Here is a 57,671-nt window from a genome sequence, read left to right on the forward strand (position 1 = left end):
AGTTTGGTTTGCGTTCATTCATTACCGAGGCAATGAACTTCAGCGGCTCAATGAATTGCTGAAATAAACTGTTCGGCTTGTTATTGCTAACAAGTCGTTTTGGTCACTTCACCAGACATTGAAAATCAACAAAATTGTTTGATGTTCGATGCTGTGAGTGCCCACACAGATTGCTTGATTCAAATTGTTAAAGAGCGTCACGCTTGTCGCGTTGAGGAGGCGCATATTACGCTCCTCACTTCGAAAGTCAAGCGATTGTTTTCGCTTTTCTTTCGGCGCCCACTTCATTAAGAAGCTGGCTCATCAGCTCGGCGTGTTCCGCCGTGCTGGTAGGGGCGCATTATAGGGAGCCGCGCCGGGATGACAAGGGCTTTTTCAGCAAAAAAGTTCGTTCGCTCAGATATCAAGCAATCACCTCTTTTTTTGTTCGAAATGGCATCAATCTAGACTATTGCCGGATTTAAATTGAACATTTGAAAAGCCAATTTATAATTGCCATCTCAAATGTTCAATTGGAATGCCCTCATGCATCAAATCCTCGATAGCCATAAGGAAGAGCAAATCGTCCCGCTGTTCCGCTTGGGGTTCCGACCCTTCTTCTTGTTCGGAGCTCTGTTTGCTGCCGTCGCCATGCTGCTCTGGCTGGGGCAGCTCAACAGTTGGCTTACCTTGCCCGGGATTGCCAACCCGATCTGGTGGCATGGTCATGAGATGCTGTTTGGTTTCGGGGCTGCCATCGTCGCGGGTTTCTTGCTCACCGCGGTGCAGAACTGGACGGCCCATCCAGGTGTTCGGAGCTGGCCATTGGCGCTGGTGGTGGGGTTGTGGATGTTGCCAAGGACATTGTTACCCTGGCTGGGTGAGGAGAATACGCTCCTGATGGTGGCAGACCTGCTCTGGCTACCGCTTTGCACCTGGTTCCTTGCCAAGCCTATTTTGATCACCCGGCAATGGCGAAACCTGTTCTTCGTGCCCCTGTTGCTGATACTGACCTTGCTCAATGGCGCCAGCTGGTTATGGCATGCAGAGTGGAATACCGTTGAGCATCTGCTGATCACGACTGTGCTGTTGTTTACCACCCTGATCGCCGTGATGGGTGGAAGGGTGATTCCGTTCTTCACCGCCCGAGCAACCGGTCAGGAGAAAGCCACACCTCGGCTCTGGCTGGAACGGGCGGCGCTCGCGACATTGTGGCTTATCTTGCTGTGCTGGCTGCTGCTCCCCACCCAATGGGTCACCTGCATATATATAGTGCCTCTCTATATAGTGGCAGCGAGTTTGCATCTGTGGCGACAACTGCGTTGGCATCTGCCATCGACCATTGCGCATCCCCTGCTGTGGTCACTCCATCTCGCCTATCTGTTTATCCCTCTTGGCCTGCTCGCTCTTGCGGCACATAGCGCGGGTCTGCCCATCACGCTGTCAATGGCCAGCCACCTGCTCAGCGCAGGCTGTATGGGCACCATGATCCTGGGCATGATTGCGCGAGTCTCCCTCGGTCATAGCGGTCGGGCGTTGCAGGTGGGGCGCAGGATCACTGGCGCATTTGCCCTGGTTATCGCTGCCGCCACAATCCGGGTGGTGATTCCGCTACTCTGGCCTGCCTATACCCTGCACGGCTGGAACCTCAGCGCGCTTGCCTGGATCGCTGCCTATGGTCTGTTTGTCTGGGTCTATACCCCGATACTGGCCAGCCCCAGAGCTGATGGCCGACCGGGTTGATCTCTGCAGGGCATGTTCAGGGTGTGGCAACCGGATAGTGGATCAGGTTGTGGAAAATAGCCGGAGCAATGCCCAGATTGCGATAACCGTGGGGGCGGTCGGCAGCAAAGCGCACAGCCTCCCCTTGCGCCAGTGAGCGCCACTCCCCTTCCACCAGCACCTCCATCATGCCGCTGATGACGATGACATGCTCGGTCACTCCCGGCTCATGGGGCTCGGATTCACGCTGGTAACCCGGCAACAGGGTCAGCTCAAGCAATTCGAAGCCAAACCGGTTTTCATAAGGGAAGAGCGGCGCTACTTGCATGCCCTCTCCCGCTGGCTGCTGGCGAATGGCATCGGCGGTGCGATAGAGCACCTCTGCCTGCGCGGCTGGTGTGGGCTCGATGAAACTGGAAAATGAGACTCGAAAACCGGTGGCGATCTTCCATAGCGTTGCCACCGTCGGGCTGGACTCCCCCCGCTCAATCTGCCCCAGCATCGCCTTGCTGACACCCGTTTCGCGCGCGGCGGCATCCAGACTCCAGCCTCGCTCGCTGCGCAGCTCCTTCAGTCGAGCAGCCAGATGCTGACTCATCTCTTGCATAACTGCCTCTTTATTACTCTATTACTCTTGCACAATGCGCCTTGTGCGCTATAGCGCACGACGATATAGTCAAAACCAGATTGTACGTAATAACGCACAGCACGTCACAACGCCAAGAGGAAATCCCCATGCCCTTCGCCCTCCCCCATCTGGTCGCAGGCTTTATCGCCGTGATGGTCGGTTACACCAGCTCCGTCATCCTGATCATCCAGGCCGCCACGGCGGCGGGTGCTGATACTGCCCAAGTTGCTTCCTGGCTCTGGACGCTGGGGATCGGTATGGGGGTGAGCTGCATCGGCCTCTCTCTCTATTACCGCATGCCCGTACTGACCGCCTGGTCCACCCCGGGCGCGGCACTGCTGATCACTACTCTGGGCAACTTCACTCTAGCGGAAGCCATCGGCGCCTTTGTGATCTCGTCCCTGCTGATTACTCTGTGCGGCATCAGCGGCTGGTTCGACCGTTTGATGAGGCATATCCCGGCTCCGCTGGCCGCCGCCATGCTCGCTGGGGTGCTGCTCAGATTCGGGCTGGATCTGTTCAAGGTCGCCCCGCAAGATCCCTTGCTGCTTGGCACCCTGCTGCTGACCTTCCTGCTGGGGCGTCATCTCTGGCCCCGCTATACCATGGTACTGGTGCTGGGAGTGGGGATGCTGATCTGCAGCGTGCGGGGGGAATTGCAGCTGGCAGCCCTGCACTGGCAGCTCGCCAGCCCGGTCTGGACCTGGCCAACCTTCTCCCTTGATGCCTTTTTTGGCATCGCGCTGCCGCTGTTCATTGTCACCATGACATCGCAAAACATGCCGGGGATCGCCATCTTGCGAGCACATGGCTATCAGCCTGCCACCTCCTCGCTGATCAGCTGGACTGGCCTGACCGGCCTGCTGCTCGCCCCTTTTGGCGGCTATGCCTTCAATCTGGCCGCCATCACCGCCGCCATCTGCATGGGCAAAGAGGTCGACCCGGATCTCAAGCGCCGCTGGCCTGCTGCCGTCTGGGCGGGTTGCTTTTATCTTGTGACCGGCTGTTTTGGCGCGACCGTCGCGGCCCTGTTTAGCGCCTTTCCGGCAGCACTTGTCACCTGCGTCGCCGGATTGGCCCTGCTAGGCACCATCGGCAGCAGCCTGCACTCGGCCTTGCAACAGGATGAAGCGCGAGAAGCTGCGCTGCTCACCTTTATCATTACCGCGTCAGGGATCAGCCTGCTCGGCATCGCGGCAGCCTGCTGGGGGCTGCTCATCGGACTTGCCTTGCACTGGCTTCATTTATATCGACAAGAAAATCAATGAGACCTCAAACCGTGATGACCTGCGCAAGATCCGGGAAAATTAGTTCACAGATGAAACTAATTACCCTCTATTGGTGTCAGGGCACCACTCTTCCCGGACATGGTGCTCTGTCAGGTTCATGCAACGGAGAATAATAATGAAACATCAGGCTTTCATCATGTTGCTGGCGCTTCTGGGCGTCAGCACGGCACACGCAGCCGACACGGACAGAGAGCTGGCTCGCCAGCTCGCACTTCAGCAGAAAAACCTGCTGCCCCTGCTGAGCAATCAGCAATACCAGAGCCCGCTTCCCAACCTGCTGCAAAAAGCCAGCCCGCGCCTTAAACGGCAGGCGACCGATGCCAACCAGGCGGCCATCAGTCGGCAAGGACTGGATGGCGAGGTCAAGCAACTGATGCAGTTGCGGCTGGCCAACACCGAGCAGGCCGCCGCACTGCAACAGGGCGTCGAACCGCTGGTCGCTTATGTTCCGAGCGGGGATGAGAAGAGCTGGAGCGCGATCGAGGCGTTCGACAGCGCTGGCAATCCCGTCTATCTGGATGTGGACAAGGCACCGGCTCGGCCGGTTCTGGTGGTCGAGGCGGATCCCGTCAAAGCCAAGAACGCAGGCTTGAAGGTGATACGCAAGGCGCTGGCCGATGCGGATCTGCAAAGCGCACCGCGAGCGGCGGCCAGCACGGCGCCGCTCAAGACCAGTGTCCTGAAAAAGATCAGACTGAAGGATGATCAGGAGCCCTGGCTGCTCGGCGCGGCCGAAGTGTATGCGGTGGTCGCAGGGGTCAATCCCAGCCGGGATGAGCCAGTGGTCGATATTGTCGACATGCCCTACCTCGACTATGACAACACCGATTACACCCCCAACCAGATCCTGGTCTACTGGGATCGCTATCGCTGGGGAGCCGTCGACGTGGTGATGATGGAGCAGGATGACAACGTCAACTACAAGGAGCTGAGCGCTCTGCTGATTGAAGCCCTCAAGCTCGGCTTTACTGCGGGTGGGGTGCCGGAAGCGCTGCCCTTCCTCGATCTTGGTGGTCGCATCGTCAAGGCGCTGCCCGACTCCTGGATGACCAACAACGATGACTATCTGGATACCTTCTACACCCTGGAGCAGGATCAGGTCTATCACCAGTATCCGGGGGCTGCCGGTAATGCGGTTATCGATCTCGAGCCGAAAGAGATCCCGGTAACCCGGCCTTAAACCACGACCATAGCGAAAAAGCCAATGAGCAACTCATTGGCTTTTTGCTTTTATCGCGCTGACCACAGGTCAGCCCTTGGGACGAACCCCCAGGGTATGACAGATGGCATAGGTCAGCTCGGAGCGGTTCAAGGTGTAGAAGTGGAAATCTTTCACCCCCTCCTGACTCAGCACGCGCACCTGATCGATGGCGATGCTCGCCCCCACCAGATTGCGGGTCATCTGATCGTTATCCAGCCCCTCGAAACGCTGATGCATCCAGCGCGGGATCTTCACGTTGGTGAAACCAGCAAACTTGGCCAGCGTCTGGTAGTTGGAAACCGGCAGGATCCCCGGCACGATTTCGGCATCGATACCGATGGCGGCGCAGCGATCCCGAAAGCGTAAGTAAGTTTCCACATCGAAGAAGAACTGGGTGATGGCACGGTTGGCACCGGCATCGATCTTGCGTTTGAGGTTGAGCAGGTCGGACTGCGCACTCTTGGCCTCCGGGTGGCCTTCCGGATAGGCGGCAACCGAGATATCGAAGTCAGCCTCAGACTTGAGCAGGGCAACCAGATCGGTGGCATACATATCCGGCTTGTCCAACCCCTGCGGCAAGTCACCGCGCAGAGCCACGATATGACGAATACCGCTGTTCCAGTAGTCGCGGGCGATGGTGCGCAGCTCGTCGCGGCTGGCATCGATACAGGTCAGGTGCGGCGCCGCAATCAGGCCAGTCCGCTCCTTGATGTCCTTGATCACCTTATGGGTGCGATCACGGGTGCCGGAGTTGGCGCCATAAGTGACGGAGACGAACTTGGGTTCCAGCACTTTCAGCCGCTCGATGGACTGCCAGAGAGTATTCTCCATCCCTTCACTGTTGGGCGGAAAAAACTCGAAACTGACCGATATATCGCCATTCAAATCTGCCAAGCTCTGGTTGAGCGCCTCAACCTGACGTGCACTGTGAAATCCCATCTGCTCTTCTCCCTGTCCTGCAATCCATCTTCTTACGTCAAAACGGATGTTTGGACGTCTAAACGTCTTTATATTTATGAGTAAAACGATACAAAGTCAACAGGGATTTACCTCACATCCGATCTGACGAACGTCATATTTACAAAATTAACGGTACGTAACCGAAAAGTGCCCATCCCAAAATCGCCCCAGTCGAGTTATGATGGGGCCAGATCGTCCTGGACGTTCTGAATCTGCGTGTGATTGTTTGGCCGGAGGATTCTCCGGCCCCTTTTCATCTATTTCCCCCTCCTGCCGATAACAGAATGAGTCTTTGCAGGAGCACCATCATGGATACCCACCCCGGCTTTGCCACCGACTTGCTGTTTGATCGCTATCAGGGCGAGGTCACTCAGCATGAGCAGTTCTGGGCGGTTCGCACACCGGATGCTCCCGACTACTACTTCGGCAACTACCTGTTGCTCACCACCCCGCCCAGCGACCGTGACAAAGGCTGGCTGGAAGCCGCCTTTGATCAACTGATCGGTCACGACCACAGAGTCCGCCACCGCACTTTTCAATGGCCACTGGCGGCCGGGCAAAACAGCCGGATCGCCGGTTTTGTCGCAACGGGATACCAGTATATGGAGTGCGTGGTGCTGGCGCTGGATAAGCAGAGCTGGCAGCCTCATGGTGATATCAATGGTCCCCAGGTTCGCGCCTTCACCACTGCGGATTGGCAAGAGTGGCTCGACTTCGAACTGCATGAGCGGGATGAGGGGCACACGGCAGAGAGTTATCTCCCCTATCTGCAATCCCGCCGGGCACTCTATCAGGCCATGATTGCCGATGGGCTCGGGGAGTGGTGGGGGATCTGGCAAGAGGGGCAGCTGGTAGCCAGTTGTGGTCTCTTCTTCTGCGGCCCGCTGGGCCGCTTCCAGTTGGTACGCACTCACCAGGCGTGGCGCAATAAGGGTTTATGCCGCCAGCTGCTGAGTCAAGTAGCTCGCGCAGGATTGTCCCGCGCCAAGCAGCTGATCATCGTGGCCGACGAGCACTACCATGCCCAGCGCATTTACCGCTCTCTGGGGTTCGCCCCGGTAGCCCGCATCGGCAGCCTCTGCCGTTGGCCCCACGACACACCATAAAGAAGCGATTCGCTCTGGCCGCGAGCCATCAATAAAAACGGGAGGCTGATGCCTCCCGCTTGTTATTTATGCTGATGAGTTATTGCTGCGGTGCTTCCAGCTCGTTGGAGAGCGCCTGCTCCACATCAGCCGCAGGAGCGGGGACTGGCGCCGTCGCAGCTGATGCAGGTTCTGCGGGAGTCACAGCGGGTGTCACCACGGCCGGCGTGTCACTGGTCGCGGGTGCAGCGGACACAGCAGCCGGTGCTGAAACCGGAGCAGGCGTGACGGCATCGCACTGACAATCCGCGCTCTTGGCCTTGCTGCCCTGATGAGGGGCATACCAGCCCTTCAAGCCCCCCTCCAGTCGATCCGCGGCCGCCTTGGGCTCCATCTTGCCAAGCAGCACCGCCTGACTCACCTCGGCCAGTTCATCCCCCAACTTGGGCGTACCACGAGAGAGGATCTGGGTCGCCACCCGAATGGTCGAGTCACACTGATCGCGCCACTCCATCATCTCTTTGGCCGCCGGATTGGTGACATCAAAGAAGTGGTTGGAGAGGGAGAAGAATCCCGGCAGCGAGTTGGTATAGAGCTCGGCAAATTGCGGCGTCGTCAGCCACTGCAAGAAGGCCATCGCCCCCTCTTTGTTCTTGCTGGCCGGATTCATCCCCATACCGATATCGGTGTGGTCGGTAAAGAAGCAGCCATCCCCCTGTTTGGCCACTGGCGGACGCATAACGCCAAAATCGACCTTGCCGGTGAAGGGCGCAATCTCCCAGGAGCCCGCCACATAGAAGGCGGCCTTGCCCGAAGTGAACAACTCGTTGCTGGTCGCATAATCGCGGCTCTCGCCCCCCTCACCAAGGTAGGATCGCCAGCGGGCCAGTTCGTCGAACACCTTCACATATTGCGGGTTATCCAACCGCTCCTGCCCGCCGATCAGCGCCAGACGGCCGTCCTCCCCCTTCCAGTAGTTGGGGCCAATATTCTGGAACCCCAGCTCGGAGGCAACCCAGCTCTCGGAACCGCTCATGGCCAGCGGCACATAGCGCCCGTCTGCCTTGATCTTGTCCAGCACCGCAAAGAACTGATCGCGGGTTTGCGGCAATGTCAGCCCCAACTCACTGAAGATCTTCTTGTTATAGAAGAAGCCATGGATTACCGAGGCCATCGGCACGCAGAAGGTCTGGGCACCGGAATCGGTCTGCCAGGGTGACTGGGCAAAACTCGGGAAGTTCTCCATCCCCGCCATCTCGGTCAGCTCGGCCAGATGGCCCGCCTTGAACAGGGCGAGCGAGTCATCAAACGGACGGCAGGTGATCAGATCCCCCGCCTTGCCCCCTTTCAGACTCTCCCACAGAGTGGGCATGTAGTTGACGTTCTGCACCGGATGAAAACTCACCTTGATGCCGGGATGCGCCGCCTCAAACGCCGGGATAATCTTCTGCTCCCACAGCGCCTTGTCATCGGTTCGCCAGCTTTCAATCACCAGCTCACTGGCCATCAGCTGGCCACACAACAGGAGACTCAGGGCTCCAATCCACTTTTTAGACATAAGCCCTCCTAGACCTTGAAATGAGCGATCAATTGCTGCTGTTTGGCGACCAGGTCGGCCAGCACTTCGCTGCTGCTGGCGGATTCGCGCGCCTCCCGCTCTGTCTCGTATGCCACATCGGCAATACCGGCAATATGACGAGCAACCCCCTGACTGACGGAGATCTGCTCCTGAGCGGCATGGGCCACCTGATCGGCCATTGACTTGATGGCCCCCATCCGATCGGCAATGGATTGCAGCGCCACATCCATCTCGCGAGTCTGCTCGACACAGCTCTGGGTCTGCTCCTGGCTGCGCCCCATCACTTCGACCACATGCTTGCTGGAGCTCTGCAGGTTCTCAATCATCCCCTGGATCTCTTCGGTCGAGGTCTGGGTGCGATTGGCCAGTGCCCGCACCTCATCGGCCACCACCGCAAAACCGCGACCGGCATCACCAGCACGGGCCGCTTCGATGGCGGCGTTCAGAGCCAACAGGTTGGTCTGCTCGGCAATACTGCGGATCACATCGAGAATGCTGCCGATGTTGTTACTGAATTCCCCCAGCTTGTAGGTGATCCCGACCGCCTCCTCCATGGCGCCAGCCAACTGCTCGGTAAGCCTGCGAGTGGTAGCCACTTTCTGGCGACCACTGCGCGCCTCTTCATCGGCCAGATCCACCTCCCGCTTGGTGCCATCGGTAGAGCGAGCCACCTCGGTGGCGCTCACTTCCAGCTCGGTAATGGCGGCGGCCACCTGATCGGTCTGGCTCTTCTGCTCCTGCACCCGGGACATGGCCCGTTCGCTGATCTCGGCGGCACGGCTCGCCTCATCCACCAGATGACGAGAGCCCGCATTGATTTGGGAGAGCAGCTCACCAGTCTTGCCTGCCAGGGTGTCAATGGAGCGGGAGAGCGTGCCAAACTCGCAGCTGCTACGGTAGTTGATGCGGCGGGTCATGTCACCGGCCGCCATGTAATCGAGCTCCTTGTTGATCATCTGCAACGGACGCTGAATACTGCGCGCCGTGGTATAGCCGATCACCAGCGCCGCAGCAGCCGACATCGCGGCAACCACCAGGATCCAGAAGCTGGCGCTACTGACCGCCGCATCGGCATTGATCCGGCTATCGCTGGCGATGGCACCGGCAGACTTGCCCATCTCATCGAGCAAATTGAGGCTGTTGACCAGACTGGCATCCAGCTGCTGATTCTGAGTGGCCAGCGACAGCTCCAGTTGCTGAGCCTGACGCATAGTTGCCAGCAAGCCCTGAGCGCCAAGCGCCAACTCCTGCATCCGGTCGAGATTGGAGACAAAGCGCGCTTTCACATCATCGGGCACCGTCACTCGATCCAGACGCTTGCGCGCCATCTCGATATCCTTGCTCAACACCTTTTCCAGCTCGTTCAAATCGGTTTTGGCATCGGCACGGCGGATATTCTTCAGATCGCGGGCGATACCTGAGGTAATGAGTTCCGCCTTGTTGCGCATGGAGCGCTTGCTGGCAGTCTGTTGCAGCAGCAGATCCGCCGCCCACTGGTAGGTATCCTCAAGCCGGATAAATTCCATCTCCAGCTTGTGGCGCTGATCCAATGCACTGACCCACTGCCGATGCTGGGCCAGCATCTGATCCGCCAAGCCATAAAATTGGGTGGTGGCACTCTCGACCTGCTGGAAGCGGGCGCGGGCATCCGCCACGCCGGTGAATTTACCCATCTCCTGACTCAGCTGGGCGAAGCGATTCTGCTGCTCCTTGAACTGATTGGCCAACTGCGGCAACTGGGCGGCATCTTCACTGGTGCGGTAGACCAGCACCCAGCGGTTGCTATCCTGCAGCGCCCCCTTGAGACCTGCGACAGCTACCACCAGCGGGGTTGCCCGGTCAGATACGGCGGAGAGGCCGTCATTTATACCCTTGATTTTAAAGGTACTGATCACGCCAAGCAGGATCAGCAACAGCAGCATCAACACAAATCCGGCGATGATCCGCTGCACGATAGATAAACCCATGGAGACATCCTCACTCATTGGGGGAAGGTAAAGTGAACATAGTCACTATCGGCAGGGGTAGCGAATAACTGAAATAAAGCGGTAGGTATTTAATTGATTTGTATCGGGTTGGATCACAGTCCTGAACTTGAGCAAGACATAGCGAGACTGGAGGCGATTCAGTGGCAAGCCCTCAGATACCATATCGGCTCTTGAAGCAGGCTGAGGGTCATGGGTAATCAGGTAGCCTTTTCTTTGACCACGCAAAGAAAAGTTACTCGCCCAAGCCCGAAGGGCGGGCGAAACCCCTTCGAGGCCAGCGGCCTCGCGTCCTGCACGGCAAAGCCGTGCCAACACACAACGGCCCCTGCCGCCAACGCCATACCTCGGAACGGACGATTACGCCTACCGGCTAATCAACCCTACGATTGCATGGCGCAGCCGTGCCTGCTTGCCACAGGCACAGCGTCTGGCTGGACGCCCGGATGCCACCGGTAAAGGGGGCGTGGCCGCCCCTATCGGCCCAAAAACGCCTCCCAGTCCTTGAACACCGGCTGCAACCCCGCCTGCTGCACGGCGGCGGCCACTTCCCCCACCGGACGGTCGTCGTGGATGGCGAACTGCTCCAGCTCCTCTGCATCCCCCTCGGCGTAGCCCCCCGGCTGGGTGCGCGACTCGGCCGACATCTGGGTGATGCCAAGGCGCACCGCGCCGTTGCGAAAGGTGGCGGACTCACGGGTGGAGAGGGACAAGTCCAGCGTGGGCGAGAAGAGGCGCCAGGCGCAGATAAGCTGGGCCAGCTGGCGATCCGACATGACCACGGCAGGCTCCAGCCCGCCGGTGCAGGGGCGCAGGCGCGGGAAGGAGAGCGAGTAGCGGCTCTGCCAGTGGTGTCGCTCAAGCCAACTCAGATGCTCGGCGACAAAGTAACTGTCGGCGCACCAGTCCGAGGAGAGACCGATGAGCGCCCCCAACCCGATTTTGTCGATCCCGGCGCGGCCGAGCCGATCCGGCGTGGCGAGGCGCCACGCGATGTCACGCTTGTTGCCACGCAGGTGGTGGCGGGCGTAGGTGGGGGCGTGGTAGGTCTCCTGATAGACCATGACGGCATCGAGGCCGAGGGTTTTCAGTTCGGCATATTCGGCCTGCGAGAGGGGCTGCACCTCCATCCCCACCGTGCTGAAGTGGCGGCGGATGATGGGCATCACCTCGCGAAAATAGGCGAGCCCCACCTTGTGCTCGTGCTCGCCGGTCACCAGCAGCACGCTGTCGAAACCGCGCGCCTTGATGGCGAGGCACTCGCGCTCTATCTCCTCTGCATTCAGGGTCTTGCGCTTGAGGCGGTTGCTCATGGAGAAACCGCAGTAGGTGCAGTCGTTGGCGCACAGGTTCGACAGATAGAGCGGCACATAGAAGCCGATGGTGTTGCCAAAGCGCTGGCGGGTCAGCCGCTCGGCCTCGGCCGCCATCTGCGGCAGATACTCCTCGGCAGCTGGCGAGATCAGCGCCATAAAATCGGCCAGGGTGCGCCGGGGTGAACTCAAGGCTCGTGCCACATCGGCGGCGGTCTTGGCACGGATCTGCATGCCGATATCGTCCCACTCCAGCTCGCGCCAGCGGTCGAGAAAGGAGGGAGTAGCGTCCTGCGACTCAGGATTCCGTCCCCCCGGAGCCCTCACCCCCAGCCCCTCTCCCAAAGGGAGAGGGGGGCGAACAGCTAGCTGATCTTGTGGTAGCGAGCCCATAGCCGAGGCATCCATCCCCTCTAAACCCTGATTCATAACACCCCCAGAAAATCGGTGAGCGGGCTGGAGGCTTGGGCCTGCAGGGCGCGGGCGCCGAGGCCCGCTTCATAGGCGCTGCGACCGGCGGTGCAAGCCAGCGCAAAGGCGCGGCCCATGGCGACCGGATCGCCGCTGACGGCGATGGCGGTGTTGACCAGCACGGCGTCGGCGCCCAATTCAAAGGCGGCCGCCGCATGGCTCGGCGCACCGATCCCCGCATCCACCACCACAGGCACATTGGCCTGCTCGATGATGATGGCGAGAAACTCCCGGGTCACCAGCCCCTGATTGGAACCGATGGGCGCGCCCAGCGGCATCACGGCGGCACAACCCACCTCTTCCAGCCGCTTGCAGAGCACAGGGTCGGCGCCACAGTAGGGCAGCACCACAAAGCCCTCTTTCACCAGCTGCTCGGCGGCTTTCAGCGTCTCGATGGGATCGGGCAGCAGATAACGCGGGTCGGGGTGGATCTCGAGCTTCAGCCAGTTTGTTCCCAGCGCCTCGCGGGCGAGGTGGGCGGCAAATACCGCCTCGGCGGCGGTCTTGGCGCCGGAGGTGTTGGGCAGCAGCTTGACCCCGAGTTGCCGAAGGGGCGTGAGAATATCGTCATGGGTCTTGCCCGGTTCGAGCCGCTTGATGGCCATGGTAACCAGCTGGGAGCCGCTCGCCTCGATGGCGGCGGCCATCAGATCCGGGCGGGCAAACTTGCCGGTGCCGGTAAAGAGGCGTGAGGAGAAGGTGTGATCGGCAATTGTCAGCATGTCAGCCTCCGGCCACTGCGATAAGAAGAGGTGAGGCTCCGCCGCAAGGCAGAGCACTCGAAGATGGGACTGCGAGCATCATGGGTTAGCCTCCCGCAATGGCGGTGAAGAGGTGAAGTTCGTCCCCGTCATTGAGACGGGTCTCGGCCCAGCGGCCACGGGGCAGCACGGCGCCGTTAAGGGCTACCGCCACTCCCTGTGGATTAACTTCTTGCGCCGCCAGCAGGTCGGCCACGCTCTGCCCTGCCGCCAGCGGCTGATCTTTATCGTTGAGTCGAATGGTGAGGGTCATGGGGTGATCTCCTTATCGTGTGTCGGGCATCGGCGCTGCCCGCAGACTGGGCAATCGGGATCGGGGGCCAGAGTGAGGGTCTGCCACTGATGGGTCAAAGCATCGAAGCGGCGCAGGGTGCCAGCCACCGGGCTCGGCATCCCGAGCAGCAGTTTCAGCGCCTCCAGTGCCTGCAAAGATCCCATCACTCCGACCAATGGGCCGGTGACGCCGCTGGTTTCGCAGCTCTGGCTCACCTTGGTATCCAGCGGATAGAGGCAGGCGTAACAGGCGTGATCCGTACCTGTGCGCGCCATCAGCTGCCCCTGCCAACCCACCGCGGCGGCACAGATCCAGGGCTTGCCCTGCTCCACGCAGGCGGCGTTGATGGCCTGGCGGGTGGCGAGGTTGTCGCAGCAGTCGATCACCAAATCTACCTCGGCCACAAACTCCGGCAGGCTGGCAGCATCGAGCCGCTGATTGATGGCGATCAGCTCCACCAGCGGGTTGTGGGTGGCCAAGCGCTCACGAGCCAGCTCCGCCTTGGAGTGGTTGACTGCCTCGCTATCGAACAGGATCTGGCGCGGCAGATTGCTGGAATCCACCGTATCGCCATCGGCCAGCCACAAGGTGCCCACCCCGGCCCCGGCGAGATAGAGTGCAAGCGGCGAGCCAAGCCCGCCCAAGCCCACGATCAGCACGGATTTATCCTTGAGCCGTGCCTGACCCGCCTCCCCCACTTCCGCCAGCATCAGCTGACGGCCGTAGCGCAAATACTCAGCATCAGAGAGCATGAACATCCTCCGGCATGTCGGTCATGAGCTGCGCCGAGCGTGGCTCATCCCCCGCCCCCACGGTAGCGAGCAGCCGCTCGGTCGCCCCTTGCCAGTCGTCGCTGGCGGTGATGGCCGAAACCAGCGCGATACTGCCGACCCCGCTTGTCTTGACCGCCGCCACCCGCTCCTCGCTGATGCCGCCGATGGCCACCGTCGGCCACTCCGCCATCAGGGCGCGGTAGCGATGCAGCCGCACCAGCCCCTGCGGGCGCGAAGGCATCGCCTTGGTGTTGGTCGGGAAGATATGCCCCAGCGCGATATAGGAGGGGGCCAGCTCGCGGGCCCGCATCAGCTCGAAGTAGCCGTGGGTGGAGATGCCAAGGCGCAGCCCGGCCGCCTGAATGGCAGCGAGATCGGCGGTTTCCATATCCTCCTGCCCCAGATGCACGCCCCAGGCGCCCGCCTCGATGGCCTGCTGCCAGTAGTCGTTGATAAAGAGTCGCGCCCCATGACGGCGACCGAGCGCTACCGCATCGCGAATGGCCGGTGCCACCTGAGCGGCGGGTAGATTCTTGATCCGCAGCTGGATGGTCTTGACCCCAGCCCCCAGCAGGCGGCGCAGCCACTTGACCGAATCCACCACCGGATAGAGGCCGAGATTGTGCTCGGTTGCGGCAAAGGGGCCATCCGGCAGACGGGCGCTGCTTGTCTCATACAATCCGAAGCGGCGATCGAGCATTGAGCCCGCCAAGACGGCGCGGGGGAAGTGGGCAAGATCGGCGGGCCAGCCAAGGTGGGCGATGGGTCCCGGGCCTGCGCCCACTCCCTGCGCCGCCGCCAGCCCCTGTTGCAAGTAGGCGCGAGCGAGGGTGATGGCGTCCTCCACCGGATAATCCTGCGCCACCACGGCGGCGATGGCGCTGGCGTAACAGCAACCGGTGCCGTGGCCATGGCGGGTATTCAGGCGCGGCGCCGCCAGCCAGAATTCGCGGGTCTCATCCTGGTAGTAGTCGAGGCAGAGATCGCCACTCAACTCCAGATGGCCCCCCTTGACCAGCACGGCGCGGGCGCCGAGTTCGCGCAGGCGGCGGGCGGCGAGGCGCACCAGCACAGGGCTGGTCGCCGGGATGCCGGTCAGGGCCTCCAGCTCGGGACCGTTGGGGGTGATCAAGGAGAGGCGCGGCAACAGCTGCTCGCGCACCGCTTCCAGCATATTGGGCTCCGCCATCGGGGTGCCGGTGCTGGCGATGGCCACCGGGTCGTAGACCACGAAGGGAGCCTCAATGGCCGCCAGTCGGCGGGCCAGTACCTCCACATGGAGCCGGGTTGGCAGCAGGCCGATCTTGATGGCGGCGGGCGGCAGATCGACGCCGAGGGCGTCGATCTGGGCGGTGAAGGTCTGCATTAGCACAGGGTCGACCATCTTCACCGCCACCGAGTTCTGGGCCGTGATGGCGGTGATAACCGAACAGCCGTGCACGCCAAGGTCGTGCATGGTGTGCAAGTCGGCCTGAATGCCAGCGCCGCCGCCGGAGTCGGAACCGGCTATGGTCCAGACTCTCATTTTGAGATCACTACCCAAGGGTCGCGCCTCCGTCACCGTTGGCAGGTCGGCGGGACTGACAGCCCCGCTTGCTCTGCTCACGCCTCCTCCCCTGCGGCCTGTTTCAGTGCCGCCGCCTGATGGTAGATCTCGCCGCCAGTCTCCTTGAAGGTCTCCGCCATGCGGGCCATGCCGCTCTCCACCTGAGCCACCACCTGCTCCTGCTGGCCACCCATGCCGACCAGCTTGATCTCCACCGCTTCCAGCTTGGCTGCATTCAGTTCGGCGGTGTAGGCGCGCACATCCTGAGTGATCTTCATGGAGCAGAACTTGGGCCCGCACATGGAGCAGAAGTGAGCCACCTTGCCGGACTCCTGCGGCAGGGTCTCGTCGTGATAGGCGCGGGCAGTGTCGGGATCCAGCGCTAGGTTGAACTGATCCTCCCAGCGGAACTCGAAACGCGCCTTGGACATGGCGTTGTCGCGGATCTGGGCCCCAGGGTGACCCTTGGCAAGGTCGGCGGCGTGAGCGGCGATCTTGTAGGTAATCAGCCCCTGCTTCACGTCCTCCTTGTTGGGCAGGCCCAGATGCTCCTTGGGAGTGACGTAGCAGAGCATGGCGCAGCCGTACCAGCCGATGAGCGCGGCACCGATGCCGGAGGTGAAGTGATCGTAACCCGGCGCGATATCGGTGGTGAGCGGGCCCAGCGTATAGAAAGGCGCCTCGTGGCAGTGCTCCAGCTGCTCGGTCATGTTGCGCTCGATCATGTGCATCGGCACATGGCCCGGCCCCTCGATCATCACCTGCACGTCGTACTCCCACGCGATTTTGGTCAGCTCGCCCAGAGTGCGCAGCTCGGCGAACTGGGCCTCGTCGTTGGCGTCATAGACGGAGCCGGGACGCAGACCGTCGCCCAGCGACAGCGCCACGTCATAGGCCGCGCAGATCTCGCAGATTTCGCGGAAGTGCTGGTAGAGGAAGTTCTCCTTGTGGTGGGACAGGCACCACTTGGCCATGATGCTACCGCCGCGCGACACGATGCCGGTGAGGCGCTTGGCGGTCATCGGCACGAAGCGCAGCAAGACACCGGCATGGATGGTGAAGTAGTCCACCCCCTGCTCGGCCTGCTCCAGCAGGGTATCGCGGAACAGCTCCCAGGTGAGCTCTTCAGCGATGCCGTTGGTCTTTTCCAGCGCCTGATAGATGGGCACGGTACCGATGGGCACCGGGCTGTTGCGCAGGATCCACTCGCGGGTCTCGTGGATGTAGCGACCGGTGGAGAGATCCATCACGGTGTCGGCGCCCCAGCGGGTGGACCAGACCAGCTTCTCCACCTCCTCTTCGATGCTGGAGGTGACCGCCGAGTTGCCGATGTTGGCGTTGATCTTCACCAGAAAATTGCGGCCGATGATCATCGGCTCCGCTTCCGGGTGGTTGATGTTGCTGGGGATGATGGCGCGACCGGCGGCCACCTCATCACGCACAAATTCAGGGGTGATGTTCTGGGGCAGGCGGGCACCGAAATCGCGGCCCGGATGCTGGGTGCGCAGGAGCTCGGAGCGCACCCGCTCGCGGCCCATGTTCTCGCGAATGGCGATAAATTCCATCTCGGGGGTAACGATACCGGCACGGGCATAGTGGAGCTGGGTGACCCGGCGGCCCGGCTTGGCGCGGCGCGGCTTATGTTGCAAAGAGTGCAAGTGCTCGAAGCGCAGATGATCCAGCCCCTCATCGGCCAGACGCTCCTGAGTGAAGGTGGAGCTGAGACCCGGCAGTTCGTCGGTGTCATCGCGCTCCAGCACCCAGTTTTCCCGCAGGCGCGGCAGACCACGGCGCACGTCGATGGTGACCCCCTCCTCCCCGTAACGGCCAGAGGTGTCGTAGACCGGGATCGGCTCGTTGGGCTCGAATTGGGGATTTTCCTTATCGCCACTGACAGGGCCGCCGACGAAGGTATCGGCCAGCTGGATCTCCCGCAGCGGAACACGGATATCGGCGCGGGAGCCTTCGATAAAGATGCGGCGGGAGTTGGGGTGAGCCATCCCCTTGAGGCTGTCGATAAAAGCCTGGGCGCTGGAGCGCTGCTCGCGGCGGCTGGATTTGGCGGTATCAGATACAGAAGTAGACATAGCAAAACTCACATTAACTGGTTGAAGTTATGGGTGTTTGCTTGTCTGGAGTTCGAGGAGAAGATGAACTTGCGGCGGGGTGTTTATCTCAGGAGGGAGTGCGCGCGGGATGGATCTCCGCGCTGCTGTGCTGCCACTTCCCGCTCTCTGCATGCTGTGGGCAAGGCGCCCCACGCGCTGGACAACCGGACGGGACAGACTCCCTCCTGTGCGCCCTGACCCATCAAGGGTGATCCCTTCGATGAGCGGAAGAGGCTTGTCCCTCCTCCGGCGCGGTAACCCGCAAGTTACCCTTGTTCCCTTCGCAGGTTTTAACCTGATCAGGTTCCACGGATCCCGAATTAACGGTCTCAGCTTCGCGTCGTTCGACGGTCAGCACTCCGACAAGATGGCGCCAGTATAAGGGGGAAAATCTAAAGCACAAGCCGTTAACAATCCGGGTCAACGGCCGGTGCTGTGGTCAGACGGGGTTACTCACCGCGCGACCAGGTGCGGATCGCGGCGATCTCCGCGGCGGGGATCTGCAGGGATTCGAGGAATTCCTGATGGGCCTGTGGCTCCATCTTCTCGAACTGGATATGCCAGTTGCGCATCATCTCTTCGGTCATGCCTGCGGCCTGCATGATGGCAACCCAGCGTGCCTTGTCTACCATGGGGATCTCCTCGTGTGTCTGTTGGCGATAGAGGATGATGGCCCGCTGTTGACGCCTCAGCTCGGCGATCTCCTGCTCCAGTCGCAGCAGGTGACCATCGAGGCAGGAGTGGCTCTCTTGCCTTGCCGCCAGCAGGGTACCGATCTCTTCGAGCGGCAGCCCCATGGCACGAAAGCTGGCGATCTGCCGCCCCCGTTCCAGCTCGGCCTCGCCATAGCGGCGATAGCCGTTCTCCCCGCGCAGGGCGGGCAGCAGCAGACCGAGACGTTCGTAATAGAGCAGGGTGGTGCGGCTCAGGCCCAGTTCTCTGGCCAGCCGGGTAATCGTCAACATAGGGGTTCCTTCATCCAACGGGCAGAGGATAAACCCGCCTATCATAGACGGGTCAACTACTCCTCCGGATTGACGACAAGGATTTCGCTTAAGCGGCCCTGTTCGTCGCGGATCAGCACCAGCTCGCTCCCTTCGTGCAGATCGGCGGCCGAGCCGTTGACCCAGCGCACCTGTGGATTGAGTGGCACTGTGCCCAGGGTGGCCAGCGTGAGTTGCTGTTTATCGAAGGATTGCAGGCGATCTTGCGCCCGTTGCCAGGGCTGATTGGCCAACGGGGCTCTGGCGGCCAGCAGCTCAATCCGGGTGGCAACGCCATCAGCCACCAGCAGAGCGAGCTGGTCGCCGGGTTTGAGTGGCTGTGGCCAAATCTCCCCCTGCCGCCAGACGGCGGCACTGCCCTGCTCCACCTCGGCCCCCTGAAATTGCAGGCGGATGCCGTCGCTGTGCTCCAGCTCCACCAGCCACAATTCATCGGCTCCCGCCTGTGCCGCCCAGAGCGGCACTCCCAGCATCCATGCACACCACTTTCTCGATTGTTCCATCTTCGTTCGTCCCTGAACAAAAAGCCCATGCTGGACAAGCATGGGCTTCATTCGGGAGCATTTCTAATCGGAACGCAGAGATCGGATCAGTCATCCTCGCGGCAACGGCTCAGGCGCATGCCGTCAAACTTGCACTCCAGCTCGAGCCAGCGCCCTTCGAACGGCGCCAGACTGTTGTCCGAGGTGGTGTAGCCCCAGATCCGCCCCCCTTCGACCGGCCCTTCCAGATCCATCTCGCCCTTGTCATCTTCGTCGAGGGCTTCGACCTTGCGCACATAGCGCACGCCGTTCTCCACCACCCCTTTCATCTCGACCCAGGTACCGCCTAGATCATCTTCGTTGAGCCAATCCTTGAAGCGGGTCTGGTCGTCGATCACGAACGGCATGCCGTTGACCATCAACTGGCCAAGCTGCCAGGTTGTGCGGCCGGTCAGTTTGAATTCGGTCGCCTGTGCGGTGCCAAGTGGCAACAAGATCAGCAGCAGGAGGGCGCAGAGAGACTTCTTCATCAGGGATCCTCGGGGTTACACTGGCAAACAGGATGCCGTATCCGGTGTGAAAAGAGCGTGAAACGCTCGCCAACCAGGAGAGCAAAGCATGAAGATTTTGGTAGTGGAAGACAATCCTCAGGTGGCGGAAACCATCATGGATTATCTGGAGCTGGCCGGTCACCGCCTCGATTGTGCCTATCACGGCCAGGCGGCGCTGCAACTGCTGGAAGAGCAGCGTTTCGACGTCATCATCATGGATGTGATGATGCCGCGCCTCGATGGGCTAAGCACGGTGGCGCGCCTGCGCGAGCAGGGGATTGCCACCCCCGTGCTGTTTCTCACCGCCCGCGACAGCCTGGAGGACAAGCTGGCGGGCTTCAAGGCGGGGGGCGATGACTATCTGGTCAAGCCGTTCGCGATGGAGGAGCTGGAGGTGCGACTGCAAGCCCTCAGTCTGCGCGGCCCGCGTGGCGATGTGGGGGCCATCAGCTTTGGCGATCTGACGGTCGATGTCGCCAGCGGCCGCGCCACCCGCGCCGGTGAGCCACTCAAGCTCGGCAAGATCCCGTTCCAGATCCTCGCGCTACTGGCCCGCCGTGCCCCCGCCATCGTCAGCCGTCAGGAGGTGCTCGACACCGTCTGGGGGGATGAGGAGCCCGACTCCGATGCCCTGCGCAGCCACATCTACGCCCTGCGCAACGCGCTGGACAAACCCTTCCCCACTCCCATGCTGGAGACCCTGCACGGTCAGGGCTACCGACTGGTGAGCGCATGAGCCTGCCCAGCCTGCGTCGCCGCCTGATCATGGCGCTCGGCGGCGCCGGTGTGGTGCTGCTGATCCTGCTCTCCGGCCTGATGCTGGTGGCCGAAGACAAGATGGAGGAGCTGAGCCTGCGCCACTGGCTGGAAGCCGAAGTGACCCGCTACAGCGATGACTGGCTGCGGCTCGGCCCGGCGGCAGCGGCTCCGAGCCCCAGACAGTTCTCCAGCTACTGGACCGAGGCGGGCCGCCTGCCGAAATGGTTGAAGCCCTACCGGACCCCCGGTTTTTTCGAGCACCAGCTGGGCAAGGAGGACAAACACTTTCTGGTGGCCCGTCACCCCTCCGGCGAGGGACTGCTCTATCTGGTGTTCAACGATGATGCCGATGACTACCTCGACCCCTACGAAGACAAGCTGCATCTGGCGACCCGGCTGATCGGACTGGCGCTGCTGCTCAGCTCGCTGGGCTTCGGTATCTGGCTGGTACGCCACATCACAGGGCCGCTGCAACGGCTGCAACACAGGGTCGCCCACCTCACCCCGGATCAGGCGGATTTCGAGCCCGACGCCCCCTGGCAGGAGCTACGGGATATCGAGCTGGCGCTGCTGGCTGGCAAGCAGGAGGTGAGCGCAGTGTTCGCCCGCGAGCAGGAGTTCAGCCGCTTCGCCAGCCACGAGCTGCGCACCCCCAACATGGTGATCCAGGGCTCGGCCGCCCTGCTCGGCAAGGTGACGGACTTGCCCGCACCGGCCGCACGCGCCACCACCCGCATCCGCGCCGCCGCCGACGAGATGGCGCTGCTCACCGAGACCTTCCTGCTGCTGGGCCGCAAGGAGGCGGTGGAGCGGCCACTGCAACAGGTCACCCCGCTGATCCGCCAGGAGCTGGCCCGCCTCGCCCCGCTGTTGCAGCGGGAAGCGCTCGATATCCGGCTCAACCTGGACGAGAGCAGCGAAGTAAACGCCCCCCTCTCCCTGCTCGCCATCGCCCTCGGCAACCTGCTGAAAAATGCCCTGAGCTACGCCGAGGGCCATATCGAGATCGAGCTGTGCGGTCCGGTGCTCACCATCAGCAACCCGACAGCGGCGGCGCCGGATCAGATCCTCGGCTACGGCTGTGGCCTCACCATCATTCAGCGCATCTGCGAGAAGCTGGGCTGGCAGATCGATACCCGGCTGGAGGATGGCGTATTCAGCGCAAGGCTGGCGATGATCACCAGCGAACCCACAAAGGCATAGCCCCTCATCCCCAGCCCTTCTCCCGCAAGGGAGAAGGGAGACAACAGGCACTCCCCGGCAAGCCCGCTGCCCACCAGCCAGATAGCAACAAGGCGCCCGAGGGCGCCCTGTTTCTATCTGACGGATGCGAGCCCGAGGCTCACTCCACCGGTTTGTTCTTGCGGCTCGCCTTGAGTTCGAGGAACTCAATGATCTTGCCGGCCACATCCTTGCCGGAGGCGGCTTCCACCCCTTGCAGGCCGGGGGAGGAGTTCACCTCCAGCACCAGTGGGCCGCGGGCGCTGCGCAGGATATCCACCCCCGCCACATCCAGCCCCATGATCTTGGCGGCCTGCACGGCGGTAGCGCGCTCTTCCGGGGTGATCTTGATCGCCTCGGCGGTGCCACCACGGTGCAGGTTGGAGCGAAACTCCCCCGGCTGGGCCTGACGGCGCATGGCGGCAACCACCTTGCCATTGACCACCAGACAGCGAATGTCGGCGCCATTGGCCTCGCGGATATACTCCTGCACCAGAATGTTGTTGTTGGTCTGGATAAAGGCCTCGATCACGCTCTCGGCGGCCTTCTGGGTTTCGCAGAGCACCACGCCAATCCCCTGGGTTCCCTCCAGCAGTTTCACCACCAGCGGCGCCCCGCCCACCATGGTGATGAGGTCGGGCACATCGTGGGTGCTGTGGGCATAGCCGGTGATGGGCAGGCCGATGCCGTGACGGGAGAGCAGCTGCATCGCCCGCAGCTTGTCGCGGGAGCGGCTGATGGCCACCGAGCTGTTGAGGGCCATGGTGTTCATCATCTCGAACTGACGCAGCACGGCGGTGCCGTAGGCGGTAATGCTGGCCCCGATCCGGGGGATCACGGCGTCATAACTTCCCAACTCCCCACCCTCGTAGTGAATGGAGGGGTTGTGGGAAGCGATATTCATATAGCAGCGCAGGGTGTCGAGCACCTCGACCTGATGACCGCGCGCCTGCGCCACCTCGACCAGACGGCGGGTGGAGTAGTTTTTCGGCTCACGGGATAAAATGGCGATCTTCATGACAATTCCGCTAGAAGGCTATGCCTGGGCAGGATGGGGCGGGAGAGTATAAGGTGCCACAGCGCCAAGACAACGCCAATTGTTTCTCCTGACAACAAGACAAACCACGCCAGACCGCACGCTACCCTGTCACTGTGACCAACAGGTTAAACGGCGGCTCTGCGCAGGTTGTTCAACCCGTGCAAGGATGCCGCCGTTTCTCGTTAAAGATCAACCGCAGTCACGCGGGAGTCAGTTCAGGTTTGGCCCCAACCAGCGCTCGGCTTCGGCCAGTGTCATCCCCTTGCGGGCGGCGTAATCTTCCACCTGATCGTGCTGGATCTGCGCCACCGCGAAGTATTTGCTCTCGGGATGAGAGAAGTACCAGCCCGATACAGCCGCCCCCGGCCACATTGCGTAGGATTCGGTGAGCTGCATGCCGATAGCCTGCTCGACATCCAGCAGCTCCCAGATGCTCCCCTTCTCGGTGTGCTCCGGGCAGGCCGGATAACCGGGGGCCGGGCGGATACCCTGATAGTTCTCGCGGATCAGCTCCTCGTTGGAGAGCGCCTCGTCCGGGGCATAACCCCAGTGCACTTTGCGCACCTGCTCGTGCAGGTACTCGGCAAACGCCTCTGCCAGACGGTCGCACACCGCCTGAATAAGGATGGCATTGTAGTCATCGTGCTGTGCCTTGTAGGCCTTGGCGATGGCCTCTTCACCGATACCGCCGGTCACCGCGAAGGCGCCGATCCAGTCCGCCTTGCCGCTCTCTTTCGGTGCCACATAGTCCGCCAGACAGTAGTTGGGGAAGCCCTGCTTCTCGCTCTGCTGACGCAGGTGGTGCAGCACTTTTTTCACTTCACTGCGCGACTCGTCGCTGTAGACCTCGATGCTGTCCCCCACCGCATTGGCCGGGAACAGACCGATGATGCCGGCGCAGCGCACGCTCTGATCCTGTTCCAGCTGATCCAGCATGGCGTTGGCGTCGGCAAACAGCTTGGTTGCCTCCTCGCCAATGATCTCGTCCTCGAGGATGCGCGGATACTTGCCCGCCAGCTCCCAGCTGAGGAAAAACGGCGTCCAGTCGATGTAGGGGCGCAGCACCGAAACGGGCACGTCTTCGAACTTCTGCACCCCAGGCTCGCGGGGCTTGGGTGGCTGGTAGCCAACCCAGTCCAGCTGATGCCGGTTGGCGCGGGCATGGGCCAGACTGACCGGACGGGAGCGCGGCTGCTTGCGGGCATGCTGATCCCGGGCAATCTCGTACTCCTTGTCGATGCGGGCGACAAACGCCTCCTTGAGATCCGCACTCAATAGGCTCTGGGCCACCCCCACCGCACGGGAGGCGTTGGAGACATAGACCACCGGCTCCGAGTAGTTCTGCTCGATCTTCACCGCAGTGTGCGCCTTGGAGGTGGTGGCACCGCCGATCAGCAGCGGCAGCTTGAAGCCCTGCCGCTCCATCTCCTTGGCCACGTGTACCATCTCGTCCAGCGACGGGGTGATGAGGCCCGACAGCCCGATGATATCGGCGCCGACCTCCCGCGCCGTCTTGAGGATGGTCTCGCAGGAGACCATGACCCCGAGGTCGACAATCTCGAAGTTGTTGCACTGCAGCACCACCCCGACGATGTTCTTGCCGATGTCGTGCACGTCTCCCTTGACGGTCGCCAGCACTATCTTGCCGTTGCTGGAGCCGCCCGATTTTTCCGCCTCGATATAGGGCTGCAGATAGGCCACCGCCCGCTTCATCACCCGCGCCGATTTCACCACTTGCGGCAGGAACATCTTGCCCGCGCCGAACAGGTCGCCGACCACGTTCATGCCATCCATCAGCGGCCCTTCGATGACGTGCAGTGGCTTCTCGGCGCCGGCGCGCGCCTGTTCGGTATCCTCTTCGATAAAGTCGGTGATCCCCTTGACCAGCGCGTGCTCCAGCCGCTTGCCCACCGGCCAGCTGCGCCACTCCTGATCCCGCGGGTCCTCCGCCTGAGCACCGGCACCGCGATACTTCTCGGCGATGGCCAGCAGCTCCTCGGTAGCGTTGTCATTGAGGTTGAGTACCACCGCCTCGACCTTCTCTTTCAGCTCCGCTGGAATGTCTTCATAGATGGCGAGCTGACCGGCGTTGACGATCCCCATGTCCATGCCGTTCTGGATGGCGTGGTAGAGAAAGACGGCGTGGATGGCTTCGCGCACCGGCTCGTTGCCGCGAAACGAAAACGAGACGTTGGAGACGCCGCCGGAGATCATGGCGTGAGGCAGGTTCGTCTTGATGTCCTTCACCGCCTCGATGAAGTCCACCGCGTAGTTGTTGTGTTCGTCGATGCCGGTCGCCACCGCGAAGATGTTGGGATCGAAGATGATGTCTTCCGGCGGGAAACCGACCTGATCCACCAGGATCCGGTAGGCGCGCTGGCAGATCTCGAACTTGCGGGCGCGGGTATCGGCCTGCCCCTTCTCGTCGAACGCCATCACAATCACGGCGGCGCCGTAGCGACGCAACAATCTGGCCTGCTGGATGAACTTCTCCTCCCCCTCCTTCATGGAGATGGAGTTGACCACCGGCTTGCCCTGCACGCACTTGAGACCCGCTTCCAGCACCTCCCACTTGGAGGAGTCGATCATCACCGGCACCCGGGCGATATCCGGCTCACCGGCGATAAGGTTGAGGAAGCGCACCATGGCCGCCTCGGCATCCAGCATCCCCTCGTCCATGTTGATGTCGATGATCTGGGCGCCGCTCTCTACCTGCTGCTTGGCAACATCCAGCGCCTCATCGTAGAGCCCCTCCTTGATCAGCCGCTTGAACTTGGCCGAACCGGTAACGTTGGTGCGCTCCCCCACGTTCACGAACATGGATTCGGAGGTAATGATCAGCGGCTCGAGGCCCGACAGGCGGCAAGCCACCGGCAGTTCGGGCAGCACGCGCGGCTTGATGCCTGCTACCGCATCGGCCATGGCGCGAATATGGATCGGGGTGGTGCCGCAGCAACCGCCGACCATGTTGAGAAAGCCGCTTTGGGCCCACTCGCGGATATGCTCCGCCATCTCGACGGCATCGAGATCGTACTCGCCGAACGCATTGGGCAGACCGGCGTTGGGGTGAGCGCTGACGCAGGATTCGTTGATGCGCGACAGCTCCTCCACGTACTGGCGCAGCTCGTCAGGGCCGAGCGCACAGTTGAGACCGAACGACACCGGTTTGACGTGGCGCAGCGAGTGATAGAAGGCTTCAGTGGTCTGGCCCGAGAGAGTACGGCCGGAGGCGTCGGTAATGGTGCCGGAGATCATCACCGGCAGGCTGTAACCCAGCGCTTCGAACACCCCTTCCACCGCAAAAGCGGCCGCCTTGGCGTTGAGGGTATCGAAAATGGTCTCGATCAAGATGATGTCGGCACCGCCCTCGATCAGGGCATGGGTCGATTCTGTATAGGCGGCCACCAGCTGGTCATAGGTGACGTTGCGCTTGCCGGGGTCGTTGACATCCGGCGAGATGGAACAGGTGCGGTTGGTAGGGCCCAGCACCCCGGCGACGAAGCGCGGCTTGGCGGGATCTTTCGCCGTCCACTCGTCTGCCACGGCGCGAGCCAGCCGGGCCGCCTCGCGGTTGATCTCGGCCGAAAATGCTTCCATCTCGTAATCGGCCATGGCGATGCGCGTGGCGTTGAAGGTGTTGGTCTCGAGAATGTCGGCCCCGGCAGCGCAATACTGCTCATGGATCTCGCGGATCACCGCCGGGCGGGTCAGCACCAGCAGATCGTTGTTGCCCTTGATGTCGGTATGCCAGTCGGCAAACCGCTCACCCCGATAATCCGCTTCGCCCAGTCGGTAACCCTGAATCATGGTGCCCATGGCCCCGTCGATGATCAGGATCCGCTCCCTGAGGCAGGCTTCCAGCTTCTTTGTTACGTCCGACTGCGTGCTCGGCTCTCTGCTCGACATTTCGTTCGACACCGCGTGTTCCTCTTACATCCATGCAACTGCGTAAACAGCATCCTAACAGCAAACAAATAAAATGGAAATCTAGCCGTCTATCAGTCCAAACAGAACGCCATATACTCATTTATGGGTAATGAGTAACATAGGGCCCGAGAGTAACCTATGCCCGTCCTGCATAGGGATACGTGCTTGCTGTCTACCAACGAGAAAAAAATAACTATGAGCGTCTACTACACACTCTGTTTTCTGGCAGCGTTGGCGATTTTTATCGCCTTTGCCAACCAGTATGTTGTGAAGATCCAGACCACCATCGCCATTACTGCGGGCTCCATGCTGATCTCCGCACTGCTGGTGCTGTTTGGCAAACTGGGCTGGTTCAACCTGGAACCTCTTGCCGTCAAAACCATGGAGAGCATCGACTTCCAGAACTTCCTGCTGAAGGGGATTCTGGGCTTCCTGCTGTTCGCCGGTGGTCTTGGCATCAACCTCAAGGCGTTGCGTAGCCAGAAGTGGGAGATCACCATTCTGGCCATCATTGCCACCCTGCTCTCCACCTTTATCATCGGTTACGGCTTCTGGTTTATCGCCAAGCTGCTGGGCTGGGAACTGCCGCTGGTCTACTGCATGCTGTTCGGCGCGCTGATCTCCCCCACTGACCCGATTGCCGTACTCGCCATCGTCAAGAAGATGAAAGCGCCACCCCAGATCGCCATCCAGATCGAAGGGGAGTCACTGTTCAACGATGGCGTCGGCCTCGTCATCTTCGCCACCGTGTTTGCCGTCGCCTTTGGCGGGGTTGAGCCGACCTTCGGCAGCGTGGCTGGTCTGTTCCTGCACGAAGCCCTCGGCGGCATCCTGTTCGGCGCCGTGCTGGGCCTCATCGCCCACGTGATGATCAGCGCCACCGACGATGGCTCGCTGGAGCTGCTGCTGACGCTCTGCATCCCGACCGCCGGTTTCGCCTTTGCCAACATGATCGGCGTCTCCGGTGCGCTGGCCATGGTGGTCACCGGCATCATGATCGGCAACTGGACCCGCCAATCCGGCTTCTCCGAACAGAGCCGTCATCACCTGGATCACTTCTGGGAGTTGATGGATCAGTTCCTCAACGCCCTGCTGTTCCTGCTGATCGGTCTGGCACTGGTGCTGCTGGAACTCTCCTGGCATGACTGGGTGCTGCTGGTTATCGCGGTACCGCTCTGTCTGGCTGCCCGCTTCATCAGCGTATCGCTGCCCTATGTGGCCTTCCGCAGATTCCGCAACTACAACACCTTCTCGGTGCGGATCCTTACCTGGGGCGGTCTGCGTGGCGGTCTGGCCATGGCGATGGCACTGGCACTCCCCTCCGGCGTCATGATGATCCCGGATCATGGTGTCGACCTGCGTCAGGTCATCCTGGTGATGACCTACTCGGTGGTGATGTTCTCCATCGTGGTGCAGGGCATGACCATCACCCCGATGATCACTGCCGCCAAGAAGGCCTGTGGCGACTACTGAGTCGACCGACGGTACTGATTGCAGAATGAAAGAGGGCTCCGTAAGGAGCCCTCCTTTTATGGCTAATATTTGCGACTGATAGCACCTTGATAACACAGAGGAAAAGCGTACTTACTTCGACATCGGCAAATTATTGTTTGCTTTTTATTCATTTCGAGGAGAGAATGCGCCCCGGCTAGTTAATCAGCCCTGTTTATGTTCGCAATGCTTCAACGTTAGATGAATCCTGCCAGAACCCACATAACCTTCCTCTGATTTACTCGCCTTGAGAACCGTCAGGCTGTCTGCCTGCGTTGCCCGGCTCTCACGGTGCAGACCCGATCTGCCCACCCAATTTGATTTATGCATCAGCATATTCCTTGAAAAGTGCAGACGCCCCTTAACAGGGCTGGGTATTCCTGCGCGCTTGTCGTTCACCCAATCGACCGCGCCCATTAACCTGACATTTGCCAATACAAGGAGCAAACACCTAATTTATATAGAGAAATACCATGATGAAAGCCGTACAAACACACAAGCCCCTGCGTCGTAGCAAACCCATCAACCTGCCCCCGCAAGAGCAGGATTCCGATGCGTTCCTGATCCAGTTCAGCACCCGCTTCAGCGGCGGTTTCGCCATCTCCTGTGATGGTATCGCTGGCGAGTTCTCCATCGAAGACCTCAACTGATCCTGCCTGCCCTCCGGCAGCGCCCGATGCAGACAGGCCGCAACTCACGGCGGCCTCTTTGCTTATCTCACGCCTTTAGCCAAACCCAGCCTCTTGCTTGTCACTCAGCCTGACCAGCCACCTCGCCATTCGCTTTCCAGCTCTCTGACCTTGATCACTGCTCCAGCAGCAGGCATTCATCAGCATCTTCGCTCAGCTTGACCAGACGGCTGCGTACCAGCCCCAGCTTGGCCAGCAGGCCGATGGAACGTTCATTCCCCGGGGTGACGATGGCGACCACTTGCCCGATCCCCAACCGGCTTTTGCCATCGGCAAGGGCGGCCTGCGCCGCTTCAATGGCGTAGCCCTTACCGCGATACTGCGGCAGGAAGGCGTAGCCGATATCGACCTGCTCCAGACTATCGCGCTTGATCAGACCGCAGATACCGAGGCTGGCACCGTCCTCCTTGCGCTCCACCAGATAGAGCCCGTGACCATAACGGGCATAGCTGACCGCCGGCCCCTGCTGGATATACTCCTGCGCCTGCTCCAGAGTGCGGATGCCCCGATCGCCGATGTAGCGATAAAAGTCGCCGTCATTGAGCAGCTCAAGAATGAAGGGGGCATCGGTGGCGATCATTTCGCGCAGGATCAGGCGGGAGGAGGCAATCATGGCAAGGGCTCTCAGACGGAAAGTGAAGGGCAAAGAGTGCCCCGTCACTCCCTGGCTGGCAAGCCTGCGGCACCATCAGCCATGAAAAAGGGGCCGCGCGGCGACCCCTGATGAGATGGAAGATAAGGCCTCAGGCCGCCAGCAACCCGGCATAACCGTTACCCTGTTCCCGCAGCGCGATGAACTGGGCGGCGCAATCGGCCCAGCTCAGCCCCAGCGCATCTGCCACCTTGTGAGGCCACTCGGGCGGTGCCTCTTCCCCCACATCGGACTGGGCCGCCAGCACGATGGCCAAGTGGATCAATCCGGCCTCGGGGGAGAACTCCTTGGCCAGCATGGGGTTGTAGTGATACTCCACCGCAGTGCTGATGGTCTCGGGGAACTTCCAGTAGCGGGCCATGGCTGCCCCGACCTGGGCATAGTTGAAGCCGACCACCAGCTCTTCCGCCTTGGCCCGCCCCTTGTGCAACTCCAGATCATGGATGTGATGGACGGTGTTTTCCGGCAGGCCCACGTGCATCACCAGGCGGCCGAGATCGTAGAGCAGGGCGCAGGTAAAGACCTCCTCCCCCTTCATCCCTTTCTTCACCGCCAGACGGCGAGCCAGTTCGGCCACGTTGAAGACGCAGCCCCAGAAATGTTTGAGATCAATGCCGGGGACGGCCTTGACCGATTCGGTGAGCCCGCAGGCCAGCACCATGTTGCGCACCATCGCCAACCCCAGCCGCACCGCGGCTTCATTGACGGTGCCGATCTGGCGACTGCTGCCGAATTTGGCCGAGTTGGCCAACCGCAGCAACTTGGCGGAGATGACCGGATCCTTGTTGATCAACTTGCTGATCTTGAGCAGATCCGGCTCCTTTTCATTGAAGGTCTGAATCAAGTCGCGCATTACTTCGGGGATCTGTGGCAGCAGCTTGGGCTCGGCCAGCAGGGAATCTATCGTGGGCATAGGCGTGTCCATCCATGTTATCTGTGTTCCAACCTGTCTGCCTTGGCAAACTTCTCTAATTATGGGTAACAAATGACTTCCGTATCGGATTGTTTATTCGCTGACCGTTCAAGGTGTTAGCCCCATTCAGGCTATACTGGCCGCCACATTCACTGTTGCGGATATCCCATGAACGACACTCAGGAATTTTTTGACGAAGAGACGCTGCTGGAGATGGTGGAGAACCAGCTCAACGATGGTCACCCGCCCCATGTGAAGGCGACCCTGATGCGGCTGGTGATGAAGGGCACGCCGCGGGAAGAGGCGCTGCAATATATCGCCTGCGCCCTCGGGGCCGAGCTGATGGCGATGGAGGCCGATCAAGGCCCCTTCAATCTGACCCGCTACGGCGAGTTCCTCGACAGCCTGCCCGAGATGCCGTGGGCTGACTGAGGCGCCACGCCTTTGCATGACTCCTTAAAAACAGAAGGGCGGGTGCCGATGGCCCCGCCCTTGTTGCATGGATCCTCTGTGGATCAGAACTGGGAATTGATGATCACCTCTTCCCCCAGCGCCCCTGCCAGCGGCAGTGGCCGGTAGCTGGAGTTGGCAGCCCGCAGCAGACGAATGCCGCGAATGCCGATCTCCTGTGCCGCCTTGATATCTCCGTCGGCATCGCCGTAGAAGACTTTCATCTGCTTCTCCTTAAGCCACTGCACCTTGGTGTTCTGGCCAGGCTGATCGCCAGCGAAGATCACCGGATTGAGCTGGTCGGCCGGAATACTCATGGTCTGCTGCAGGGTCTGGCTCACGGTTTCGGTCTTGGTGGCCGAGCGACCGGTGACGAAATAGATATGGTCACCGCGCTTGAGGTGCATGGCGATGAGCGCCTTGCCCACCTCTTTCGGCATGCTGAACGCATCCCAACCGTTGTTCATCTTCTCCCAGAAGGCGGGGTTCTTCAGATAGCTCTCGTCGTTGGGCGAGAACTCCTGCTTGCCGCGATAAAAACCGGGGCTGGAGAAGAGCAGGGTATCGTCGATATCAAACCCGACCGCCATTGGCGGCAGGCCATCCAGGCTCTTGGCAATCTGCTCCACCGAGACCCAGTGGATCGGCGCCTGCTGGGCCAGGGTGACGGTGGTGACACCGGCAGGGATCGGCTGAACGGTCGCAGCTTCACCCGCCAAGGCGGGCAGAGAGAGGGCGGCAGCCAGCAAGGAGGCAAGCAGCGCCGGACGAGAGAGGTGTTTCATAAGGCAGGTTGTCATCGTCAATCAAAAGAGGGGGCCAATAGTGCCCCCATCCACGCCTTCAAATCTGTGAATGCTCCTGCAAAAGGGAGCATTTGACGCCCGATAATTAATCTTCGATTGGCAGCAGATCGGTAAAGACAAAGCCGTCGCGCAGCACTGTCTCCCCGACTTGAATGCCGAGCGGGCGGGAGAACATGGGGCCATCATAGGCCAGGGTGTGGAACTCGCCGTTCTCGCCGCACGGGTCAACCCCCTCCGGCAGCGCCGCCAGCAGCGCCAGGTCAAAATCGTGGCCACCCAGGCTGGCATCCAGCTTGTTCGGGTCGAGGGCACTGATCCGCGCCTTCAACCCTGCGGCCATCATCTGTGGCGCCAGTTCACGGGTATTGCTGCCCCACAACGGGAACAGTGGCTCGATACCGGTGCCTGCCAGCTGCTGTTCACGGTAGGCACGCACATCCTCAAGGAAGAGATCACCAAACGCCATGTGGCGGATCCCCTGCGCCACCACATCGGCGATAAAGCCGGTCATGATGCGGGCGTAATCCTCGTTGCTGCAGGGCCAGGGCAGATCGATGGTGATAAGGGGCAACCCGACGCAAGCGGCCTGCTCGGTCAACAGCTGCTTGCGCACTCCGTGCATTGCCACCCGCTCGAATGCCTGATTAAGGGTGGTGAACAGCCCCACCACCTCGATGGCGGGATCTTGCCGCAACTGATGCAGTGCCCATGCGCAATCCTTGCCGCTGCTCCAGGAGAGCAGTACCCGTTTCTTTTCCATCATTCCTCCGCCAGCGGGGCGCTCTGGTTTCCCAAACGCGCTGGTTTTCCCAGAAAGGTTGCCCCAAAAAGATGCAAGACAGTGTTGCGAATTGCGCGATTTACACACAAGCGACGGGCAGCATACTCTCGATCTCCTGCATATGCCCCCTTTACGGGGGCGACAATAACTAAAAAAACCGATGGGAAACATACGGATATGACCACAACCGCACAACAGCACGATCACGCCCGCCCCCTCAATCGACAGGATTACAAGACCCTGAGTCTGGCTGCCCTCGGCGGTGCGCTGGAGTTTTACGACTTCATCATCTTCGTCTTCTTCGCCGTCGTCATCGGCGAACTGTTCTTCCCGACCGATATTCCCGAGTGGCTGCGCCAGTTCCAGACCTTCGGTATCTTTGCCGCCGGTTACCTGGCCCGCCCGCTCGGCGGCATTATCATGGCCCACTTCGGCGACCTCATAGGCCGCAAGCGGATGTTCACCCTCAGCATTCTCATGATGGCGCTGCCGACCCTGCTGATCGGTCTGCTGCCCACCTATGCGGTACTCGGCATCGGCGCCCCCATCGCACTGCTGGGACTGCGCATCCTGCAAGGCGCCGCCATCGGCGGTGAAGTGCCGGGTGCCTGGGTGTTTGTCGCCGAGCACGTCCCTGCCCGTCGGGTCGGTGTCGCCTGCGGCACGCTCACGGCGGGATTGACGGCTGGCATCCTGCTCGGCTCCCTGATCGCCACTGCGGTCAACAAGAGCCTCACCCCGGCCGAAGTGAGCGAGTGGGGCTGGCGGGTGCCCTTCCTGCTGGGCGGCATCTTCGGCATCGTCGCCATGTACCTGCGCCGCTGGTTGCACGAGACCCCGGTCTTCGCCGAAATGCAGGCCAACAAGGCGCTGGCCGACGAGTTGCCCCTCAAGACGGTACTGCGCAGCCACAAGAGCAGCGTGGTGGTCTCCATGCTGCTCACCTGGCTGCTCTCTGCCGGTATCGTGGTGGTGATCCTGATGACCCCCACCTATCTGCAGAAGGTCTATGGCATCAGCCCGGCTGACGCCCTGACCGCCAACTCGCTGGCCATCGTGGCCCTGACCCTCGGCTGCATCGTCTATGGTCGACTGATAGACCTGCTGGGCAGCGGTATCACCTTCATGTTTGGCTCCCTGCTGCTGGCAGGTTCCAGTTACGCCTTCTATCACGGTCTGGCGGCCGGTACGAGCCAACTGGTGCCGCTCTACATGCTGGCGGGCTTTGCGGTCGGGATTGTCGGCGCCGTGCCTTACGTGATGGTCAACGCCTTCCCGCCGGTGGTGCGCTTCTCCGGCCTGTCGTTCTCCTACAACGTGGCCTACGCCATCTTCGGCGGCCTCACCCCGATGGCGGTGACCCTCTGGATGAAGAGCGACATGCTGGCCCCCTCCCACTATGTGGTGAGTCTGTCGGTGCTCGGCTTTGCCATCGGCCTCTGGCTCTGGTTCCAGCAGCGCGCCATTCGGCAGCAGCAACCCCAACCCGCCTGACCCCGAGCCCCGAATCTGATTCGGGGCTTTTTTGTACTGCTTGTGTTCAGTTTGGCCAGCATAAGATAGCCTCCCTCTTGAGTCAGGTGACAACCTGCCTCATGGCGTTCCTATTCACTCCCGTTATCAGAGGCCCAATATGTTCTTTCAGGTCGTCTTTATCGCCTTGCTGGCGCTGCTGCCCATGGTCAACCCGCCCACCACGGCCACCCTGCTGCTGGGGCTGAGCAAGGGGATGTCGCGCGAACACGTGCGCCGCCAGGTCAACCTGGCCGCCATCTATCTGTTCTGCACCCTCTGCATCACCTTCTTTATCGGATCCTCGGTTCTTGATCTGTTCGGGATCTCCATTCCGGGCTTGCGACTGGCCGGTGGCCTCATTATCGGCTTTATCGGTTTTCGCATGCTGTTTCCCGCCCCCAGTCAGGCAAGCGGGGTAGACATCAACCAGAGCATCGCCTTCGTGCCGCTTACCATGCCCAGCATGTGCGGGCCGGGCACCATGGCACTGGTGATCAGCGGTGCCGCCCAGATCGCCGAGCTGCCTAGCGAGTACAATCGGCTCACTATCTACGGCGGCATGGTGACGGCGTTTGCCCTGATGAGCCTGATCAGCTGGGGAGTATTGAAGCTGGCGGATCCGGTCTGCAAGATCCTCGGCGACACCGGCATCGACGCCATGACCCGGATCATGGGCTTCCTGCTGGTTTGCATGGGTATGCAATTTTGCATCAATGGCATCAAGGAAGTGGCACAGGATCCGGTATTCCACGGTGGGGGAGCCGTACAGAGCACACCGGCGCTACCGCAGGTTTCCGGCACTTTTGATCACTTGCCGCAAAAGCCCACCAGCTCTGATTGAAAACGGTATCAAAAAGTCCCTGACGATCTGCACTGATCTTGTTCCTGATCATGTTATTGACACACAAATGAGTTAGTTTGTTTTTCATACAGACTTTGTTCAGACGGATGCTGATAGGTTTGTTGATGAATACCCACTCAATTTCAGGAGAGTATGCAGATGGACAAGATGCTGACCGAAATAGGGAGCCATAGCCTGTTTCACGAGTACCTGAACGTGGTTGGGATTGCGAGCCCATCCCTCGCCAAGATCGAACAGCGCTGGGAATATAAAGAGCAAGAGCAGCTGGTCGCCAAGATCCAGATCGACAAACAGGGTAACGCCCGCTACTTCATCGACGCCCGCGCCATATCCGTCAACTGATACCGAATAATCCGCCAGCCCCGGTTCACCGACCGGGGCTTTTTGTTGTCCGCAATCCCGTACTCAACGACCGGCCTCATCTCTGCTATGACGACAAGCTATTTACTGTTTGTTTTTTGTACAGCAATCATTCAGCTCGACATGGCTATCTTGTATCCGCCCCCCTTGTTCCAGAAGAGTATCCAGATGACCAAGATGCTGACCGAAATTGGTAGTCATAGCCTGTTTCACGAGTACTTGAATGTGCTCGGCATTGTCAATCCAGCCCTTGCCAACGTAGAGCAGCTGTGGGAACACAAGCAGCAAGAGAGGCTGATCGCCAAGATCCAGATCGATAAACAGGGCAAGGCCCGTTACTTCATCGACGCCCGCGCCATCTCGGTCAACTGATACCGAATAATTCGCCAGCCCCGGCCCACCGACCGGGGCTTTTTGTTATCTGCCATCAGCTAAATAGCAAAACCCCGGCAAGAGCCGGGGTTTGATTGCGTCGGGTTACGCCGCTGCGCGGCTCACCCAACCTACGAGGTGCCACCCACGGTGAGCTGGTCCAGCTTGAGGGTGGGCTGGCCGACACCGACCGGCACGCTCTGCCCCTCCTTGCCACAGATGCCGACCCCGCGATCCAGCGCAAGATCGCTGCCCACCATGGAGACCTGGCTCATCGCCTCGGGGCCGTTGCCGATCAGGGTCGCGCCCTTGATGGGGGCGGTGATCTTGCCATCCTCGATGAGGTAAGCCTCGGAGGCGGAGAAGACAAACTTGCCGGAGGTGATGTCCACCTGACCGCCACCGAAGTTGGGGGCATAAATGCCCTTCTTCACCGAGGCGATGATTTCGGCCGGATCGTACTGACCCGCCAGCATGTAGGTGTTGGTCATGCGCGGCATCGGCATGGCGGCATAGGATTCGCGGCGGCCGTTGCCAGTGAGCGGCACGCCCATCAGGCGGGCGTTCTGCTTGTCCTGCAGGTACCCCTTGAGGATGCCGTTCTCGATCAGCACGTTGTAACCGCCCGGTGTCCCCTCGTCATCTATGCTGACGGAACCGCGCCGACCCGGCAGGGTGCCATCATCGACGATGGTGCAGTGCTTGGAGGCCACCTGCTCGCCGATGCGACCGGCAAACGCGGAAGAGCCCTTGCGGTTGAAGTCCCCCTCCAGACCGTGGCCCACCGCCTCGTGCAGCAGCACGCCGGGCCAACCGGAGCCCAGCACCACCGGCATGGTGCCGGCTGGCGCGTCAATCGCTTCGAGGTTGACCAGCGCCTGACGCACCGCTTCGCGCACATAGCCAAAGGCGCGGCTCTCCAGCCCGTCCAGTTCGAGGAACCAGTCGTAGCCGAAGCGACCACCGCCACCGGCACTGCCACGCTCGCGGCGATCGCCCTTCTCGGCGATCACGGTCACCGACAAACGCACCAGTGGACGAATATCGGCAGCCAGGGTGCCATCGGTAGCGGCGACCAGCACCTCTTCGTAGACACCGCTGATGGAGGCCATCACCTGATTGATGACGGGGTCCAGACTTCTGGCGAACTTGTCCATCTGCTCCAGCAGGGCAATTTTCTGCTGCTTGTCGAGGGTTTGCAGCGGATCCATGGCCGGATAGAGCAGGTTCGCTTCGGTGCGAGCCCACGCCTTCACCTTGCCCTGCGCACCGGCAGCGGCGATACCACGGGCGGCGGTCACCGACTGTTGCAGCGCCAGCAGGCTCAGCTCGTCCGAGTAGGCGAAGCCGGTCTTCTCGCCGCTGACGGCGCGCACCCCGACCCCCTGATCGATGTTGTAGCTGCCATCCTTGACGATGCCATCTTCCAGCATCCAGGACTCGTGCCAGCTGCGCTGGAAATAGAGATCGCCGAACTCAACCTGATGGCTCATCAGGCTGCCGAGCAGTTGCTGCAGGCGCCCTTCGTCGAGGTCGTTCGGGGCCAACAGGGAGGCACTAACCTGGCTCAATAGACTCAATCTTCTTCTCCACTCTCGTAACGAGATGTTTTAAATCGTCTTGCCGACGGGTTGGCAACAAGCCACTCCATCACAACAAACGGGCATGGGTCAGCACTGGCATGGTGCGATGCAATTCGTCGATAAGCCCAAGCTCCATCTGCGCCAATACTGTGCCGCGTCCGGACTCTTTGCTCGCCAGCACCCGACCCCAGGGGTCGATCACCATGCTGTGGCCCCAGGTCTGGCGCCCCGTCTCGTGAGTGCCGCCCTGATTGGCAGCCACTACGTAGCACTGGTTTTCGATGGCGCGGGCCCGCAGCAGCGGCTCCCAGTGCGCCTCGCCGGTCACGGCGGTAAATGCAGCAGGCACCAGCAGCACGCGGGCACCGGCACGGGCCAACTGGCGGTAGAGCTCGGGAAAGCGCAGATCATAACAGATCGAGAGGCCAAGGGGACCAAAGGGGGTGTCCACCAGCACAGGCACATCCCCCGGGCTGAACGTTTCCGACTCCCGGTAACGACCGTGATTGTCCGTCACGTCCACATCGAACAGGTGGATCTTGTGGTAGTGGCCCCTGAGTTCACCGCTTGAGTCAAACACCAGCGAGCTGGTGTGGATGTGGTCGGAACCTGCGATGGTGGTCGGCATTCTTGTCGGCATAGCACCGGCCACCAGCCAGATGCCGCAATCGCGGGCCCACTCGGCCAGTTGCTGCTGGATGGGGGCGGCGCCGCTCAGATCGGGGCCAATCGCCTCGGCACCATCCAGATAGCCCTGCCGTTCGCCAAACAGGGCAAAGTTCTCCGGCAGCAGCACCAGCAGCGGCCGCTCTTTTGGCAAGGCCGCCAGTTCGGCGGCAATCTGCTCCCGGTTATCCTGCCAGTTGCGGCCTGATACCAGCTGTATTGCGGCTAACCACATGACGCACTCCTTGTCGCTTGCCTTGTAGATTGGACCATCAGACGGTGACAGCATCCCCTGCCTGCAGGGTGTAATCCAGCACTATGATACGTGCCAGCACCGGACGGAAGATGGCCTTGAGGGCATCGTGATCAGGATGGGGCAGATAGCGCTGGCGGGCCGCTTCGTCGGCGAAGGTCATCAGCACGCTGTGGGTAAAGCCGTCATTCCTCCCCTCGGGGCTGTCATTCTCCCCCCACTCCACAGCGGTCACACCGCTGACCTTGGCCGGTATGGCGAGGAAGGCGGCCCTGACGGCGGCAATATCGGCGGGGAGTGCGTCGGGCTTGAAGGTGATCAGCAGAATATGTCGGATCATGGCTCTCTCCTTGAGCGTGAGCAGGTCGAAGCAAGGGTTGGCGCCAGCATCAAGGCTGACGCGGACTGCCTGGTTGTGGATTGAGCAGGAAAGGGGTGGCCGCTGGCAGGGTGGGCACCACCGCATCGACCGCCTCTTTCTGCTGCTGGTTAAGCTTGATCCGAGCCCGATTGCGTCCCGCCTCGATCAGCTTGGGATCATCGAGCGGGCCGGAGACCCGGAAATCGATGCGGGTCACCACATCCACCACCGGTTCCAGCAATTTGGAGAGGGCCAGCACATAGAGCCCGGTCACCGGCGTGATGGAGAAGGCCGCCACCACCGGCAAGGTGCCACCCAGGTTCGGGGAGAAGCTCAGATCGAAGTCGAGCCGCCAGCGCACCAGATCGGCGATCCCTTCACCGCGCAGGTTGCCAGCCGCCCCTTTCATATAGAAGTCGTCATTTTTGAGCTGCCCCTGCTTGATGGTGGCGGAGGCAGACATGGATTCGAAGTAGAAGCCCTTGTCGAACACATCGCGAAAATCGAGGCGCAGCTTGCGCAGCAGGGAGTCGAGACTGAGCAGGGAGAGCAGTCGCGCCCCCTTGTCGTTGACCTCCCGCAGGGTGCCGCCCTCCAGCTGATAGTTGGCACTTCCCCCCAGGGTCGGCAGACTCGGCCGGTAGGGCACATCCTGCCAGTTCAGATCAAAGGCGAGGGAGCCGGGCGCATCGCCGATGGGCGAGGTGTAACCGAGCCGCTTGAGCAGCAGCTCGCTGTTGCCGCTGGTCAGCTTGCCACGGGCGCGGGTCTGCATCCGGTTGCCATCGGCCAGCCAGTCCATGTTGCCGGTGAGCTGACTGCCGGCCAGCCGCACATCCAGCCCCTTGAGGGTCACCTTGTTGGCACCGGGCACCAGCTCCCCTTTCACTTCGCCGAGCGGCAGCTCGCCAAAGCGACAGTCGACACAACTGAATGTCAGCCAGGGAATGGAGGCCATGATGGCGTTATCCTGCTGCGCATCAGGATCCGGGCTGAGATCCGAACTCTTGCCGGACCAGTAGATGCGGGCAAACTTGGCATCCACCGGGCGATTGGCCACTGCGGGCAGCCGGATCACCCCCATCACGTCGGGGCTGTCGATCATCACCTCGGTCGCCTGACTGGTCGGCCCCACGGTGAAGCGCGCCGCCTTGAGGGTGGCACTGCCGATATAGGCGCGGGCCAGCTGACCATCCACCCACCACTCCTGCGGCAGGAAGGCGGGGCCGACCACCGCATTGCCAGTCTGGTTCTGCGCTGGCAGCCACTGCTTGAGCCGCGCCAGCCAGCCGCCGACGTCGGCCTCCTGCTGGTTGATGGCAAGCAGCATGGGGGCATCGCGCAGCACCCGGGCACCCGGTTGGCCCACATCGACCCGCACCCGACTGAGATAGGGCCCCCCTTCTCCGTAGACCAGCCGGGTCTGCATATCCACATCAGCCCCCAGCACGGCGCGAATGTCGGCGCTACCATCCCGGCCACGGGCGATCACCTTGAGCGGCAGCCGGCTGGCGCTGCTCTTGGCCAGCGGCAGCGGCAGATCCAGCCCCATCCCCTGCAGGTTGGAGTCGAGCGCCAGCTGGAAGCTGAACGGTTTGCTCTCGGGCAGGGTCAGCCCAAGCTTGCCACCCCAGTTGCTGCGGCCGTTGAGGATACCGTACGAGGCGATGGCCGCAGGCTGGCGTCGGCTATCCCACTGCCCCTTGAAATCGAGGTCAACCTGATAGTGATCCGGATGTTGGCGCCCCTGATAGTCAAGGGTCAACGGCTGGTTCCACAGACTCGCCTTGAGGTTGCTGAAGCGGGTCTGCTCGTTGTCATATTCGAGGCGCCCCTGCACCTTCTCCAGCGGCAGATCCAGACTGGCGACCCGCACCTTGTTGTTGCTGAAGGTGGCATCGCCGCTCGCCTTCACCTCGCTCTCGCCATCGAGGGGAATATCGAGCTTGACCGAACCGGCCATCGGGCCGCGGATCTCGATCTCTCGCAGCGCCTGTCCCACCGAACTGCCCAGCGGGGAGTCCTGCAGGTAGTCGCTGATGGCCTTGCCCTCGCCCTGCACCTTGGCATCCACATAGAGGTGGGCGCCAGGGGAGAGATCCGGGATCCAGGCATGCACCGAGTCGGAGCTCGCCTTGCCAAGTCGGGTGGCGCGGCTGCGCATATCGAGGCCGGCATTCTGGAACAACAGGTCGATCTGCAGGTCGGTGAGCGGTTGCCAACCGGGGAAGAATTCGTAGGTGGCCTGCTCCAGCGGCACCGCCACCTGGAAAATGCCATCGCCCTGCTCATAGGGGAAATCACGGAACTCGCCGTACCAGAGCAGATCGGCCCCCTTGGCCTTGCCCCCCTTGATGGCGCCGCTCAGGTAATCCACCAGTCCCTTGTCCATCGCCTGCAGCGGGAAGTAGCGATCGGCATGGCCCGCGTTCTTCACATCGATGCGGCCGGTCAGGGCCAGGAAGGGGTGCTCGAACAGATCGAGACGGAAACGGCTGGCCAGAGTCAGGTCAGGGTTATCCAGCGCGATATCCTGCCCGTAGAGCACCCAGCCTTGTGCCTCGCGCCACCAGTCGAGGCGGGCCGAGAAGCTGTCGACCGGGATCGGCACCTTGAAGTGACGGGCGGGATCCACCTTGTCGTTCGCCAGCGCCAATCTGGCACTGCCCCCCTTGGGGGTGAGCCAGAACTCGCCGTTGAGATCCCGCCAACCGGGCACGTCGTGCCAGGCATTGAGGCTCACATTGGCGATCTCGCCGCTGAAGGAGATATCCTGCCACCCGGCATCCGCCAGCAGGGTCAAATCGGTCAGCTTGCCCTTGGGCTTGGTCTGCTTGAGCAACTCGCTCTGGGCGGGATACATCGCCGAGACCAGCTGGCTCAGCTGGGCAAGCTGATCGAGATCGATCTGCGGCACATAGCCCTGCACCCGCTCGCCGATCCGCTCCAGCTGCAACCGGCTGTGCAGCCAGGGTTTTTCGTCAAGTTTGAAGATCACATCGTGGCTGGCCAGTTGCCAGTCCTGACCATCCCGGCGCAGTTGAACCTTGCCGCCATCGAGACCGAGACGATGGAGCCGCTGATCCTTGGGATCCTTCCAGATCAGGTAGTTGTTGCCAAAGGCCAGCAGGGTGTTGCCCAGCTTGCCGCTGTCAAACTCGCTCCAGAGCTGGAAGTCGAGCTGACCGGCGACGCTGGGCTCACCCGCATGGATCTTGGCGAGAATGGGACTGATATCGAGCTGGCGGGCACCCAGATAGAGCTGCCCCTTGAGGCGGTCGAGGCGCGCCGTCGGGGCATCGATATCCAGAATCAGATCGATGGTGCTCTCGCCCACCCCGTTGATGAGGTAAGCCTTGCCGACCCCCTGATGGCGCTTGCCGCGGTTCTGCCAGCGCAGTTGGGCAATGTCGAGCGCCCGCAGATCACCGAGGGAGGTGGTGACGCTGAGGCGGGTGTTATGCACATCGAAGGTGGAGAGCTGGGTCAGCAGAAAGCGCAGCAGGGCCCCCTGTTGGGGGTCCCCTTGCGGCTCGCGGCTGTTGGCGGGCTGGCTGAAATCGAGGGTGATGTCGCCATCGCTGAGGGTCAGCTCGCCAAACACCGGCTTGAGCTCGTTGAGGGTGCGCCAGAAGTCGAGATGCACCCAGGCTTTGCCGAGCTGTACGGTAAAACGCCCCGAATCCGGGGCGATGGCGAGTTGCTGCAATTCGAGGGCGGGCCCTGATTGTGTCCAGTCCAGCCCCACTTGCTCCACGCTGACCTTGAGTTGTGAATCCCCCAGCAGAGTGTTGATCAGACTCTCCCGGTATTGATTCAGCAAAGGGCCCCCAACCCGTACCAGCGTGACCAGCATGGCCATCAGTACGAACAGGACCCCCAGGGCCAACCAGCCCCGACTCAGCCAGCGGTAGACCAATTACATCATCACCACGTCGAATTGCTCCTGACCACAGAGGGGTTCGCTCACAACCCGCACCTGTTTGCCGATAAACACTTCCAGTTCCGCCAGACTGTGGGACTCCTCGCCATGGAGGTAATCGGCCACGGCCGGAGCGGCGTAAACGGTAAACTGATCCGCATCGTAGGCGCGATTGACCCGGATGATCTCCCGCAGGATCTCGAAGCAGACCGACTCCACTGTCTTGACCCGACCGCGCCCCTTGCACTCGGGGCACTCGGAGCAGAGCACATGCTCCAGGCTCTCGCGGGTGCGCTTGCGGGTCATCTCGACCAAGCCTAGTTGGGAGAAACCGTTGACGTTGGTCTTGGCGCGATCCTTGGAGAGCGCCTGCTCCAGGCTGTGCAGCACCCGACGGCGGTGATCTTCCGACTGCATGTCGATGAAGTCGATGATGATGATGCCGCCGAGGTTGCGCAGGCGCAGATGGCGTGCGATGGCCGCCGTCGCCTCGACGTTGGTGTTGAAGATGGTCTCTTCCAGATTGCGATGGCCGACGAAGGCACCGGTGTTGATATCCACCGTGGTCATGGCTTCGGTCTGGTCGATGATGAGGTAGCCGCCGGATTTCAGCTCCACCTTGCGCTCCAGCGCGCGCTGGATCTCGTTCTCCACGTCGTAGAGATCGAAGATCGGCGACTCGCCGGGGTAGTACTCCAGCTTGTTGGCCAGCTCCGGCACATACTCACCGGTGAAACGCTTGAGCTGATCGAAGCTCTGACGGGAGTCAACGCGGATCTTGTCGAGCTCGGCACCGACGAAATCGCGCACCACCCGGAAGGCAAGACTGGGATCCTCGTAGAGGATCTTGCAGGGCGGGTACTTCTGCTTGCGCTCGAGGATCTTGCGCCACAGGCGTTTCAGGAAGGCGGCATCCTGCTCCAGCTCCAGCTCCCCCACCCCTTCGGCGGCGGTACGGATGATGTAGCCACCCAGCTCGTCCACATAACCGGCCACGGTGCGCTTGAGACGCTCCCGCTCCGCTTCGGACTCGATGCGCTGGGAAACGCCGACGTGGGCGCTGCCCGGCATAAAGACCAGATAGCGGGACGGCAGAGTGATGTCGGTGGTGAGACGGGCCCCCTTGGTACCCAGCGGATCTTTCACCACCTGCACCATGATGTCCTGCCCCTGGCGCACCAGCTCGGCGATGTTGCCGACCTGAAACTGCTCCTTCTCCTTCACCGCCACGCACTCGGTGTGGGGCACGATGTCGGAGGCATGGAGAAACGCCGCCTTGTCCATACCGATATCGACGAATGCCGCCTGCATGCCGGGCAGCACCCGACTGATCTTGCCTTTGTAGATATTGCCCACGATGCCACGCTTGGCCTGACGCTCTACGTGCACTTCCTGCAGCAGACCGTTTTCGACCAGGGCGACCCGGGTTTCGGAGGGGGTAACGTTAACCAGCAGTTCTACCGACATAAGTAACCTTGCCTGTTCCAGTTTTGAATTCTATAGAGCCAATCCGGTACAACGCGCGCAAGGGAGAACGCAGCAGAGCACAGCTGACGAGAAATTATCTAATCTGTTCCAGATGATGCTTGATCAGCAGGTCTGTCTCCAGCAGGGGCAGGCCGACCACGGCGCTGTAGCTCCCCTCGATGCGGCTGACAAACTTGCCTGCAATGCCCTGAATGCCGTAAGCCCCGGCCTTGTCACAGGGCTCACCGGTCTGCCAGTAGGCCTCGATTTCGGCCTCATCCAGCTTGCGAAACGCCACGTTGGTGGTGACCAGACGCACGTCACAACGATCCTTGCTGGCCAGCGCCACCGCCGTCATCACCTGATGCACCTTGCCGGAGAGCGCCTCCAGCATATCTTTGGCATCCAGCAGATCGGACGGTTTCTCCAGTACCCGGTCGCCCAGCACCACTATGGTGTCGGCACCCAGCACCGGCAACGCTGTCGGCGCACACGCCACGCCAGCCATCGCCTTGTCACGGGCGAGACGGCAGACGTAATCCTGCGCCTTTTCACCCTCTTCCCGCTGCTCGGGCACATCCAGTTTCAGCACCTCGAAGCGGTAGCCAAGCTGGGTCAGCAGTTCACGGCGACGGGGAGAAGCCGAGGCGAGATAGAGTTGTGGTTCGTTGTTTTTGCTCATATTTACCTAATGTTGAAGCGGCGCCGCACCTTGCGCAGCACCAGAAACACCCAGGGCCATATTAACATCGTCGTCAACGTCGACCAAAAATAGGCGAAGTTGAGGCTGGCCTGGCTGAACAGGTGCTCGGCCCAGAATACCGTCATCTTGCCCACCAGCGAGAGACCACCGATGATCAGTGCCTGCTGCCAGAGGGAGAAGTTGCGGATCTTCTGGAACTGGAAGGCTGCCAGATAGGTGGTGATGGCCATCGCCATCGCCCGCACGCCGAGGGTGCTGCCGAGCAGCACATCCAGCAGCAGACCCGCCACCCAGGCGGTGCCGACGTTGGTCCGGTGCGGCAAGGCCAGTGCCCAGTAGATCAGCACCATGGCCAGCCAGTCCGGACGGAAGGGGTCAAATTCGAAAGGAAGCGGCAGGATCGACAGGCTCAAGGCCAGCAGGATCGAGATCCAGATCCAGATCCTGCCGCTGGCGGGTTGCAGCATCAGCGAGTGGCTCCTGCGGCGGACGCAGCGGGCGCTGCCTGTTCGCCATCCTCATCATGTACTTCAGGTTTCTTGTCGGTCCACAGCAGCAGCAGGTAGCGCAGTCGATCCAGCTCCACCAGCGGCTTGGCCTCGACCTGGGCGAAGGGCTTGCCCTCCACATACTCGGAGCGAGTCACGGTCGCCACCGGATAACCTTCCGGGAAGCGGCCACCCAGACCGGAGGTGACCAGCAGATCACCCACCTGAATATCGGTGTTGCGCGGCAGGTTGCGCAGCTCAAGCTTGTCGAGTTCACCACTGCCGGAGGCGATGGCACGCAAGTCGTTGCGCAGCACCCGCACCGGAATGCCATGGCTGGAGTCGGTGATCAGCAGCACGCGACTGGTGGTGGAGCCCACGTGGAGCACCTGACCAATCACCCCCTGATCGTTGATCACCGCCTGACCGTTGTAGACGCCATCCAGCGCCCCCTTGTTGATCAGCACCTGATGGCTGAAGGGGTCGGAATCCACCGACAGCAGCTCGGCCACCATCTTGCGGGACTCCTTGTGCACCGGCGAGCCCAGCAGCTCGCGCAGACGCTGGTTCTCGTGCTCCAGATGATCCATCTTGAGCAGGCGAGAGCGCAGGGTAAACAGCTGTTGCTCCTGCTGCTTGGTCTGCTCGATAAGATCGGCACGGGTCTGCACCTGGGTCGACATGGTGTCAAGCAGGGTACCGGGCGCATTGGCCATGTATTGCAGGGGACTGACTAACGAACTGAGGTAGACGCGGACATGGGTAAACACACCGAAGCGGGAATCCGCGACGATGGCAGCGATGGAGATGATGACGGCGAGAAACAACCGTAACTGAAGCGAAGGGCCTCTACCAAAAATGGGTTTCATGGGTCGTCAAAAAAGAGCCGGCACGCTGGCCGGCTTTGGGTCTTATTCGTAGTGGAACAGATCGCCACCGTGCATATCGATCAGCTCCAGCGCCTTGCCGCCGCCACGGGCCACACAGGTGAGGGGATCTTCGGCCACGACGACAGGAATGCCGGTCTCTTCCATCAGCAGACGGTCGATATCTTTCAGCAGTGCGCCACCACCGGTCAGCACCATGCCGCGCTCGGAGATGTCGGAAGCCAGTTCCGGCGGAGACTGCTCCAGTGCAACCATGACCGCAGCGACGATACCGGACAGCGGCTCTTGCAGCGCTTCCAGGATCTCGTTGGAGTTGAGGGTGAAGCTGCGCGGTACACCTTCAGCCAGATTACGGCCACGCACTTCAATCTCGCGCACCTCTTCGCCCGGATAGGCGGAGCCGATCTCGTGCTTGATGCGCTCGGCAGTGGCTTCACCGATCAGGCTGCCGTAGTTGCGACGGACGTAGCTGATGATCGCTTCGTCAAACTTGTCGCCACCGATACGGACAGACTGGGAGTAGACCACACCGTTCAGGGAGATGATGGCCACTTCAGTGGTACCACCACCGATATCGACCACCATGGAACCGGTCGCTTCGGAGACCGGCAGGCCGGCACCGATGGCAGCAGCCATTGGCTCGTCGATCAGGTAGACCTCACGGGCACCGGCGCCCAGTGCGGACTCCTTGATGGCGCGACGCTCAACCTGGGTGGAGCCGCACGGTACACACACCAGCACACGCGGGCTGGGGCGGAAATAGTTGTTGTCGTGAACCTGCTTGATGAAGTGCTGCAGCATCTTCTCGGTCACGTAGAAATCGGCGATCACGCCGTCTTTCATCGGGCGGATCGCGGAGATGTTGCCCGGGGTACGGCCCAGCATCTGCTTGGCGGCATGACCGACAGCAGCGACCGATTTGGCGTTCCCGCGCTCTTGGCGAATGGCGACAACTGAGGGTTCGTTAAGGACGATCCCTTGATCTTTTACATAGATCAGGGTGTTGGCAGTTCCCAAATCGATCGACAGATCGTTGGAAAAGACGCCTCTGAGCTTTTTGAACATGGCTACGGGAAATCCTAAGAATTTGGAGGTGCAGAAAACCGGCTAACTTTACCAATGCCCACCCTAATGGGCAAGCGCTCAAACTGTCGCCAATCAATCAGGCGCGACAAAAATGCGAGTCATCACTCACTCGCACACGCTTGTAAACGCTAATAAACAAGGATTTAGGGGGATGCCGTTGCGCCATCCCCCCTTACACATCATTTAGTGCAATACTTCGCGCCGATAAATAATTCTGTCATTACCCCGGCTGGAGCCGAAAATGGCCTCACCTTGCAGGTTGCCATCATTGGCACTCGCCGGGTCAGAGAGCCAGAGCGGCGATAATGGCTGTTTTGCCAAATCGACCTTGTAGGGAATGCGCACCGAGATATCCGGCCTGGCAAAGTGGAACAGGATCTCCCCATCTTTCGCCTGTGCAGCATCGCCACCCGGTGCCGAGCTGCCCAACCCCAGCTTGATCTTGCGGCCCGCCCCCAGATTCAGGTCGCGAGTGGCTGCATCAAACGAGTGGCCCGGGTTGAGGAAGCGGATGCCGTCAGCGGCGAGAGAGAGCCGGGTACATTGATCTTCCTTGTTCGGCTGCCAGTTGCCCGCTTCGTAATATTGCATCTTCAGCGGAATAGCGAGCGGCGCCGAGGCAACCCCGGCTTCAGTCCCGGCCAGCAAGCGTCCGAAATAAACTTTCATCGGTACACTGTCGATCTGACGGGCATTGCAACTGGCACCACTACAATTGCCGACCACGGCATCATTAAAGTCGGGATTGGCGATCAGGCTGCGCTCACCATCCTCATCCCGCATATAGAGGCCAAACAGCAGCGACTTGTACGGACCATCCGGCTGGTTACCCGAAAGGCGGGAAAAAGAGGTGGTGCCTTTAAAATCAGCTTTCCCGTTAACCCATGGCAGCGAAGTGATGCTGGTGAGTCGCGTAGCCAAAGAGTGACCATCTTTGTTATTGGCAACGGTGATATAGGGAGTCCCCTTGGCAAAAGGCCCCGTATAGTTCTGGGTTTGCATCCCTGTGGTGTTACGGGCCTGTACATCCAGCGTAACGCCGAAGGGCTGACCCATATAAGAGAACGCATTGCAGGCAGGCACGATCTCGCCGCTCACCAGATTAAAATCAGCAGGGATAAAACGGCCCACCGGCTGGCTCTGGGCTGATGGAATAGTGTAATTGAAGTAGCCGTTAACAGGCGGAGTCGCCGTCATTCTGAAGACCCCCACCTCGCTGACCGTCTGGCTAATGGTATTGACACTGTTGGTCGCTGCCACGTGGTTATAGGTGGTAATACCCAGCGTTGCATTGGTGCCTGGGTTTGGCGCGACCAGCGTACTGCCCAGAACAATATTACTCAGCACAAAGTTGGGCGTGATCAGATTCCCGGCGCAGATATCCCCATCATTGGCCGACTCCCAGGCCATCGCCTTGATATCTACCTGGAACGTCTCCCCCGCTTTTTTGAATACCGGGCAGCTGCTATCACCTGCCGCACAGACCCCTTGCGGAGGGGTAATACACAAGCCGACAGGGCGCGCCATAAACGTGTCGGACCCCGTCATCACCAAGCCCGCCGTCTCACTACTGCCATTATGACTGGCTGAAAGCTGCATCTGACCCGCATCCGGGTAGGCCACTTTTTTCAAGGTCGCATTACCCTGATTATCGAAAGTCAGGTTGAGGGTGGTTGGCGTTGGCGAAGCAACACTGGCGGCATAAGTCGCAATGGCATTGCCATCGATGGAGATCTTGCTACCAAAGTTATTGGTATTTGGATTGTTGTACGTTCCCCAAAAACCGACCGACCTCACCCCGGTGAATCCGGGCACACATTGTTTGGTAATGTCGTCTTTTTTAACCGCACTGATCGTCACATCCTGAGGTTGGTTGGAATAGGTATCCAGCACATCGAAAATCAAGCCGCTGTCGGCAAAGTAGAGGGTGCAAGCCGCAACGCTGGGGGTTCCATTGCCAACCTTGCACAAGGTGGAGCTGCCTGGCTTGGTGGTCGGCGTTGAACTTGACACACCGATGGTAACTGGTGTCGTCGTGTTATTGCGCAGCTGCACTGTGGTCGAGCCGCCACTGAACGACACCGAATTGCCGCCGATCCAACCATTGCTGGCAGAAGTTGGGGTCAGACTCAGGGTCGCTGTGACAGGATCCGTGATTAGCGTGGTACACGCAGCATTGGCGCACGCCTTGACCGTCACCGTCTCGGGATTGCAGGTCAGCGGCTGACCGGAGTGGCTTAGCTCGAAGTGATCAACCTTAATTCCACCTGATTCCCCCCCACAGCTAGTTCCTCCGAGATCAACCTTCTCAACAGCATTCTGATCGAAGAAATAGTTGCGGTTCCCGCTGATATCAATGTTTCCTCCTGCCGCCAACGCCCCTGTGAGCTTGGCGTTACCGGCCATCTGGATATTGCCTGCTACATAGAGGATGGCATTAATCTCATTCTGTCCGGTGATAGAGAGATCTCCCTTTACGTAGATGAAGAGATTCTCCGGTCGATTACGGATGTTGAGTCTGGCATTGTTCAGATCGAGATTGTTGAAGTAGAGCCTTGCCGTCACACCGGTAGCGATAATCTCCGCTTGGTTGCCGATACTACCGTTGTTGAAGTCATGATCCCCGGGCGTGAAACTATTACTCCCGTGACCAGCACATCGGGTAACAGTCCCATCAATGTTGCATACCAGATCCCCAAGCGGCGGCTGCAGCACACCAGGTGGAGGAGTCATAGTAGCCCCCCCTGTTGGCGGGTCGGTAAAGATATCCTTGCAGTTAAAGAAAGGGCATATGTCAGGCCAATCGCCCCCGAAGGGTTCATGGATGACCTTGCTATTGCCCGTCATAGTGACGTTAACCGCCGATACGGCGCCAGTCAGCTCGGCTTGGCTGTCCATGGTCAGGTTGCCGCCTTTTACATAAAGAATGGCATTTAGCTTGGTATTGCCGCTCATGGCGACATTACCGAAATTGTATAGCATCAGGTTGTTGGCCTTACCCTTGGCATTGACCTCCATTTGGTCGCTCAGAACCAAACCGTTTTTGATGTAAAACTGGGTGGCACTGCCACTGTCAAAGAACAGCTTGTCGTTATGACCGAGTTCCAGCTTGTCTATCCAGTGGCTACCGCCACTGAAATAGAGATTGATGTTGGATGTACTCTGGCGCTTGAAGGTATTGAGATAGCGCGCCTGCAGATAACCGTTGATGGTGGCATTGCCGATCATTTCCAGCGTCTGGTGAAGCTGGAGGGTCAGATCGCTACGACTGCCCGCCGCTGTGATCCTGCCCTGCCCCTCCATCCTGAGTCCATAGACGCTGAGCGTACTCTGGCCTAGGAAGGTCATGTTACTGTTACTCTTCATCCCCAGGTTTCTGATGGACCAATTCCCAGCAGCCATGAGCACCCGCTGGTCGCTGGGCGCAACATCCATGATGACGTTTTCGATGTAACGCGGCTGGAAAAGGGCCCCCCCTGTATTGCCATTGCCCGAGACCTCAAGAGAGCTGTAAACGGTGACCCTAGCATCATCAAGCTTGCCGTTGCCCGTGACGGTAAGCTCGTTTACATGGAGGTTCCCCGGCCCGGTGAACCCGCTGTTGTAATCATTCTTGATGGTTAACTTTTTGGCATAGACGGTCGCGCCATTGAGGTTAAGCACAGCCCCCTCGACGAGGGACAAGGTGTCGAAACGATATGTTTGCCCCGAGGTGAGGGTCGCAACGCAATTGTTGCCTCCCCATGAGGCATTTCTATAATCCCCAGCAACAGGGAATATAGCGCCATCACAGAGCAAATCGTTCTGGCTGCCATAAGCGGGAAAACTCTCCGAATTAGTGGGGAAATTATCAGGATCATTGATAAAATCCACATTTTTGAGGGGACTTGCCAAGGTTCCGCTAATGCTACAGTTGGAGACCCATGTTCCCCCGTTCCAGTAACCACCGTTGTTACAATTGGCATTTGGCTGGATACTCTTGCCGAGAAAGGGATAGTTAGTTCCCACACTCAAGCTGGTGATCTTGCTCTCGTTGTTCATGCCAAGCAAACCAGGCGTCATATGACTTTGAACGGGGAATGGGAAGACGGCTGTGCATTGATCGCCCCCTTGTGCCGAGGCGGAACCCAGCATAATGGTCAACATTATGAAGCCCCAGATAGACTTGCGGGTCTTCATGGGTACTGGTTCGTTACACGAGGTCTCACGGGGCTGCGCCATCAAAGGCCTCCACAATCAGGGTTCTGCTCACGGCAAAATCAGGGTTGGCACTGTTGAGGTCCGAGTGGCCACAGGTGCCGACACTCTCGAGACGATAGCCATTGGCTTGGCCACCATTGTAGGTCACGGGTATCTGAGAACACTGAACGACCACCCGACACTGCGCCAAACCGGCAACTCCGGCAAACGAGGGCGGTGAGCGCACCCAGTCACAGCGATCCTGAGGGGCTGTCTGGGTCGGTCGGTTGGGAAAAAGCTGGTACAACGCTACTTCCAGTCCACTCTGGGCAGCCAGCAGGGCCCGCACGCTGCGCACCTCCACCGTATTTTTCTCGCCGCTATCGACCAGAAAACGGCCCATGGCAGCCGCCAGCAGCGCCATTACCACAATAACAAACAGGGCGATCATCAAGGCGCTGCCTCGCATCCGACCGAAAGCCTGTGGATCAGGGCACATTGAACACCTCTATCTTGTGGTTGAAGGTGACCGACTCCCCCTTGCGCTCGAAGACAAAGCGCATGCCAAACTCCCCTTCGGCGTTAAACGCCGAGGTTTCCCGATAGAAGGTGCCAATACGAAGGGAATCCGCCATCAACACGCCTTGCGCGGGTAAAGGTGCACCAATGGCCGCGGTGGCACGGGTCAGCGTGTTTCCTTCCACACAGTAGCGAACCTGCTGGTTGGCAAAGTAGACCCGGCTGCCGGGAGAGAGGCCCGCCAGACTCTCGGTGCTGGTATAGCGGATGGTTTGCGCCCCGGAGACGGGCGTCAGCACATCGGTAACCCTGGCCACGCAGCGGCCATAATCGCAGCCTGCCGTGAGCGAACCAGCATTTTTGTCCGGCACGGGGAAGACGATCAGCTGGTCATCTTTTTTGACGGCGGTGGCATCCACATCCAGCGGATTGGCAGCAGAAGCCGGGGTCGCCATCACCAGCTCAAGGGTGGCCGTGCTCCCCGACATGGCGCGGTTAAGCGCCAGATAGCGGCTGGAGGTGCTGATGGGCCAGAACCGCAAACAGGCGCCCGAGTCGACCCATGTCCCGCCAGTCGTCTCGATCCGCTCCGATCCTGGCACGGCATCGCGCAGTTCGCGGTTAAGCCGCTCCATGGCGAAGCGGGCATCGCTCATCAGCTGCTCACGACTGCTGGCATCGCCATAGATCTGGCTGCCGATACCGATAAACTGGCTGGTAAAGGTCGCCATGATCCCGAGCAACAGGATCACCATCACCAACTCGACCAGGGTAAAGCCACTGTTACCCCGAGGCTGGCCGTAGGTTCGATTAGCCGGTAGGCATAATCGGACGCTGGAAGTAGTTACAGGCGCGGACATTCGGACAGGCAGGCAACACCCGACAGCAGAGCGCTCCATCAGTAGTTACCCCGGTAGAAGGAGAAGTCGAGCACGCTCTCATCTGGCAGCTTGATCTGCAGATCGATGCGTTTGCCCACAGAGCAGGTCGCTACACAACTCTTGAAGCTGCCATCGCTAAAATCTGCGGCACTTACTGCAATCCTGACCTGATAGTTGCGATATTCATCATCATTATTCGTAACCCAGCTGGTTTGCGTAAACCGGCTGGCCTGCTGCCAACTGCCCGCGGTATCAAAATCATCCACATCGTTATAGGTGTAGGGCTCTGACTCGCCGGTGCCATCAGGACCATAGCTGCTGGAACAAGGGGAGATGGTCACCCCCGCCACCTGCTCGCCACAGCGATAACGGCCACCGTTATGATCGGAGTTTTCATCAAACGACTTTTGCAAGATCTCGCCAGCCAGCCGCTGGGCCAGCTGGGCGGCACGCACCTGCTGCACCGGATCCACCGCCTGTGGCGCCTGATTAATCAGCAGCCCTAAAATGCCGGTCAAGGCCACCGCCAGCAGCACGATGCCGACAATCAGCTCAATCAGGGTAAAACCGCGCTCAGGGGCTCTCATGGATAAACCCCTCGGATTCAATCTTGATGCGGCTGGTTTCGCGACCATCACTCACCAGCAAGGTACAACCGGCAGCGCAAGTGCCCAGCGGTCGCCCCATCTGATCGAAGCGCAGCACGAAGCGGTTGTTGTTATCAAGGGAGATGGAGATACCGACAGAGGGCGTAACCAGTCGACCACGGGTCTCCAACTGGGGAGTCCAGCCACTACTGGTATCCAGGTCATCACTGGCGGGACACGCCGCATAAGTACGGTGGGCAAAACGGGGAGAGGCCACCACCAACTGGGTACAGCGGTCGGCAGGCTCATGCATATTGACGGTCTGTACCAACCGCAGCCGGGTCAGCAGCTCATCACGCACGGTTTGAGTTTCAAAGCCGCCTTTGCCCAGCCATTTGGGCACGGCAAAGGCGGCCAGAATCCCGAGTAACAGGATCACCAGTACCAGTTCAATCAGGGTAAAGCCCTTGGTTGCAGGCATGGAGGTTCTCATCAGGGAAAAGAGAAAGCGAGGCCGAAGCCTCGCTAGTTTAAACGGTTACTGACAATCGCCGTTATTGGCAGAGAGTTTTCCAATTTTAGATGTTGCAGTAGCAGTGCTGGTCGCTTCGGTATACAACACACACTTCGCATCTTTTTTCAGATCATTGTTTGCTTTGAATTGATATTTGGCAGGATTAGAACTTGCGACCTCAGTGCCATTCCAAGAACCATCAATAGTTACAGCCAGCTTAATGCCCTCATCTGAGGCTTTCGGATAACCGTAGGCAGTCTCGATTGTAGTACCGTCAGAGCTAGACACCGCGGCATCATCAGAACGCTCCTCACCCTCCAGCGCAGACTTGCTATAGACCAATTGGGCTGAGCTCTGTACTGCTGCCAGGACACCATCTGCAGCAGCTTTCTTAGCATCATCCTGCAGATTCAGGAACTTGGGTGCAGCGGTGACCGCCAGAATACCCAGAATGATGATCACGATAACCAGTTCGATCAGGGTAAAACCCGCCTGTTTTTTCATTTCACTTTCCTCTGTTAATTAATATTGGTGGTCACCTGACCGGATGCCGGACGGTAACTGAAACTCATAAATGCATCAGTCTTGCCTTGCGGATCCTGATACTTGCCATCACTGCCCTTACTCAAACTATTGACCAGATAGTAGCGGCAGACCGAATCAAGCCCGCTACCACTCACGGTGGCATAGTATTTCAGGTCATTCCCGCTACCACGCACTTCATTGAAGGTGGCCGTAGCCTTGGGCGGGTTTTGCAGCAGCCCCTCCCAAATATTGAGACAACGTTCGGCTGTCAGACTGGCCGGATCCACATTAGGATTGCCGCTGGCAGCGGTATCCATCGGATAGCCGGGCGACAGCTCGCCGTTGCTGATCTGGCTGTCAGTCGGAGTAGTCAGATAGAAGCGGCTGCCGTCATAGAGCACGGTATTGAGACTGTCCTGTTTGGCGCGACCTTCCGCCTCCCATTGAGCCCGCACCAGCGAAACGCCGGTAGCAAAACCGCCTGAGACCCCTTCCACGCTGGCCTTTTTCGCTTCGTCAGTCACATCGAGAAAGCGTGGCAGCGCAGTCACCGCCAAGATCCCCAGGATCACGATAACGATCACCAGCTCAATGAGGGAGAAGCCAGCGGCCCGTCTCATCATCCCGTTTTCCGGCATTGTTGGTGCCATTGGTTTCATTGTCATGCTCCCTCCGTAGTGCCCCGCATTATTTCATGCAGGCCCAAAAAAATCATGTAGTTGGGTCATATGATTAGCTTCATTCAAGGCTTTTTCATCACCCGCCCGTCAGAAAACTGATAAATCAGCCAATAACCATCCCACCCCATCTCACAACCACTGCCATCGGGGCGGGCCAGAACTTGCAGGGGAGGCATGCCACCCTCCGTCTCACCCACCAGTGCCAACCACAACTGGCGGCAATTTTCCGAAGGGGATTGCAGCGGCACCAGCCCGAGTGGCCAACCACGCGCATCAAATTGCCAACCCTGACCCGCACTATGCAAGGTGTCGGGACGTCGCTCGTCGAGCCAGAGGCCGTGCAAACGCTGTGCCCGCTCGGCAAATTGCTCTCCCAGCAGAGTGAGCGCCAGTTGCTGCGCCTCTTCCCGATGGACCTGATAGCTGCGCACCAGGGTGGCGACGATCACCATCAGCAGGATCACCACGGCGATCCGCCGATATCCGGTCAGCCAGCGATCATCCTGCTGCGTCTGTCTGCTCATCCCGTCCTCGACTCCACCGTGCTCTTGCCTCTTACGATGCTCATAGTGCCCCGCCAATCAGGCGGTTACTTGCCTCTTACGGCTCCCATCACGTCCCACCATTCAGACGTGAAGATATCCAGTTCCAGCAAGATTACTTGCCTCTTACGGCTCGCATCATGTCCCACATCGGCGTGAAGATACCGAGCGCCAGGATCAACACCATCACCGCCACGATCCCGATCAGGATCGGCTCGATGCGGGCGGTAAGGCTCTTGAGGTCATAATCCACCTCCCGCTCGTAATACTCGGCCGCTTCATGGAGCAGGTCATCGACCTGACCGGTCTCCTCCCCCACGGCGATCATCTGCATCACCAGCGGGGTAAACAGGCCGCTGCTGCCAGCGGTGCGCAGCAGGCTCTCGCCCCGCTCGATACCGGCGCGCATATCCCGCACTCGCCCCGCCATATAAGCGTTATCCACCGCATCAGCCACCAGGGTCAGCGCCGTGTTGAGCGGCACCCCGGCTTTGAGCATCATGGAGAAACTGCGAGCAAAACGGGCCAACAAAGAGCGCTCTATGATGGTGCCGACGATCGGCAACTTGAGTTGCCAACGATGCCAGGTCAGCTTGCCCTTGGGTGTAGCGACCCAGCGACGCCAGCCAAACACCATCCCCGCCAGAATGGCGAGCAGCAGCCACCAGTAGTGGACAAAAAAGTGGGAAGTGGCGAGCAGAATGCGGGTCGCCAGCGGCAACTCCACCCCGAATTTGGCGAACATGCCGGCAAACACCGGGATCACCATGATATTGAGGATCACCATGGCGATACCAATGGCGATCATCACGAAGCTGGGGTAGCGCATCGCGGTCTTGATCCGCTTGCGGGTCTCCAGCTCCAGCTCGAAATAGGTGGCGAGCTGCAAAAAGGCCTCTTCCAGCTGACCGGTGTTCTCACCCACATGGATGATGGCGACAAACAGGCTGCTGAATACCTTGGGGTGCGCCTGCATCGAGCTGGAGAGCGGCCGACCGTTGCCGAGATCTTCCCCCAGCGAGTGAAGCGCCCGCTTGAGCGGCTTGCTGTGGGTGCTCTCCTCCAGCCCGGAGATGGCGCGCAGGATCGGGATCCCGGCCCGGGTCAGGGCATACATCTGGCGGCTGAAGATCACCAGCTCGTCCAGCTTGACGCCCCCTTCCAGCAACAGCGACCAGTCGATGGCGGCGGATTTGGCCTTGCCCGGTTTGAGCTCGGTCGGCATCACGCCGCGGCGCATCAGCTGCTCGGCGGCAGCCATCTCGTTGGCCGCTTCGACCACGCCACTGGTGGCGTTGCCCTGGCTGTCACGCCCCTTGTAGGCAAAGTTAGCCATCGCTTACCCCAAATCCTCGGCCAGTCTCAGCACCTCGTCCACCGATGTGATCCCCTGTCGGGCATAGTCGAGGGCAGTGAGGGCCAGCGGCCGGTAGTGTTCGTGTTGACGGGCCGCCTTGGCGAACCCTTCCGCATCGTTGCGGCGCAGGGCATCCATCATCGGCTGATCCAGCTCCAGCAGCTCGTAAACCCCGATCCGGCCCGAATAACCGGTGAAGTTGCAACTCTGGCAACCCCGTCCCTTGTGATAGGTGTGCTGGCCGGGCGCCTCGCCGGAGAGCACGGTGAGCCAAGTGGCCTGCCCTTCGTCAGGCGCCTTCTCCTCGACGCAGTGCTCGCACACCCGCCGCACCAGCCGCTGGGCGACCACCGCTCGCAGGGCGCTCGCCACCAGATAGCCGGGCGCCCCCATGTCGATCAGACGCAGGGCACTGGTCACCGCATCGTTGGTGTGCAGGGTGGTCAGCACCAGGTGACCGGTGATGGCGCCACGCAGGCCGATCTCTACCGTCTCGTTGTCCCGCATCTCACCCACCAGCAGGATGTCCGGATCCTGACGCAGGGTGGAACGCAGCACATGAGAAAATGTGAGGCCAATCTTGGGGTTGACCTGTACCTGATTGACGCGGGGCAAGCGATACTCCACCGGATCTTCTACCGTGATGATCTTGTGGCTGGACTGATTGAGCTCGGAGAGAGCGCCATAGAGGGTGGTGGTCTTGCCGCTACCGGTCGGGCCGGTCACCAGGATCATCCCATGCGGGCGTTTGAGCTGGCGGCGGAAACGGGTCAGGATCTCCGGCGGCATTCCGGTCTCGGTCAGCGACAGGATGCCGGAGGATTGATCCAGCAGACGCATCACCACCGACTCGCCATATTGCACCGGCATGGTGGACATCCGCACATCCACATCGCGACCGCGCACCTTCATATTGAAACGAC

At 60.4% G+C, this 57,671-nt stretch carries 51 protein-coding genes and 1 riboswitch (1 of these 52 running past the window's edge); of the genes, 13 read left to right on the forward strand and 38 right to left on the reverse strand.

Annotated elements, in window-relative coordinates; translation table 11 throughout:
- Positions 1-525: 525 nt before the first annotated feature.
- Entirely contained in the window at positions 526-1,722 is a 1,197-nt protein-coding gene (locus tag BN1115_RS17075) for an NnrS family protein (RefSeq protein WP_042658160.1), read from the forward strand.
- 16 nt (positions 1,723-1,738) lie between these two features.
- Here the strand turns inward: BN1115_RS17075 and BN1115_RS17080 are convergent, their stop codons facing one another.
- Positions 1,739-2,308: a helix-turn-helix domain-containing protein gene (locus tag BN1115_RS17080; protein ID WP_042658091.1), complete on the reverse strand. Its 570-nt coding sequence runs from the start codon at positions 2,306-2,308 to the stop codon at positions 1,739-1,741.
- A 128-nt stretch (positions 2,309-2,436) separates the two neighbouring features.
- Between BN1115_RS17080 and BN1115_RS17085 the strand changes: the two genes are divergently transcribed.
- On the forward strand, positions 2,437-3,597 hold the full coding sequence (locus BN1115_RS17085) for a benzoate/H(+) symporter BenE family transporter (protein ID WP_042063508.1): 1,161 nt from the start codon (positions 2,437-2,439) through the stop codon (positions 3,595-3,597).
- 136 nt (positions 3,598-3,733) lie between these two features.
- Positions 3,734-4,798, forward strand: coding sequence for a DUF3103 family protein (locus BN1115_RS17090; protein WP_042658092.1), 1,065 nt, complete (start codon positions 3,734-3,736; stop codon positions 4,796-4,798).
- A gap of 69 nt (positions 4,799-4,867) precedes the next feature.
- Here BN1115_RS17090 and metF read toward each other — a convergent pair whose 3' ends face one another.
- Complete coding sequence (gene metF / locus BN1115_RS17095) at positions 4,868-5,758, reverse strand: methylenetetrahydrofolate reductase (protein WP_033138589.1); 891 nt, start codon at positions 5,756-5,758, stop codon at positions 4,868-4,870.
- A 329-nt stretch (positions 5,759-6,087) separates the two neighbouring features.
- Here metF and BN1115_RS17100 point away from each other — a divergent pair, with 329 nt between their 5' ends.
- Positions 6,088-6,885 (forward strand): GNAT family N-acetyltransferase, encoded by a 798-nt coding sequence (locus tag BN1115_RS17100; RefSeq protein ID WP_042658093.1) that lies wholly within the window; start codon positions 6,088-6,090, stop codon positions 6,883-6,885.
- A 79-nt stretch (positions 6,886-6,964) separates the two neighbouring features.
- On the opposite strand, the gene BN1115_RS17105 is transcribed toward BN1115_RS17100, so the two are convergent.
- The 11 genes from BN1115_RS17105 to BN1115_RS17155 all read right to left on the reverse strand — a co-directional run bounded on the left by BN1115_RS17105 (position 6,965) and on the right by BN1115_RS17155 (position 19,690).
- Complete coding sequence (locus BN1115_RS17105; protein WP_042658094.1) at positions 6,965-8,422, reverse strand: ABC transporter substrate-binding protein; 1,458 nt, start codon at positions 8,420-8,422, stop codon at positions 6,965-6,967.
- 8 nt (positions 8,423-8,430) lie between these two features.
- The gene (locus BN1115_RS17110) at positions 8,431-10,410 is read right to left on the reverse strand and encodes a HAMP domain-containing methyl-accepting chemotaxis protein (RefSeq protein WP_042658095.1); all 1,980 of its coding nucleotides are present in this window, start codon (positions 10,408-10,410) and stop codon (positions 8,431-8,433) included.
- Between the two features lie 494 nt (positions 10,411-10,904).
- Entirely contained in the window at positions 10,905-12,134 is a 1,230-nt protein-coding gene (gene thiH / locus BN1115_RS17115) for a 2-iminoacetate synthase ThiH (protein WP_425248156.1), read from the reverse strand.
- A gap of 32 nt (positions 12,135-12,166) precedes the next feature.
- Complete coding sequence (locus BN1115_RS17120) at positions 12,167-12,934, reverse strand: thiazole synthase (protein ID WP_042658097.1); 768 nt, start codon at positions 12,932-12,934, stop codon at positions 12,167-12,169.
- 85 nt (positions 12,935-13,019) lie between these two features.
- Positions 13,020-13,226 carry a sulfur carrier protein ThiS gene (thiS, locus tag BN1115_RS17125; RefSeq protein ID WP_042658098.1) on the reverse strand — a complete coding sequence of 69 codons (207 nt, stop codon included), beginning with the start codon at positions 13,224-13,226 and terminating at the stop codon, positions 13,020-13,022.
- The gene (locus BN1115_RS17130; RefSeq protein WP_042658099.1) at positions 13,223-13,999 is read right to left on the reverse strand and encodes a HesA/MoeB/ThiF family protein; all 777 of its coding nucleotides are present in this window, start codon (positions 13,997-13,999) and stop codon (positions 13,223-13,225) included. The genes thiS and BN1115_RS17130 overlap by 4 nt, the downstream gene beginning before the upstream one ends.
- A complete protein-coding gene (gene thiE, locus BN1115_RS17135) occupies positions 13,989-15,626 on the reverse strand; it encodes a thiamine phosphate synthase (RefSeq protein ID WP_042658100.1) in 1,638 nt (545 codons plus the stop codon). Before thiE ends, BN1115_RS17130 begins: the two co-directional genes overlap by 11 nt.
- On the reverse strand, positions 15,623-17,653 hold the full coding sequence (gene thiC, locus BN1115_RS17140; RefSeq protein WP_042658101.1) for a phosphomethylpyrimidine synthase ThiC: 2,031 nt from the start codon (positions 17,651-17,653) through the stop codon (positions 15,623-15,625). Before thiC ends, thiE begins: the two co-directional genes overlap by 4 nt.
- 280 nt (positions 17,654-17,933) lie before the next feature.
- Positions 17,934-18,046: riboswitch (TPP riboswitch) on the reverse strand.
- Between the two features lie 77 nt (positions 18,047-18,123).
- Positions 18,124-18,639: a MerR family transcriptional regulator gene (locus BN1115_RS17145; protein ID WP_005342946.1), complete on the reverse strand. Its 516-nt coding sequence runs from the start codon at positions 18,637-18,639 to the stop codon at positions 18,124-18,126.
- A 56-nt stretch (positions 18,640-18,695) separates the two neighbouring features.
- Positions 18,696-19,181 carry a hypothetical protein gene (locus BN1115_RS17150; protein WP_042658102.1) on the reverse strand — a complete coding sequence of 162 codons (486 nt, stop codon included), beginning with the start codon at positions 19,179-19,181 and terminating at the stop codon, positions 18,696-18,698.
- An 86-nt stretch (positions 19,182-19,267) separates the two neighbouring features.
- Positions 19,268-19,690, reverse strand: a complete 423-nt coding sequence (locus tag BN1115_RS17155; protein ID WP_019446512.1) for a hypothetical protein — start codon at positions 19,688-19,690, stop codon at positions 19,268-19,270.
- 88 nt (positions 19,691-19,778) lie between these two features.
- Here BN1115_RS17155 and BN1115_RS17160 point away from each other — a divergent pair, with 88 nt between their 5' ends.
- Together BN1115_RS17160 and BN1115_RS17165 are read left to right on the forward strand one after the other, a co-directional pair.
- Complete coding sequence (locus BN1115_RS17160; protein WP_019446511.1) at positions 19,779-20,447, forward strand: response regulator transcription factor; 669 nt, start codon at positions 19,779-19,781, stop codon at positions 20,445-20,447.
- Positions 20,444-21,673: a sensor histidine kinase gene (locus BN1115_RS17165; RefSeq protein WP_042658103.1), complete on the forward strand. Its 1,230-nt coding sequence runs from the start codon at positions 20,444-20,446 to the stop codon at positions 21,671-21,673. Before BN1115_RS17160 ends, BN1115_RS17165 begins: the two co-directional genes overlap by 4 nt.
- 139 nt (positions 21,674-21,812) lie before the next feature.
- On the opposite strand, the gene rimK is transcribed toward BN1115_RS17165, so the two are convergent.
- Entirely contained in the window at positions 21,813-22,709 is an 897-nt protein-coding gene (gene rimK / locus BN1115_RS17170) for a 30S ribosomal protein S6--L-glutamate ligase (protein ID WP_042658104.1), read from the reverse strand.
- Positions 22,710-22,940: 231 nt separating this feature from the next.
- A complete protein-coding gene (metH, locus tag BN1115_RS17175) occupies positions 22,941-26,636 on the reverse strand; it encodes a methionine synthase (RefSeq protein ID WP_042658105.1) in 3,696 nt (1,231 codons plus the stop codon).
- Positions 26,637-26,852: 216 nt separating this feature from the next.
- Between metH and BN1115_RS17180 the strand changes: the two genes are divergently transcribed.
- On the forward strand, positions 26,853-28,130 hold the full coding sequence (locus tag BN1115_RS17180) for a cation:proton antiporter (RefSeq protein ID WP_042658106.1): 1,278 nt from the start codon (positions 26,853-26,855) through the stop codon (positions 28,128-28,130).
- A 491-nt stretch (positions 28,131-28,621) separates the two neighbouring features.
- Positions 28,622-28,798, forward strand: coding sequence for a hypothetical protein (locus tag BN1115_RS22420; protein WP_005342935.1), 177 nt, complete (start codon positions 28,622-28,624; stop codon positions 28,796-28,798).
- Between the two features lie 154 nt (positions 28,799-28,952).
- Here the strand turns inward: BN1115_RS22420 and BN1115_RS17185 are convergent, their stop codons facing one another.
- Positions 28,953-29,450, reverse strand: a complete 498-nt coding sequence (locus BN1115_RS17185) for a GNAT family N-acetyltransferase (protein WP_042658107.1) — start codon at positions 29,448-29,450, stop codon at positions 28,953-28,955.
- Between the two features lie 130 nt (positions 29,451-29,580).
- Positions 29,581-30,402, reverse strand: coding sequence for an HDOD domain-containing protein (locus BN1115_RS17190; protein WP_042057188.1), 822 nt, complete (start codon positions 30,400-30,402; stop codon positions 29,581-29,583).
- 168 nt (positions 30,403-30,570) lie between these two features.
- Here BN1115_RS17190 and BN1115_RS17195 point away from each other — a divergent pair, with 168 nt between their 5' ends.
- On the forward strand, positions 30,571-30,834 hold the full coding sequence (locus BN1115_RS17195) for a hypothetical protein (protein ID WP_042658108.1): 264 nt from the start codon (positions 30,571-30,573) through the stop codon (positions 30,832-30,834).
- An 83-nt stretch (positions 30,835-30,917) separates the two neighbouring features.
- Here the strand turns inward: BN1115_RS17195 and aphA are convergent, their stop codons facing one another.
- Both aphA and BN1115_RS17205 read right to left on the reverse strand, forming a co-directional pair.
- The gene (gene aphA / locus BN1115_RS17200; RefSeq protein ID WP_042658109.1) at positions 30,918-31,637 is read right to left on the reverse strand and encodes an acid phosphatase AphA; all 720 of its coding nucleotides are present in this window, start codon (positions 31,635-31,637) and stop codon (positions 30,918-30,920) included.
- A 106-nt stretch (positions 31,638-31,743) separates the two neighbouring features.
- Positions 31,744-32,418, reverse strand: a complete 675-nt coding sequence (locus BN1115_RS17205; RefSeq protein WP_042658110.1) for a Dph6-related ATP pyrophosphatase — start codon at positions 32,416-32,418, stop codon at positions 31,744-31,746.
- A gap of 198 nt (positions 32,419-32,616) precedes the next feature.
- Between BN1115_RS17205 and BN1115_RS17210 the strand changes: the two genes are divergently transcribed.
- The 4 genes from BN1115_RS17210 to BN1115_RS17225 all read left to right on the forward strand — a co-directional run bounded on the left by BN1115_RS17210 (position 32,617) and on the right by BN1115_RS17225 (position 35,548).
- Positions 32,617-33,933 (forward strand): MFS transporter, encoded by a 1,317-nt coding sequence (locus BN1115_RS17210; protein WP_042658111.1) that lies wholly within the window; start codon positions 32,617-32,619, stop codon positions 33,931-33,933.
- A 139-nt stretch (positions 33,934-34,072) separates the two neighbouring features.
- Positions 34,073-34,795, forward strand: a complete 723-nt coding sequence (locus BN1115_RS17215; protein WP_042658112.1) for a MarC family NAAT transporter — start codon at positions 34,073-34,075, stop codon at positions 34,793-34,795.
- A gap of 159 nt (positions 34,796-34,954) precedes the next feature.
- A complete protein-coding gene (locus tag BN1115_RS17220; protein WP_042658161.1) occupies positions 34,955-35,158 on the forward strand; it encodes a hypothetical protein in 204 nt (67 codons plus the stop codon).
- 186 nt (positions 35,159-35,344) lie between these two features.
- Positions 35,345-35,548 carry a hypothetical protein gene (locus BN1115_RS17225; RefSeq protein WP_042658113.1) on the forward strand — a complete coding sequence of 68 codons (204 nt, stop codon included), beginning with the start codon at positions 35,345-35,347 and terminating at the stop codon, positions 35,546-35,548.
- A 131-nt stretch (positions 35,549-35,679) separates the two neighbouring features.
- Here the strand turns inward: BN1115_RS17225 and tldD are convergent, their stop codons facing one another.
- The 19 genes from tldD to mshE all read right to left on the reverse strand — a co-directional run.
- A complete protein-coding gene (gene tldD / locus BN1115_RS17230) occupies positions 35,680-37,128 on the reverse strand; it encodes a metalloprotease TldD (protein WP_042658114.1) in 1,449 nt (482 codons plus the stop codon).
- A 70-nt stretch (positions 37,129-37,198) separates the two neighbouring features.
- Positions 37,199-38,032 carry a carbon-nitrogen hydrolase family protein gene (locus BN1115_RS17235; RefSeq protein WP_042658115.1) on the reverse strand — a complete coding sequence of 278 codons (834 nt, stop codon included), beginning with the start codon at positions 38,030-38,032 and terminating at the stop codon, positions 37,199-37,201.
- 37 nt (positions 38,033-38,069) lie between these two features.
- Positions 38,070-38,390, reverse strand: a complete 321-nt coding sequence (locus BN1115_RS17240) for a Dabb family protein (protein WP_042658116.1) — start codon at positions 38,388-38,390, stop codon at positions 38,070-38,072.
- Positions 38,391-38,439: 49 nt separating this feature from the next.
- Entirely contained in the window at positions 38,440-42,330 is a 3,891-nt protein-coding gene (locus BN1115_RS17245) for a YhdP family protein (RefSeq protein WP_042658117.1), read from the reverse strand.
- Positions 42,331-43,800 (reverse strand): ribonuclease G, encoded by a 1,470-nt coding sequence (rng, locus tag BN1115_RS17250; protein WP_005348639.1) that lies wholly within the window; start codon positions 43,798-43,800, stop codon positions 42,331-42,333. It abuts the gene before it with no gap.
- 94 nt (positions 43,801-43,894) lie between these two features.
- The gene (locus tag BN1115_RS17255) at positions 43,895-44,482 is read right to left on the reverse strand and encodes a Maf family protein (RefSeq protein WP_042658118.1); all 588 of its coding nucleotides are present in this window, start codon (positions 44,480-44,482) and stop codon (positions 43,895-43,897) included.
- Positions 44,483-44,484: 2 nt separating this feature from the next.
- Positions 44,485-44,970 (reverse strand): rod shape-determining protein MreD, encoded by a 486-nt coding sequence (mreD, locus tag BN1115_RS17260; protein ID WP_042057163.1) that lies wholly within the window; start codon positions 44,968-44,970, stop codon positions 44,485-44,487.
- Positions 44,970-45,860 carry a rod shape-determining protein MreC gene (gene mreC / locus BN1115_RS17265; RefSeq protein ID WP_042057160.1) on the reverse strand — a complete coding sequence of 297 codons (891 nt, stop codon included), beginning with the start codon at positions 45,858-45,860 and terminating at the stop codon, positions 44,970-44,972. Before mreC ends, mreD begins: the two co-directional genes overlap by 1 nt.
- A gap of 42 nt (positions 45,861-45,902) precedes the next feature.
- Positions 45,903-46,943 (reverse strand): rod shape-determining protein, encoded by a 1,041-nt coding sequence (locus BN1115_RS17270; RefSeq protein WP_005340051.1) that lies wholly within the window; start codon positions 46,941-46,943, stop codon positions 45,903-45,905.
- A gap of 204 nt (positions 46,944-47,147) precedes the next feature.
- Positions 47,148-51,143: a DUF6701 domain-containing protein gene (locus BN1115_RS22820; protein ID WP_042658162.1), complete on the reverse strand. Its 3,996-nt coding sequence runs from the start codon at positions 51,141-51,143 to the stop codon at positions 47,148-47,150.
- A 25-nt stretch (positions 51,144-51,168) separates the two neighbouring features.
- Entirely contained in the window at positions 51,169-51,642 is a 474-nt protein-coding gene (locus tag BN1115_RS17280; protein ID WP_042658119.1) for an MSHA biogenesis protein MshP, read from the reverse strand.
- Positions 51,632-52,561, reverse strand: coding sequence for a PilW family protein (locus BN1115_RS17285; RefSeq protein ID WP_175566097.1), 930 nt, complete (start codon positions 52,559-52,561; stop codon positions 51,632-51,634). The genes BN1115_RS17280 and BN1115_RS17285 overlap by 11 nt, the downstream gene beginning before the upstream one ends.
- Positions 52,561-53,130: a prepilin-type N-terminal cleavage/methylation domain-containing protein gene (locus tag BN1115_RS17290; RefSeq protein ID WP_042658121.1), complete on the reverse strand. Its 570-nt coding sequence runs from the start codon at positions 53,128-53,130 to the stop codon at positions 52,561-52,563. The genes BN1115_RS17285 and BN1115_RS17290 overlap by 1 nt, the downstream gene beginning before the upstream one ends.
- Positions 53,117-53,611 (reverse strand): prepilin-type N-terminal cleavage/methylation domain-containing protein, encoded by a 495-nt coding sequence (locus BN1115_RS17295; protein WP_042658122.1) that lies wholly within the window; start codon positions 53,609-53,611, stop codon positions 53,117-53,119. The genes BN1115_RS17290 and BN1115_RS17295 overlap by 14 nt, the downstream gene beginning before the upstream one ends.
- 57 nt (positions 53,612-53,668) lie before the next feature.
- A complete protein-coding gene (locus BN1115_RS17300) occupies positions 53,669-54,148 on the reverse strand; it encodes a prepilin-type N-terminal cleavage/methylation domain-containing protein (RefSeq protein WP_042658123.1) in 480 nt (159 codons plus the stop codon).
- A gap of 14 nt (positions 54,149-54,162) precedes the next feature.
- Positions 54,163-54,834 (reverse strand): prepilin-type N-terminal cleavage/methylation domain-containing protein, encoded by a 672-nt coding sequence (locus BN1115_RS17305; protein WP_042658124.1) that lies wholly within the window; start codon positions 54,832-54,834, stop codon positions 54,163-54,165.
- 77 nt (positions 54,835-54,911) lie between these two features.
- Positions 54,912-55,373, reverse strand: a complete 462-nt coding sequence (locus BN1115_RS17310) for a hypothetical protein (RefSeq protein ID WP_042658125.1) — start codon at positions 55,371-55,373, stop codon at positions 54,912-54,914.
- 133 nt (positions 55,374-55,506) lie between these two features.
- Positions 55,507-56,727 (reverse strand): type II secretion system F family protein, encoded by a 1,221-nt coding sequence (locus tag BN1115_RS17315; protein WP_042057137.1) that lies wholly within the window; start codon positions 56,725-56,727, stop codon positions 55,507-55,509.
- Positions 56,728-56,730: 3 nt separating this feature from the next.
- A protein-coding gene (gene mshE, locus BN1115_RS17320) for an MSHA fimbrial ATPase MshE (RefSeq protein WP_042057133.1) crosses the window boundary here: on the reverse strand, positions 56,731-57,671 show its 3' portion. The gene runs 769 nt beyond the window's last position; only the last 941 of its 1,710 coding nucleotides appear in the window; the start codon falls outside the window, past its right edge; its stop codon occupies positions 56,731-56,733.

The sequence above is a fragment of the Aeromonas allosaccharophila genome, from assembly GCF_000819685.1.
GTDB classification, from domain to species: Bacteria; Pseudomonadota; Gammaproteobacteria; order Enterobacterales; family Aeromonadaceae; genus Aeromonas; species Aeromonas allosaccharophila.

Coding starts and splice junctions, on each gene's coding strand:
- BN1115_RS17215 (WP_042658112.1), top strand. CDS start 34,073: ATGTTCTTTCAGGTCGTCTTTATCGCCTTGCTGGCGCTGCTGCCCATG.
- BN1115_RS17295 (WP_042658122.1), bottom strand. CDS start 53,611: ATGCCTGCAACCAAGGGCTTTACCCTGATTGAACTGGTACTGGTGATC.
- BN1115_RS17120 (WP_042658097.1), bottom strand. CDS start 12,934: ATGCTGACAATTGCCGATCACACCTTCTCCTCACGCCTCTTTACCGGC.
- BN1115_RS17160 (WP_019446511.1), top strand. CDS start 19,779: ATGAAGATTTTGGTAGTGGAAGACAATCCTCAGGTGGCGGAAACCATC.
- BN1115_RS17225 (WP_042658113.1), top strand. CDS start 35,345: ATGACCAAGATGCTGACCGAAATTGGTAGTCATAGCCTGTTTCACGAG.
- BN1115_RS17100 (WP_042658093.1), top strand. CDS start 6,088: ATGGATACCCACCCCGGCTTTGCCACCGACTTGCTGTTTGATCGCTAT.
- BN1115_RS17305 (WP_042658124.1), bottom strand. CDS start 54,834: ATGACAATGAAACCAATGGCACCAACAATGCCGGAAAACGGGATGATG.
- BN1115_RS17240 (WP_042658116.1), bottom strand. CDS start 38,390: ATGATCCGACATATTCTGCTGATCACCTTCAAGCCCGACGCACTCCCC.
- BN1115_RS17130 (WP_042658099.1), bottom strand. CDS start 13,999: ATGCTCTCTGATGCTGAGTATTTGCGCTACGGCCGTCAGCTGATGCTG.
- mreC (WP_042057160.1), bottom strand. CDS start 45,860: ATGAAACCCATTTTTGGTAGAGGCCCTTCGCTTCAGTTACGGTTGTTT.
- rimK (WP_042658104.1), bottom strand. CDS start 22,709: ATGAAGATCGCCATTTTATCCCGTGAGCCGAAAAACTACTCCACCCGC.
- aphA (WP_042658109.1), bottom strand. CDS start 31,637: ATGAAACACCTCTCTCGTCCGGCGCTGCTTGCCTCCTTGCTGGCTGCC.
- metF (WP_033138589.1), bottom strand. CDS start 5,758: ATGGGATTTCACAGTGCACGTCAGGTTGAGGCGCTCAACCAGAGCTTG.
- BN1115_RS17085 (WP_042063508.1), top strand. CDS start 2,437: ATGCCCTTCGCCCTCCCCCATCTGGTCGCAGGCTTTATCGCCGTGATG.
- BN1115_RS17185 (WP_042658107.1), bottom strand. CDS start 29,450: ATGATTGCCTCCTCCCGCCTGATCCTGCGCGAAATGATCGCCACCGAT.
- BN1115_RS17270 (WP_005340051.1), bottom strand. CDS start 46,943: ATGTTCAAAAAGCTCAGAGGCGTCTTTTCCAACGATCTGTCGATCGAT.
- BN1115_RS22820 (WP_042658162.1), bottom strand. CDS start 51,143: ATGAAGACCCGCAAGTCTATCTGGGGCTTCATAATGTTGACCATTATG.
- BN1115_RS17285 (WP_175566097.1), bottom strand. CDS start 52,561: ATGGAGCGCTCTGCTGTCGGGTGTTGCCTGCCTGTCCGAATGTCCGCG.
- BN1115_RS17300 (WP_042658123.1), bottom strand. CDS start 54,148: ATGAAAAAACAGGCGGGTTTTACCCTGATCGAACTGGTTATCGTGATC.
- BN1115_RS17150 (WP_042658102.1), bottom strand. CDS start 19,181: ATGGAACAATCGAGAAAGTGGTGTGCATGGATGCTGGGAGTGCCGCTC.
- BN1115_RS17145 (WP_005342946.1), bottom strand. CDS start 18,639: ATGTTGACGATTACCCGGCTGGCCAGAGAACTGGGCCTGAGCCGCACC.
- BN1115_RS17310 (WP_042658125.1), bottom strand. CDS start 55,373: ATGAGCAGACAGACGCAGCAGGATGATCGCTGGCTGACCGGATATCGG.
- BN1115_RS17080 (WP_042658091.1), bottom strand. CDS start 2,308: ATGCAAGAGATGAGTCAGCATCTGGCTGCTCGACTGAAGGAGCTGCGC.
- BN1115_RS17105 (WP_042658094.1), bottom strand. CDS start 8,422: ATGTCTAAAAAGTGGATTGGAGCCCTGAGTCTCCTGTTGTGTGGCCAG.
- BN1115_RS17180 (WP_042658106.1), top strand. CDS start 26,853: ATGAGCGTCTACTACACACTCTGTTTTCTGGCAGCGTTGGCGATTTTT.
- thiC (WP_042658101.1), bottom strand. CDS start 17,653: ATGTCTACTTCTGTATCTGATACCGCCAAATCCAGCCGCCGCGAGCAG.
- BN1115_RS17090 (WP_042658092.1), top strand. CDS start 3,734: ATGAAACATCAGGCTTTCATCATGTTGCTGGCGCTTCTGGGCGTCAGC.
- BN1115_RS17235 (WP_042658115.1), bottom strand. CDS start 38,032: ATGTGGTTAGCCGCAATACAGCTGGTATCAGGCCGCAACTGGCAGGAT.
- metH (WP_042658105.1), bottom strand. CDS start 26,636: ATGTCGAGCAGAGAGCCGAGCACGCAGTCGGACGTAACAAAGAAGCTG.
- BN1115_RS22420 (WP_005342935.1), top strand. CDS start 28,622: ATGATGAAAGCCGTACAAACACACAAGCCCCTGCGTCGTAGCAAACCC.
- BN1115_RS17205 (WP_042658110.1), bottom strand. CDS start 32,418: ATGGAAAAGAAACGGGTACTGCTCTCCTGGAGCAGCGGCAAGGATTGC.
- BN1115_RS17210 (WP_042658111.1), top strand. CDS start 32,617: ATGACCACAACCGCACAACAGCACGATCACGCCCGCCCCCTCAATCGA.
- BN1115_RS17195 (WP_042658108.1), top strand. CDS start 30,571: ATGAACGACACTCAGGAATTTTTTGACGAAGAGACGCTGCTGGAGATG.
- BN1115_RS17155 (WP_019446512.1), bottom strand. CDS start 19,690: ATGAAGAAGTCTCTCTGCGCCCTCCTGCTGCTGATCTTGTTGCCACTT.
- BN1115_RS17280 (WP_042658119.1), bottom strand. CDS start 51,642: ATGTGCCCTGATCCACAGGCTTTCGGTCGGATGCGAGGCAGCGCCTTG.
- BN1115_RS17075 (WP_042658160.1), top strand. CDS start 526: ATGCATCAAATCCTCGATAGCCATAAGGAAGAGCAAATCGTCCCGCTG.
- BN1115_RS17190 (WP_042057188.1), bottom strand. CDS start 30,402: ATGCCCACGATAGATTCCCTGCTGGCCGAGCCCAAGCTGCTGCCACAG.
- mreD (WP_042057163.1), bottom strand. CDS start 44,970: ATGCTGCAACCCGCCAGCGGCAGGATCTGGATCTGGATCTCGATCCTG.
- thiS (WP_042658098.1), bottom strand. CDS start 13,226: ATGACCCTCACCATTCGACTCAACGATAAAGATCAGCCGCTGGCGGCA.
- thiH (WP_425248156.1), bottom strand. CDS start 12,134: ATGGGCTCGCTACCACAAGATCAGCTAGCTGTTCGCCCCCCTCTCCCT.
- BN1115_RS17255 (WP_042658118.1), bottom strand. CDS start 44,482: ATGAGCAAAAACAACGAACCACAACTCTATCTCGCCTCGGCTTCTCCC.
- BN1115_RS17315 (WP_042057137.1), bottom strand. CDS start 56,727: ATGGCTAACTTTGCCTACAAGGGGCGTGACAGCCAGGGCAACGCCACC.
- BN1115_RS17165 (WP_042658103.1), top strand. CDS start 20,444: ATGAGCCTGCCCAGCCTGCGTCGCCGCCTGATCATGGCGCTCGGCGGC.
- BN1115_RS17290 (WP_042658121.1), bottom strand. CDS start 53,130: ATGAGAGCCCCTGAGCGCGGTTTTACCCTGATTGAGCTGATTGTCGGC.
- BN1115_RS17220 (WP_042658161.1), top strand. CDS start 34,955: ATGGACAAGATGCTGACCGAAATAGGGAGCCATAGCCTGTTTCACGAG.
- rng (WP_005348639.1), bottom strand. CDS start 43,800: ATGTCGGTAGAACTGCTGGTTAACGTTACCCCCTCCGAAACCCGGGTC.
- BN1115_RS17110 (WP_042658095.1), bottom strand. CDS start 10,410: ATGGGTTTATCTATCGTGCAGCGGATCATCGCCGGATTTGTGTTGATG.